34 protein-coding genes (1 of these 34 only partly in view) are annotated in these 57,671 nt (G+C 56.9%); 21 read left to right on the top strand and 13 right to left on the bottom strand.

Going from position 1 to position 57,671, the window contains the following annotated elements:
• Window positions 1-149: 149 nt before the first annotated feature.
• The gene (locus CFN46_RS13380; RefSeq protein ID WP_088743816.1) at window positions 150-908 is read left to right on the top strand and encodes a UTRA domain-containing protein; all 759 of its coding nucleotides are present in this window, start codon (window positions 150-152) and stop codon (window positions 906-908) included.
• Between the two features lie 130 nt (window positions 909-1,038).
• On the opposite strand, the gene CFN46_RS13375 is transcribed toward CFN46_RS13380, so the two are convergent.
• The 7 genes from CFN46_RS13375 to CFN46_RS13340 form a co-directional block, all read right to left on the bottom strand.
• A complete protein-coding gene (locus CFN46_RS13375; RefSeq protein ID WP_024952596.1) occupies window positions 1,039-2,391 on the bottom strand; it encodes an MFS transporter in 1,353 nt (450 codons plus the stop codon).
• Between the two features lie 297 nt (window positions 2,392-2,688).
• The gene (locus tag CFN46_RS13370; RefSeq protein ID WP_088743762.1) at window positions 2,689-4,461 is read right to left on the bottom strand and encodes a GMC family oxidoreductase; all 1,773 of its coding nucleotides are present in this window, start codon (window positions 4,459-4,461) and stop codon (window positions 2,689-2,691) included.
• Between the two features lie 13 nt (window positions 4,462-4,474).
• Window positions 4,475-5,950: a cytochrome c gene (locus CFN46_RS13365; protein WP_024952597.1), complete on the bottom strand. Its 1,476-nt coding sequence runs from the start codon at window positions 5,948-5,950 to the stop codon at window positions 4,475-4,477.
• A 67-nt stretch (window positions 5,951-6,017) separates the two neighbouring features.
• Window positions 6,018-6,743, bottom strand: a complete 726-nt coding sequence (locus tag CFN46_RS13360) for a gluconate 2-dehydrogenase subunit 3 family protein (RefSeq protein ID WP_024952598.1) — start codon at window positions 6,741-6,743, stop codon at window positions 6,018-6,020.
• Between the two features lie 602 nt (window positions 6,744-7,345).
• Window positions 7,346-7,873 carry an NYN domain-containing protein gene (locus CFN46_RS13350; RefSeq protein ID WP_024952600.1) on the bottom strand — a complete coding sequence of 176 codons (528 nt, stop codon included), beginning with the start codon at window positions 7,871-7,873 and terminating at the stop codon, window positions 7,346-7,348.
• Between the two features lie 161 nt (window positions 7,874-8,034).
• The gene (locus CFN46_RS13345) at window positions 8,035-8,226 is read right to left on the bottom strand and encodes a hypothetical protein (RefSeq protein ID WP_024952601.1); all 192 of its coding nucleotides are present in this window, start codon (window positions 8,224-8,226) and stop codon (window positions 8,035-8,037) included.
• A gap of 140 nt (window positions 8,227-8,366) precedes the next feature.
• A complete protein-coding gene (locus CFN46_RS13340; protein ID WP_088743761.1) occupies window positions 8,367-8,843 on the bottom strand; it encodes a helix-turn-helix domain-containing protein in 477 nt (158 codons plus the stop codon).
• 314 nt (window positions 8,844-9,157) lie between these two features.
• On the opposite strand from CFN46_RS13340, the gene CFN46_RS13335 reads away from it, so the two are divergent.
• The gene (locus CFN46_RS13335; protein ID WP_024952602.1) at window positions 9,158-10,231 is read left to right on the top strand and encodes an NAD(P)-dependent alcohol dehydrogenase; all 1,074 of its coding nucleotides are present in this window, start codon (window positions 9,158-9,160) and stop codon (window positions 10,229-10,231) included.
• Between the two features lie 147 nt (window positions 10,232-10,378).
• On the top strand, window positions 10,379-11,245 hold the full coding sequence (locus CFN46_RS13330) for a PA4780 family RIO1-like protein kinase (protein ID WP_024952603.1): 867 nt from the start codon (window positions 10,379-10,381) through the stop codon (window positions 11,243-11,245).
• 152 nt (window positions 11,246-11,397) lie between these two features.
• Here the strand turns inward: CFN46_RS13330 and CFN46_RS13325 are convergent, their stop codons facing one another.
• The 4 genes from CFN46_RS13325 to CFN46_RS13310 form a co-directional block, all read right to left on the bottom strand.
• The gene (locus CFN46_RS13325; RefSeq protein ID WP_024952604.1) at window positions 11,398-11,898 is read right to left on the bottom strand and encodes a DUF1456 family protein; all 501 of its coding nucleotides are present in this window, start codon (window positions 11,896-11,898) and stop codon (window positions 11,398-11,400) included.
• Between the two features lie 121 nt (window positions 11,899-12,019).
• Complete coding sequence (locus CFN46_RS13320; protein WP_024952605.1) at window positions 12,020-12,796, bottom strand: YiiX/YebB-like N1pC/P60 family cysteine hydrolase; 777 nt, start codon at window positions 12,794-12,796, stop codon at window positions 12,020-12,022.
• Between the two features lie 60 nt (window positions 12,797-12,856).
• The gene (locus CFN46_RS13315) at window positions 12,857-13,963 is read right to left on the bottom strand and encodes an endonuclease/exonuclease/phosphatase family protein (RefSeq protein ID WP_211242456.1); all 1,107 of its coding nucleotides are present in this window, start codon (window positions 13,961-13,963) and stop codon (window positions 12,857-12,859) included.
• 157 nt (window positions 13,964-14,120) lie between these two features.
• Window positions 14,121-15,050, bottom strand: a complete 930-nt coding sequence (locus CFN46_RS13310; protein ID WP_024952607.1) for a DMT family transporter — start codon at window positions 15,048-15,050, stop codon at window positions 14,121-14,123.
• Between the two features lie 171 nt (window positions 15,051-15,221).
• Here CFN46_RS13310 and CFN46_RS13305 point away from each other — a divergent pair, with 171 nt between their 5' ends.
• From CFN46_RS13305 to CFN46_RS13280, 6 genes are all read left to right on the top strand, one after another.
• The gene (locus CFN46_RS13305) at window positions 15,222-16,184 is read left to right on the top strand and encodes a cation diffusion facilitator family transporter (RefSeq protein WP_088743760.1); all 963 of its coding nucleotides are present in this window, start codon (window positions 15,222-15,224) and stop codon (window positions 16,182-16,184) included.
• Window positions 16,185-16,322: 138 nt separating this feature from the next.
• Window positions 16,323-17,057: a GntR family transcriptional regulator gene (locus CFN46_RS13300; RefSeq protein ID WP_024953453.1), complete on the top strand. Its 735-nt coding sequence runs from the start codon at window positions 16,323-16,325 to the stop codon at window positions 17,055-17,057.
• Window positions 17,058-17,066: 9 nt separating this feature from the next.
• The gene (gene nagA / locus CFN46_RS13295; protein ID WP_024953454.1) at window positions 17,067-18,212 is read left to right on the top strand and encodes an N-acetylglucosamine-6-phosphate deacetylase; all 1,146 of its coding nucleotides are present in this window, start codon (window positions 17,067-17,069) and stop codon (window positions 18,210-18,212) included.
• Window positions 18,196-19,215 (top strand): SIS domain-containing protein, encoded by a 1,020-nt coding sequence (locus tag CFN46_RS13290; protein ID WP_217897824.1) that lies wholly within the window; start codon window positions 18,196-18,198, stop codon window positions 19,213-19,215. The genes nagA and CFN46_RS13290 overlap by 17 nt, the downstream gene beginning before the upstream one ends.
• A 35-nt stretch (window positions 19,216-19,250) precedes the next feature.
• Entirely contained in the window at window positions 19,251-19,964 is a 714-nt protein-coding gene (locus CFN46_RS13285) for a glucose PTS transporter subunit IIA (RefSeq protein WP_088743759.1), read from the top strand.
• A complete protein-coding gene (locus CFN46_RS13280; protein ID WP_024953458.1) occupies window positions 19,964-20,383 on the top strand; it encodes a PTS transporter subunit EIIB in 420 nt (139 codons plus the stop codon). The genes CFN46_RS13285 and CFN46_RS13280 overlap by 1 nt, the downstream gene beginning before the upstream one ends.
• A 196-nt stretch (window positions 20,384-20,579) precedes the next feature.
• Here CFN46_RS13280 and CFN46_RS13275 read toward each other — a convergent pair whose 3' ends face one another.
• A complete protein-coding gene (locus CFN46_RS13275) occupies window positions 20,580-21,962 on the bottom strand; it encodes an NAD-dependent succinate-semialdehyde dehydrogenase (RefSeq protein WP_088743758.1) in 1,383 nt (460 codons plus the stop codon).
• Between the two features lie 306 nt (window positions 21,963-22,268).
• On the opposite strand from CFN46_RS13275, the gene CFN46_RS13270 reads away from it, so the two are divergent.
• From CFN46_RS13270 to CFN46_RS13240, 7 genes are all read left to right on the top strand, one after another.
• The gene (locus tag CFN46_RS13270; RefSeq protein ID WP_024950589.1) at window positions 22,269-22,709 is read left to right on the top strand and encodes a phosphotyrosine protein phosphatase; all 441 of its coding nucleotides are present in this window, start codon (window positions 22,269-22,271) and stop codon (window positions 22,707-22,709) included.
• A gap of 279 nt (window positions 22,710-22,988) precedes the next feature.
• Window positions 22,989-24,587, top strand: coding sequence for a cadherin-like domain-containing protein (locus tag CFN46_RS13265; RefSeq protein WP_088743757.1), 1,599 nt, complete (start codon window positions 22,989-22,991; stop codon window positions 24,585-24,587).
• Window positions 24,551-44,107 carry a VCBS domain-containing protein gene (locus CFN46_RS13260; RefSeq protein WP_088743756.1) on the top strand — a complete coding sequence of 6,519 codons (19,557 nt, stop codon included), beginning with the start codon at window positions 24,551-24,553 and terminating at the stop codon, window positions 44,105-44,107. The genes CFN46_RS13265 and CFN46_RS13260 overlap by 37 nt, the downstream gene beginning before the upstream one ends.
• 142 nt (window positions 44,108-44,249) lie before the next feature.
• The gene (locus CFN46_RS13255) at window positions 44,250-45,884 is read left to right on the top strand and encodes a TolC family protein (RefSeq protein ID WP_176426477.1); all 1,635 of its coding nucleotides are present in this window, start codon (window positions 44,250-44,252) and stop codon (window positions 45,882-45,884) included.
• A gap of 40 nt (window positions 45,885-45,924) precedes the next feature.
• The gene (locus tag CFN46_RS13250) at window positions 45,925-46,725 is read left to right on the top strand and encodes an efflux RND transporter periplasmic adaptor subunit (RefSeq protein ID WP_024950579.1); all 801 of its coding nucleotides are present in this window, start codon (window positions 45,925-45,927) and stop codon (window positions 46,723-46,725) included.
• Window positions 46,722-48,098 carry an efflux RND transporter periplasmic adaptor subunit gene (locus CFN46_RS13245; RefSeq protein WP_024950578.1) on the top strand — a complete coding sequence of 459 codons (1,377 nt, stop codon included), beginning with the start codon at window positions 46,722-46,724 and terminating at the stop codon, window positions 48,096-48,098. Before CFN46_RS13250 ends, CFN46_RS13245 begins: the two co-directional genes overlap by 4 nt.
• Window positions 48,099-48,101: 3 nt before the next feature.
• Window positions 48,102-50,204, top strand: coding sequence for an HlyD family efflux transporter periplasmic adaptor subunit (locus CFN46_RS13240; RefSeq protein ID WP_088743754.1), 2,103 nt, complete (start codon window positions 48,102-48,104; stop codon window positions 50,202-50,204).
• Between the two features lie 109 nt (window positions 50,205-50,313).
• On the opposite strand, the gene CFN46_RS13235 is transcribed toward CFN46_RS13240, so the two are convergent.
• A complete protein-coding gene (locus CFN46_RS13235; RefSeq protein ID WP_176426476.1) occupies window positions 50,314-53,439 on the bottom strand; it encodes an EAL domain-containing protein in 3,126 nt (1,041 codons plus the stop codon).
• A gap of 226 nt (window positions 53,440-53,665) precedes the next feature.
• Here CFN46_RS13235 and CFN46_RS13230 point away from each other — a divergent pair, with 226 nt between their 5' ends.
• The 5 genes from CFN46_RS13230 to CFN46_RS13210 all read left to right on the top strand — a co-directional run.
• Window positions 53,666-54,160 carry a CidA/LrgA family protein gene (locus CFN46_RS13230; protein ID WP_035158462.1) on the top strand — a complete coding sequence of 165 codons (495 nt, stop codon included), beginning with the start codon at window positions 53,666-53,668 and terminating at the stop codon, window positions 54,158-54,160.
• Window positions 54,157-54,885, top strand: a complete 729-nt coding sequence (locus CFN46_RS13225) for an LrgB family protein (RefSeq protein WP_024950572.1) — start codon at window positions 54,157-54,159, stop codon at window positions 54,883-54,885. The genes CFN46_RS13230 and CFN46_RS13225 overlap by 4 nt, the downstream gene beginning before the upstream one ends.
• 274 nt (window positions 54,886-55,159) lie before the next feature.
• Window positions 55,160-56,005, top strand: a complete 846-nt coding sequence (locus CFN46_RS13220; RefSeq protein ID WP_024950571.1) for a hypothetical protein — start codon at window positions 55,160-55,162, stop codon at window positions 56,003-56,005.
• Between the two features lie 122 nt (window positions 56,006-56,127).
• A complete protein-coding gene (locus CFN46_RS13215; RefSeq protein WP_088743752.1) occupies window positions 56,128-56,790 on the top strand; it encodes a response regulator transcription factor in 663 nt (220 codons plus the stop codon).
• A protein-coding gene (locus CFN46_RS13210) for an ATP-binding protein (RefSeq protein ID WP_088743751.1) crosses the window boundary here: on the top strand, window positions 56,787-57,671 show its 5' portion. Its footprint extends 552 nt past the window's final position; the window shows 885 of its 1,437 coding nt (coding positions 1-885); it begins with the start codon at window positions 56,787-56,789; the stop codon falls past the right edge of the window. Before CFN46_RS13215 ends, CFN46_RS13210 begins: the two co-directional genes overlap by 4 nt.

Raw genomic sequence — 57,671 nt, 5'->3', positions numbered from 1 at the left:
GGAATGACATGTAGCTCGGCGAGGTTAAGAGGGGTGACCTCTAAACTAGACCAGAGGTGTGACAACGACATTGTTGAACAATGAATGTCATGCAATTTGCTCGCCATGAATCATCAGGCCACTTTCATGTGCTCTTTCAGGAAACTCGCATGCCATTATCTTCTCCCGACGCCATCAGCCAACATGTGGATACCGTGGCAATCCCCGTGGCGGGTTTGCGCCACAAGTTACTGTCCTATCTGGAAGAGACGGATTTGATGGGCGGTCAGCGCTTACCGTCAGAGCGCCAGATGATGGTGCGTTTCAGCACCACGCGCGTCACGCTGCGTGACGCCTTGCTGCAATTGGAGGCAGAAGGGTGCATCTATCGCGAAAATCGCCGGGGATGGTTCGTCTCGCCGTCTCGGCTGCGATATGACCTACTCGCCTGTCTCCCTTTCAGGGAAATGGTGGAGTCCCAGCAGCGCAAGGCGCAGACCGACTTGTTGACGGCTGCGGAAGTGCCAGCCGATACGGTGATCGCGCGTCGGTTAGGTATCGAGGAAGGGTGTGCTGTCTATCGCATTACGCGGATAAGGCGGATCGACGATCGGCGGGTGTTACACGTCTGCCACCATCTGCGCCGTGATTGTTTCCCGGGAATTCTCGAGTTTGATCTTGCTGTGCATTCGCTGACGGATCTTTATCGCAACGAATACGCGATACGCGTGACACGAGTGAGTTTTGAGTTGGCCTCTACGGTATTGGGTAACGAGGCAGCAGAGGCGCTGAATGCGGCGCAGGGCAGTCCTGCGCAGCGGGTGACACGCATCAATTTCGATCAGAATGGACGTGCCGTGGACTGTGATGACGAACACTGGCGACACGATGCGATCGAACTGACCCTTTCCGCTGCACCGCAGAGATAGGTCTGCCCTGGGCAAAAAGGAATGGTGGACACTACCGCGCCAGTGGATCCTGTGAGTCGGGAAGCCACTGGCGCGGTAGTGCTTTTCGGATCTGGCGATATCAGGGAGGAGTCACCGTCGCGTCAGTGATTTACATGGCTGGCGCACTGATGTCTGGGCGACGGACGGGTTTGTCGGGAATCGCGATAAGTGAGATGCCGTTGGTTTCTGGTAACCGCAGGCCGCCGATCAGGGCGATGGCGGCAATAGCGATCAGATACCAGGCCGGAGCCAGATTGTTGCCGGTCAGATCAATCAGCCATGTTGCGACCAGCGGTGCCGTGCCACCGAAAATGGTATAGGCAACGTTATAGCTCAATGCAGAGGCGGTATAGCGCACGCGGGTGGGAAACTGCTCCGATAGCAACGCTGCAGTGACGACGCCGCACAATACGGCGCCGACCGCCATCAGCGATGCCCCAAGCATTGAGGCCCACAGCGTCCCGCTGGCGGCCAGTCCGTAGGCCGGAAAAACGGCGATCGCGAGACTGACGCAAGCGGTAATGATGGTGTTGCGACGCCCGACCTTGTCAGAGTAGTAGCCTGCGACGGGGCATAGCAGTGCTGCGATAACCAATGCGCCCAGGCTTGCCAGTAGCGCCGTCTGACGGCTGGCACCACCAGCGACCTGCATGTAGGTCGCGAAATAGGTGCTGAACATATAGAACGATAGCGCTGTGGCAGAAATGAAGGCCATCAGGCTGATGATGATGGGTGCGTGAGAATTGAGTGTTTCGCGAAGGGGCGCATTGGGTGCCTGATGCTCCTGCTGGATCAACCGGAAGGCGGGTGAGTCATCCAGTTTCAGGCGCATGTAGAGGCCGATCAACCCAAGCGGTGCTGCAATCAGGAAGGGAATACGCCAGCCCCATTGCTGCATGGTCGCTTCTGAGACGAGGGTATTCAGACACAGTCCGAGCGCTGCAGCAGTTGCGAAGGCACTGAAGGTCGAAACAGGAATGAAGCTGCCATACCAGCCGCGCTTCTTGTCAGGCGCATGCTCCATCACGAAAGCACAGGCGCCGGCATATTCACCCCCTGCCGAGAAACCCTGGGCACAGCGCGCCAGTGTCAATGCCAGCGGTGCGAGCAGCCCGATACTCTGATAGGTCGGCAATAGCCCGATCATGGCCGTCGCGCTAGCCATCATGATGATAGTGATCGCCAATACGTTCTTGCGCCCGATTCTGTCGCCGAGGGTGCCAAAGAAGATGCCACCTAATGGGCGTAGGGCAAAAGACACGGCGAATACCGCGAACGTCTGCAGCAGTGCCAGTGTCGGGTCGCCCTGCGGAAAGAAGTGCTGGGAAATGATCACGGCCATGAAGCCGTAGATGGCAAAGTCGAACCATTCAATGAAATTGCCGATGGCAGAAGCCGCCAATACACGCCTTAGCGTGGCGGGAGACACCTCATCGATCGTGCCTGTCTTGTTGTTATGCATGCTGAGACTCCACAGAGATAAGCGAGACATCACGCGTTGTGAGTCTTCCTCTTTTATCCTGAAGTAGTCGTCGTGCCGAAGGGTTACTCATTGCGACATGATTAATGTCTGATGCGACGTGATTTGAGGCGCTGTTGTCAGAGCCTGTCGCTGTGCTGGTGTGAACTTCATTCTAAGCGGGAAGGCGTGCCCCTGAAAGCTCTCCTCAATGATACCCGGTAATAGGAAAATGCCGTTGCCCCCGGTGGGCAACGGCATTTTCAGAGTGACTGTAGTGAAAGAAGTCGGCGTTGTAGATTAGCCGCGTGACATCAACGGGCCTGGATTGGCCAGATATTGTTCGCGGATATGTTTTGCCGACCAGTAGGTAAGGGCGGCTACCGTACCGGTGGGATTGTGTTGCATGTTCTGCGGAAAGGCACTGGCGCCCATCACGAACAGATTATGTGCATCCCAATGCTGAAGGTAGCGATTGAGTACCGAAGTGTTCGGGTCAGTCCCCATGACTGCGCCACCGGTGAGGTGAGTCGATTGATAGCTGGAAGGGTCAAAATGGTCGCCACGCTGTTTGACGCTTTCAGTGTGATACTCCGGCTTGAGCTCGGTGACGATTTCACGCATGCGTTCGGCCATGAACTCGGTCATGCGTAGATCATTCTCTTTCCAGTCGTAAGTCATGCGCAGTAGCGGATCCCCATGTGGATCCTGGTATGTGGGGTCGAGATCCAGATAAACGTCACGGTAGGACATGTTGCTACCAGTGGTCCCCAGTACCATGTGATGCCCGTAGTGCGCCTTGATCTGTTTCTTCCACTCACTTCCCCAGCTCGGCGTGCCTGGTGGCGTGCGCAATGCTCCGATGGCGCCCCCAGGCCCTTGGGTCGTATAGATATAGGAGCCACCGATGAAGCCGTGGCTTGCCGTATCGAAGGTGTCCGGGCTGAAGTCGTCAATAACCTGACCGCTGCCGCCGGCCGAAATGAAGGGATTGAACTGATGCTCCTTGAAGTAAAGATCCATCGAGCCGGTGATCTGATAGGAGAAGTTACGCCCCACTACACCGGTGTTTTGCTCCGGATCATAGGGCTGGCCGATCTCCGAAAGCAGCATCAGACGTACGTTCGACAGCGGGAAGGAGGCGAGGATGACCAAGCCGGCTGGCTGAAAGATCTCGTTACCCTCGGCATCGTAATAGAGCACGCCTTTGACGGTATCGTCCGTGTCGCTCTTGACGATGCGTGTGACCTCGCACCGAGTTCGATAGTGGAAGTTGCTACGTTGCTTGAGCGCATCCAGCGTGCAGGTCTGTGGCGTGGCCTTGGAGTAGTTGAGGCAGCCGTAATTGCTGCAAAACCCACAGAAATTACACGGCCCCAGCTGCATACCGTAAGGATTGGTCCAGGCCCCCGACACATTGGCTGAGGGGTAGGGGTACGGATGCCAGCCGAGTGACTTGGTGGCCTTGGTGAACAGGACATCGGTCAGGGTTCGTGGTAACGGCGGTAGCGGGAAAGGATTCTGGCGTGAGCCCTCGAAGGGATTGCCACCTTCGAGAAGCTCGCCTTGCACATTACCGGCCTGTCCGGAGAGTCCGGCGACCTTCTCGAAGAAGTCGTAGTGAGGCTCCAATTCCTCATAGCTGACGCCGTAGTCCTGAATCGTCATGTCTTCAGGCAGGAAGCCCGGTGCAAAGGTGCGGTCTGCAAAGCTCTTGAGGGCTAACTCGTTGGGCGTAGCGCGGTACAGCACGCCCGTCCAGTGTGAGCCAGCACCGCCCACGCCGTCGCCGGGGTGGAATGTAGTCCAATGGCGCTGGGGGACGGCCTGTTCGTCGCGATTGCGTCGGATGGTGACGGTGCTCTGCCGCGGACGCTGCATCATCTTGAGTCGCACGCCGTACTTTAGTTCGTCGGCGGGCTTGGGATAGAGGAAGTCTTCCTTGGTCCGATCGCCGCCGCGCTCCAGCGCCAGCACATCCAGGCCAGCATCGGTCAGTTCAAGGCCCATGATGGAGCCGGTCCAGCCGAGGCCGATTATCACGACGTCGACTTCAGGTTGGGTAATGGCCATGTGGTGATTCCTTTCAGTTCGACGACGGGGTACTGGAGGGTATGGGGGCATGCTGACGGAGGTATTCGGGGCGACCCTGCTGAGTGGCGTCGACAGGGCCATGATTGCGCCGTACCTCTGCCACCTGTTCTGGACTGACGGCGGAGGCTTGATTCCCCCAGCTCTGGCGCACGAAACTCGCCAGACTCGCGGCTTCATCGTCAGTCAAACGCCAGTCGAAACCTGGCATTTGTAGGCGTTCGGGACGCTTGGGAGTTGAAGGAAGCTGGGCGCCGTAGAGCATGGTGCTGATCAAGGCTTTCGGATTGTCGGCAGTCGCCTGCGCGTTGCCGACCAGTGGTGGGAAGACGCTATCAGCCCCCGCGCCATTGGCAAAGTGACAGGCGTTGCAGTTATCCAGATACAGCCGAGCGCCTTCGTCGAGCGAGATGGCGGCCGTCAGTTGATGGGTAGTGGCGTCGCGGGCGGAGGAAGACTTCGAGTCAGACGTCGCCTGACTTGCTGGTACGTCGCCGGAGGCGTGCGATGCTTTGTCGGATGCGCCAAGGGTGGTCAGGTAAGCGGCGATGGAATACAGGTCTTCATCATTGAGGTGTGAGGTACTGTGCTGAATGACCGACCGCATCTCCCCACCAGTAGCCGCATGACGACTGCGGCCAGTGGCGAGGTAGTCCACCAGATCCTGCTCTTTCCAATTGCGCAGCCCTGAACCATCGCCGCCGCGCAGCGAGGGGACCTGCCAGCCATCTAACTCACTACCGGCCAGGTAATCGTCGCCGTCCTGATCGTTCAGCGCCTTTTCCTGCATGAACATCCCACGAGGGGTATGACAGCTGCCACAGTGGCCTGCGCCTTGTACCAGGTAGCGACCACGGTCAAGTTGTGCATGACGTTCAGGTGATATCGTGCCTGTTGTTTGCTCGAGTGAGGTATAGGGGGCTTCATCGGCAAATAACCAATTCCAGGCGCGGATGCCCCAGCGCTGATTGAACGGGAAGGATAGTGAAGTCTCGGGAGCAGGTTTGGCCACTGGCACTACGCCCTGCATGAAGTAGACATAAAGCGCATGCACATCATCATCGTTGAGGCTTGCATAGGCGGGATAGGGCATGGCCGGATACAGGTAGCTGCCATCAGCACGAATACCTTGGCGTAAAGCTGCCGCGAAGTCCTGCTCACCATAATCACCAATTCCCGCTTTGGGATCTGGAGTGATATTGGTGGCATAGATGGCGCCGAAGGGGCTATCGATCGGACGCCCGCCGCCGTAGTCCTCGCTGGCATCTTCACGAGTGTGACAGGCCATGCAGTCGCCTGCGCGCGCCAGATAGGCTCCGCGCTTGATGAGCGCAGTATCGGCTGGCGTGTCTTGGGGGCTGATGCCCTTGCTGTCGTCAGAATTGCCGATCGCGGCTATTGCCACGGCCGTAGTACCCAGAGCGACCACCACGAGTGCCAGACGCGCAGGGTGGTTAAAATAAGGGATCATCCGATGCTCCTGCCGCCCCTCGTCATGCGAGAGGCGTCGCTTTTCGGTCTAGAGTAGGAGGCCAAGATCAGCCGCGCTTGCCAGCGAGACTTACCGGGCCTAGCGGATAGGGCACATCGTGTTGATCGACCCATTCACGGAAGCTGGCGCGTGCACCCGTAAAGCCGAGCATCTTCCAACCAACCATGTCGCGGTTGCCGCCATACATCGGATCAGCCAGATAGCCTTCTTTAGTGTTCTGCAATAGAAAGCTAAAGAAAGTCGACGATGGTAGGTCGGAAATACCGGCAGCGGCGAAATCGGCCTTGCCAGCCTCCAGCTCGCTCAGAAGGGTATCGCGCTGCTCGGCAGGCAGGTCTGAAAACTCCTGGTTCATACGCGTCATGGCATGATGGCGAGCGCCCTTGATACCGAGGCGATAGAGCTCGGCAGGGGTATGCGGAAGTTGATAGCCGAATACTGGATCGGCGTTCGGATGAAAGGGGCCCTGCATGTACCAGTCATTTGCCTGGCCATAGTCTCCAGTGAGCTCCTTGTCGATAAATACGGGTACATTGGCAGTCAGGGCACCGGCACCATGTTCATCCTCGGGAATCAGTCGATCGGTGGCGGCGAGGATGAACTGCCATTCCTCGTCCGAAAAAAAGGTGGGTGAATACTTGTGGAGCGGAGGCATGTCAGCCTCTGCCGAGGTAGCCAGTAAAAGGCCTGGTGCCACGGTTACGGCAGGGATCATTGCCAGCGAACGACGGATGAATTCACGTCGTTGCTGACCCTCGAGGTTGAGCGGCATGCTTGTCTCCCAGGTGCAATATGATGTCGCGTCGTCAGTTGTACGTGCAGTATCAGGTAGTAAATAAACGAGAGGCTATCTGGGAAGCTTGGCAGATAGATGTGCCAATCAGCGATGTAGCAGCGTGTCGTATTCAGTCAAGACAGCAAGACCAAGAGAAGCTCGCGGGGGATGTTGCATTGCGTATAATATTAACAAAAATCAGAAGTGTGATTTAGGAGCACTATCCTATATCGGTGTGACGGAGGGTTGCGTTTTTGCATGTCAGCAGATGTATAAGTGGCATGTGAGCTAGCAGATGGCAGAGCAATGTGTAGTGTTATGCGCAGAGAATGAGTTTCTTCCCCGTTTAGGTTGATGAGTTGCTCATGAAATTGTCCCATGCTATCCATTCCTCGTAAAACACGCCAAATATTGGACAGAGCACCCAATGTTTTGTGGCAGTTTCAGAAATAGAGCAGAGAAATGATTGCGGTTATCAAACAATAGATGGCAACGGCGAGTCATTCGGCGGCTGCTCATCACGACATGATTAATGCTTGATATGGTGTCTTTCGTATTATCAGGCTGTGCAAAGTAAAGTCCTCGGCGAATCCGTGGCCCTAGCGCATCAGCAGATCTGTCCCGATCTCTCTGAAGTCAGTGGCGCTTCGCATGAGGGCGTGAGCCGTCAATGCTTCGACACCGTAGACGCGTGTCGTCACGGCATGCCGTGTTGAGACGTGCTCGAGTAGCATGGCGAAGTCACCATCGCCGGAGGCGAGAATGATCTCGTCAACTTCAGGCGCTGCTTCCATGACATCGATAGTAATCCCGACGTCCCAGTCCCCCTTGGCCGAGCCATCACTGCGCTGGATAAAGGGCTTGAGCTTCACTTCGAAACCGATATCGCGCAGACGCTGTTGAAACTGCTGCTGCTTCGGATCACCACGATCAATGGCATAGGCATAGGCATGCTGAATAGTCCCCAGACGCTCAAGCTCTGCCCATAGACGGCGATAGTCGAACTGTCGCCCGAAGGTGTCGCGAACCGTGTAATAGATATTCTGAACGTCAATGAAGACAGCCAGTCGCGGGGGCGTGGCGGATGTGCGTGCATGCTGAGTGTCGTGCAAGGAGGAAGCTGACATGAGAGATGCCGGAGAAAACCGAGAGGGGATAACGTCAGACTGAGTGCGGATCGTTATTTGGGAAAAGCGCCGGCCGCTACCTGACAGGAAAGGGCAGCGGCTGGAGGTCAGTACATGAGTTCAACATGTGAACTCTGTTGCTGGAGCTTGATTGACAAGCTTCAGCCTTTGGCAGCGGGATTGGATGGCTTCGGCGGTGCTTTGACGCCGATGACCTGACCGCTAACGCCAGATTCGATCACATTGACCTTGCCGCCCTTATCCAGGAAGGCCTGCATCTGTGCTTCAAGAGACGCCGAGGTTTCAACAGCGGCGGGAGCTTTCTTCTTTGCGGCTGTACGGGTGTTGGCCATGCGGGACTCCGTTCCGAGACTGGGGGTGGACGACCACTATACCATACCCGCCGTTTTGCTGCTCGATGGCGACAAGATGAAATCATAAAGACGGTTTTTGCCGCGAAAGATCAATGTTGTCGCCAAACAGCTCAAACGCGTCATGACGCAGGTCTCTCGCTGTGTTCGTGCGTATTCTCCGCCGTTGCACGGCCGTGGACTTCGCACTGTTTATGGTCTGAGAGGACCTCGATGACTCGGCAATCACGGACCTGTCCGTCATCGCCGTGGCTAAGCATTCGCTGCAGCTCTTCACGGAGTGCCTCAAGACGCTGCAAGCGTGCCTCGACTTCGTCGAGGTGATGGCGCGCCACTGCATGTATCTCCTCGCAGGGGCGTTCAGGGGTATCCGAGAGACTCAATAGCTCGCGAATGGCCGGGACTGGGAAACCAAAGTCACGTGCATGGCGAATGAAATTCAGACGACCAAGCGTGGTGTCGCCATACCGTCGTTGATTGCCTGCGTTGCGCAGCGGTGGCGGTAGCAAGCCAATATCTTCGTAATACCGAATGGTCTGTACCTTGCAGTCGGCCTGTAGAGCGAGATCGCCAATGCTCAGCGAGGAGGAGGTAGGCATGTGTGGGCTCCATGCGAGTAAGTCTATCGGCGAGAAAATGTGTCAGAGAACCAGTGGCCAAGTACCGCAGTAAATATCGGGGCGCCAACAAGACAAGACAAGTTTTTGTCTATGAGATTGTGCGCCTGGATTTTAGATTCTTGCTGCCAGAGAACAGCGGCGCGTTGCTGGTTTGCCAACACTGTGTTCTAGCGCCTCCAAGCGACTAGCTGTTGAATTATTGGCCAGTGACCAACAGGTAAGAGGGACTACGGGGGGTATGCGTTGATCAAAAGCGCTGCCTTCACGAGGAATTGGCTTAAGGAGCACATCGCATGGCGAGCACTTTTGAAGGTAAGACCCAGGCCTACGCAGTAACGTCAGGTACCTCAGACTTGGCGCCGTGGACCTTCGAGCGTCGCCAGCTGCGCTCAGATGACGTTGCCATCGAGATTCTGTTCTGTGGTGTATGTCACTCGGACTTGCACGTGGCGCGCAACGACTGGGGGTTCTCACAATATCCACTCGTGCCGGGTCATGAGATCGTCGGCCGCGTTACCGCTATCGGCAACCAGGTCAGCCAATACAAGATCGGTGATATGGTCGGTGTGGGCTGCATGGTCGACTCTTGCCGAGAGTGCAACGCTTGCAATGAAGGGTTGGAGCAATACTGCCGCGAAGGCATGACCATGACCTATGCCAGCCCGGACCGCCATGACGGTAGCCTTACCCAAGGAGGCTATTCTGACAAGATCGTGACCAGCGAACGCTTCGTTGTTTCCATCCCTGATGCACTGGATCCTGCTGAGGCCGCGCCACTGCTGTGTGCCGGTGTCACCACCTATTCGCCGCTGCGTCACTATGGCGTCAAGCCAGGTGATAAGGTCGGTATCATTGGCATGGGCGGCCTGGGCCATATGGGCATCAAGTTTGCCAAGTCCATGGGTTGTGAGGTCACGCTCTTTACTCGCAGTGAGGCCAAGGTGGTTGAAGCGCGTGAGAATGGTGTCGATCACGTGATCGTCTCAAGCGACGATGAGCAGATGACGGCTGCCACAGAAACTTTCGATTTCCTGCTTGATACTGTGCCGGTACCGCATGATCTCAACCCATACCTGAATACGCTCAAGTATGATGGCACACACATCCTGGTCGGCCTGATTCAGGAAGTGGACCCGGCACTTCAAGGCGGCAACCTGGTCATGAAGCGCCGCGTGCTGGCAGGCTCGCTGATTGGCGGCATGGCTGAAACGCAGGAAGTCCTCGACTATTGTGCAGAGCATGGCATCGGCTGCGATATTGAAATGATCGATATCCAGAATATCAACGATGCGTGGGAGCGCATGCAGCAGGGCAAGGTGAAATATCGCTTTGTGATTGACATGCAGAGTCTTAAAAACGCCCCATGACGCGTCGCGTGGCTGCTTTGATGCAGCCACGCAGTGAATGATAAAGCCCTCGCCGATGACGTATTGGTGGGGGTTTTGACGTAAGATATGTCACAAAATTGCTACAGGATGATTCCCGATGTGCTGTAAAACGCGTATAAAAGCGCGATGAAAACGCCAAAGAGAATCCAGCCGCTCATAGATGACGGCCTGGTCGATGAAGTGCTCCGCCCCTTAATGAGTGGTAAGGAAGCCTCGGTATACGTGGTGCGCTGCGGGAATGAGATCCGTTGCGCCAAGGTCTACAAGGACGCCGCTCAGCGCAGCTTCAAGCAAGCTGTGCTGTATCAGGAAGGTCGCAAGGTGCGTAACAGTCGCCGTCAGCGTGCCATGGAAAAGGGCTCCGGCTTCGGTCGTAATCAACAGGAGGCTGCTTGGCAAAATGCCGAGGTGGATGCCTTGTATCGTCTCGCTGCTGCTGGCGTGCGTGTGCCGGAGCCCTTCGGGTGCTTCGATGGCGTATTGCTGATGGAGTTGGTGACCGACGATGAAGGAAACGTGGCGCCGCGTCTCAATGATGTGTCGATGTCAGCCGAGCAGGCGCTCGAAGACCATGCGGTGATGATGCAGTACATCGTGCGTATGCTGCATGCTGGCCTTGTGCATGGCGATCTGTCGGAATTCAATGTGCTGGTTGATGATTACGGTCCGGTGATCATCGATCTACCACAGGCTGTCGATGCGGCGGCCAACAATAATGCCAAGGGCATGTTGGCTCGTGATGTTGCCAATATCACCGCTTATTACGCGATGTTCGCACCAGAGTTGGCAGAGACTCGCTATGCAGATGAGATTTGGGCGCTGTTCGAAGCCGGTGACATGGATCCTGATGCCGAGCTGACAGGGCTCTTCGAAGATGATCCCGAAGCCCCGGACGTAGATGCGCTGTTGGAAAACATCATGGCTGCGATGGAAGAAGAGCAGGAGCGCAAGGCGCGTCAGAAGAGTGCCGAAGATGGCGATGAAGAAGACTGAGTTGAATATCTTCATGTGCTGCACTGTGTGAGCTGCCAGTTTCAGCGATAGCGCTCAGAGGACAAAGAGACAGCGCGCATAAACAACAACGCCGCCCCGGAATCCGGAGCGGCGTTGTTGTTTATGGGCAAAGCGTGGTGAGACGAGCGTTGTTACACCGGATCGACAGCATGCTGCTCAGTTTCCGGATCATGGCGGCGATGACGCAGTTCGATACCCTTGAGTAGATTACGCAGAATCTGGTCCTTGCACTCGCGGTAGTGGCGATGATCCGGCTTGCGGAAGAAGGCCGAGAGCTCTGACTTGGTAATCATCTCGAAGCCTGCCAGGGCCAGCAGGTCAAGCATGTCATCGTCTTTCAACTCAAAGGCAATCTTGAGCTTGCGCATGATGATGTTGTTGTCGGTGCGTTTTTCCGGTGCTGGCTGTGGCCCTTCACGTTTTCCGCGGCGCACGTTGATCAGGCCATTGAGGAAGCGGGCCAGGTCCTGGTCCTTGATGCGCTGCTGTGCTTCATCGTCGTCACGTTTCAGCCAGTCACTGACTTCGGCGCGGGTGACTTCATGGTCAGCTGCCGCAAAGGTGGCAATCATATCGGTGTCGGAAAGATTCAGTGCGTAGCGCAGGCGACGGATAATGTCGTTATTGGTCACGGGCGTAGGTCCGGTCGGGAAGAAGTCTTGAGGGAAATGAAACGAGCGTCATGGCAAAGTTCTCACACCTTGGGAAAGCGCGGACTGCCATGGGAAGACGGATGGCGCGCAGCATACCAGATCAAGGTGGGGGTTCGCTCCACTGCAGTCGATGTGGGTCAAACCCGGCGCTCAGGGTCGGTTTGATGATGTCGAAGTAAGGTGAAATGTCGAAATCGCGTGGCGCAAACAGGCTGTGATGTCGAATGTGCAGGAACTCTCGATAACAGTGCAGGCAATCAGGATCGCTTGAGGGTAATGACTCCCGATCGGGAAGAATAGGGTAGCTCACCGACTGAAAGGACTGTGCAATCAGCGATGAACAGATGGCACGCGTAGGATCTCCACTGCCGAGTGCCAGCATTCTGCGACGATAGCGACTGGGTACCGGTGGCATGCGGATCAGATAGCGAGCCAAGTCGAGGATATTGCGCAAGTCATAGTGATTGCCCAAGCGTGCTTCGGCATGGGCCACCAGCGTGTCAATTTCTTCATCGCTGAGTCCAATCGGCCGGCAGATACGCGTGTGTTGGTGCCAGTAAAGATTGAGCGGTACGCGGCGCACTCCCTCTGCGACATCTGCTTCCAATAGGCAATCGCCCCTGACGGGATGGCCGCGCGCATCGAGAGGCGTGCGTGTACACAGTGCTGCGTGCGACCAAGTCGACTGGGTCAGGTACTTGATAGCCGTACTGATACGTGAAGAGCCTTCCACCAGCAGGATATCGCCGCGTCGGAGGGTTGCAGCCAGTCTCTCGGGAGATGACGTGGCTGGCTGCATCGGTTGGTGGCCTGGGTGCGTCAGATAGCGTGCCAGCTGATCGCCAATCCGACTGCTTACCCAGTTGAGTCCACGCATCTTGTGTCTCCTGCCTTGACTGGCGGTAGTCAATGACCCGTGATCGAGGCGGCCAGGCTGTCAGCGCCCCGGTGACGGCACATCATGATGACTGACATCTTCACTGCGCGCTGTTTCGGTCGCTTCAGCATGATCTTCAGCGTCAGCTTCTGGCGCCTCGCGAGTATCGCTGGTGTCCTGGTTAGGTGTCAGCGCTAACTCTGTGAGCAGAGGGAAGTGATCAGAGCCGAACGCTTCCATACGTGCCACCCGCACCACACTGAAGTGGCTGCTGTGAAAGAGATGATCGAGCGGCCAGCGCAACAGCGGCAAGTTGGCATGGAAGGTGTTGAACATGCCACGGCCCACGCGCGGATCGAGCAGCCCCGACAGCTTGCGGAAGAGATGTGTCGTGCGCGACCAGGCCACATCATTGAGATCACCGGTGACGATCACCGGCTGACGGCTTCTTGCCACGCTTCTTGCCACGATGACCAGCTCGGCATCGCGCTCAGATGACTCTTCATTTTCGGTCGGGCTTGGGGGCGCCGGGTGCAGAAAGTGAACACGAATACGGTCCCCACTCTTGAGCTCCAGCTGGGCATGCATTGACGGTACGCCTTCTTCCACGAGGTAGTCGATGCTGGCATCGTGCAGTGGCAGGCGTGAATAAACGTGCATGCCGTAAAGATTATCCAGTGGGCACTTGAGTGTATGGCAGTAACCGTAATCAGGTGTATTGGCCTCGAGCACATCCAGCCGCTCTTGCCACCAGTCATCAGACTCCAGTGTCACCAGGACATCTGGTTTTTCACGCTTGACGATGGCCAACAGCTTGTCGCTTTCGTGGTTTGTTGTCAGCACGTTGGCGGTCAGCAGGCGCACGTGACGTTGGGGATCACTGTGCTTCGCCACACCTGATTCACAGGGATATAAGCGGGTATAAGGAAGAATCCAGTGGGCTTGATAGATGACGCCTGCTAGTGCGATAAGCACCAGCGGTGCCCGCATGGCAAGTGATAGGTCACCGATGCACAAATCTGCTAGCAGCAAGACAGCCCACAGCACCGCGAGTTGCAGGCGTGGGAAGTCCATGACACGGACCGACCAATGACGCAGGCGTGTCAGTGGCAGCAATGTAAAAAGTGCCATCAGTAACGTCAATACGCCTAGCAGGCTGAGAATCATGAGTGCTCCGGTCAAAGGGGAGATAGCGAAATAGTGGCTTCACAAGTGAAGGTCGATACATGAGTAGTGGTGCCGAGCACGCTCACAATCAATGTGTGGGTTCGCTCACGATACTCATCTTCATATGTTTGCTGTCTGTATATGTGCCATTTGGGCATCAGGGCGCTATACGTCGTTGCCGCCACAGGCGTGAAATCCAGTGCCAGCGATTGATCAGCAGCGCAGTGAAGATCAGTGAACAGCCCGTTATCTGGATCAGCGTCATACGCTCGCCAAACCAGGCCGCAGACATCAATGCTGCCCATACCGCTTCCAACATCAATATAACCGAAGCGTGGCTCGGCGTTGTGAGGCTCTGGGCGTGTATCTGCAGGAAGAAGCGTAGGGTACTGGCAATCAGCGTACTCGCGAGAAACCAGCTGAGGATGTCGAGACTGATGCCGGTTGGCCAACTTTCACTTGCCGCCGAGAGTAGTAGGCAGGTAAGGCCGGTGGTCATCAGCTGAATGGCGGTTAGTGGTAGTGCTGGAATATTGCGTACCAGCCGTGAGTTGAAATTGAACACCAGCGCAAAAATGCTCGCTGCGCAGAAGATAAGCCACTGAGCTGGTTCGATCGTAAAGCCGTCTGTCGCGCCAGGTTGCCCCATCCCCAATAGCGCAAAGCCCAGCAGTGCCGTTGGCAGTGCCAGCCAGGTGCTGCGGGGTGGTCTGTCCTTGAATAACAGGCGTGCGACCACCGGCACCAGCAAAATGCCAAAGCTGTTGATGAAGGCAATGACTCCGAGTTGGTCCGAGAGTGCCACCCCAAGTGACCAGCAGGCCATTGCGCCGCCGAACAGAATGCCCACCCCGCCGGCACGCAGCTTGTGTGTGCTCGATAGTTGGCGCAATGAGCGGGCATCAAATATGGCCAGGATGAGTCCTGCGAGCAGGAAGCGACTGCCAATGAACAGCAAGGGGGGCATGCCAGCCATTGCTTCCTTGGAGAAGATCCAGCCAGCGGCGGCAATGATGGTGACTAGCAGCAGCAAGAGATCTGCCTTGAGGGGAGGGCGTGAAGACGTTAACTCTGAGGCAGTACTCATATGGACGTGGTGACTCCTTTATGCATTAACACTCAAGTGCCCTCTATCCTAGCAAGGTGATTAACAGGTTGCTGATGTTTCCAGTGATCCATCGGCTTCACAGGCTTGCACCTCCAGTGGCTGTAGGTCTTAAGCTGCTTGCATCATGACGTTGATTGCCCAGGAGGCCGCATGAGCCAGACGCACCACGAGTCACCATCAGCTTGCTCATCTCATGAGCATTCGCACGGGGATGGCGAAGGCCACCACCATAACCATGCTCCGGAGGTCACAGCTGATAGCGAGAAGCGCGTCAAGTTTGCCATGTACCTGACAGGTGGCTTCATGTTGGCGGAAGTCGTCGGCGGGCTGGTCGCGGGCTCACTGGCGCTGTTAGCCGATGCCGGACATATGCTGAGTGACACCGTGTCACTGGCGCTGGCCTTGGGTGCATTTCGATTGGGCCACCGAGCGGCCACGCGCAAGCTGACGTTTGGCTATGCACGCTTCCAGGTACTGGCAGCCTTCGTCAATGGTCTGACACTGCTCGCAATTGCGGTCGCGATTCTGATCGCGGCACTCAAACGGCTTTGGTTGCCCTCCGAGGTGCTGGCGGGGCCCATGCTGGTCATTGCCGTACTCGGGCTTGTCGTCAATATTGCAGCCTTCTGGGTCTTGCATAAAGGAGACCAGGAGAATCTCAATCTACGTGGTGCGATGTTGCACGTGATGGGTGATTTGTTGGGTTCGGTGGCTGCTATCGCTGCCTCGCTCATTATCATGACCACCGGCTGGAATCAGGCCGATCCGCTGCTCTCGTTGCTGGCCGCTGCACTGATTCTGCGTGGCGCCTGGTCATTGGTGAAGCGTTCGGGCCATACGCTGCTGGAGGGTACGCCGGAACAGCTGGACCACGCAGATATTGATGCAGGGCTTGCGGCACTCGAAGGTGTCGATAGCGTCCACGATCTGCATTTGTGGGGGCTGACACCTCAGTCACCGATTGCCAGCTTGCATGTGGTTGTAGCGCCAGGTGCGGTGGCGATAGAGGTCCAGCAGCGCGTGCAGGCCTATCTGCGCGATGAGCATGAAATCTTGCATGTCACAGTACAGTTGGAAGGAGAGGCTTGTGAGCAGGGCTGTGTGACTATGTAGGAGATAATGCCAGGCAACAAACAAAACGCCCCGCTATGTAGCGGGGCGTTTTGTTTGTTGCGATGAGTATAAATTGGTACTTGACTGGTATCTATCTGGATCTATATTGGTATTCATCATTCTAGATTGAGAGCCCCCATGGACCCGAGCTTCGAACACCTCAAGCTGGACGCCGCTTTGGCCACTCCTCTGTATCGCCAATTGGCGCGTCAGCTGGAGCTTGCCATCCGAAGAGGTACTTGGCGTGCCGGGGAGGCTTTGCCGTCAGAGCGGAACCTCGCTGAGGCGCTGTCGGTGTCACGGATCACAGCGCGCAAGGCCATCGATCAACTGACTGAAAGTGGCCTGATTCGTCGCGACCGTGGCTCAGGCAACTTTATTCGGCCGAGCATGAGCCAGTCGCTGACGCGATTGGCGAGCTTCAGTGAAATATTGACCCGCCGGGGCTTCACTCCTAGCTCATGTTGGCTATCTCGAGAGTTGTGTGCGCCGAGCAATGAAGAAAATTTACGCCTGGGCTTGTCGGCTAATGCTCAGGTAGCGCGCCTCAAACGCTTGCGGTTAGCTGATGATGTAGTGATGGCAGTAGAGGAGAGCTGTCTTCCGGTGATGATCCTGCCTGATCCTGAAGCGGTAGAGAGTTCTTTGTATAACTGGCTGGAGGCCGCGGGTCGGCCGATTGTGAGGGCGTTTCAGCAAGTCACGGCGGTCAACGCCGACCCTGAGCTCGCACGCCTCGCCAAGGTGGCGGAGGGCCAGGCCCTGCTCAAGGTAACTCGACTCGGCTATCTCGCCGACGATACACCCGCCGAGCTGACCATCACTTATTGTCGCACTGACTACTACGATTTCAGCGTCGAACTGATGCGCTAGGAGCACCCTATGCCGATACCCACGGAGCCATCGATTTCACTTCGCGGCAACTTGCTGACCCCCAGCGGATGGCGTCTTGGCGAGTTACATGTCGACGCCGGTCGCATTCGTGCCGTGGAAGGTGAGGCGGTCGATCCTGCCGATAATGATCTACCGAGGCTGCTACCTGGATTCATCGATCTACACGTACATGGCGGCGGTGGTGCCGATGCCATGGAAGGGCAGAAGGCCGTTGCGACACTCGCCGAGACCCATGTGCGCTTCGGTACCACGAGTCTGCTAGCGACCACCATGACCGCGCGTCGCGACGAGGTGCGACAGGCGCTCGGTGAGATCACCAAGTATCTTGAGTCTCCGTCAACCGTGGCGGCACGAGTGTTGGGCGTGCATCTCGAAGGTCCTTATATCAACCCCGGCAAACTCGGTGCTCAGCCGCAACATGCTCAGACCGCCAGCATTGAAGAGCTGGATGCATTGATGGCGCTCGCCCCTATCAGACTGATGACGTTAGCGCCGGAGCTTTCGGGTCACGCTGAGGTGATTCGCTACCTCAGCGACAAGGGCGTTCGGGTTCAGCTTGGACATACTCTAGGCAGCTATGAGGAGGGCGTTGAGGCTCTGGCTCACGGTGCCTGTGGTTTCACCCACCTGTTCAACGCCATGACTGGCCTCCATCACCGCAAGCCGGGGATGGTCGGAGCGGCTTTGGCCCACGCCGAATACGCTGAACTGATTCCGGATCTGCTTCACGTGCACCCTGGGGCGATTCGTGCAGCGCTTCGCTGTATTCCACGTTTGTATGCAGTCACGGACTCCACCGCGGCTGCTGGCATGCCGGACGGTGAATACAAGCTCGGTGAGCAGTCCGTCACCAAATGCCTGGGCGGTGTGCGTCTAGCCGACGGCACCTTGGCTGGCAGCACCCTGACCATGGATCAGGCGCTGCGCAACTTTGTCACCCTTGGGCTAAGTCTGGCTGAGGCGTCTGATCGTCTCTCGTTGTTCCCTGCCGAATTTCTTGGCCTTCATGACATTGGCCGCCTGAGCGTAGGTGCCAAGGCCGACGTCGTGACGCTCGATGCCGACCTCAATATCGTGTCCGTCCATGTGGACGGTCGTCTCGTCTGTGGAGAGTCCCATGTCCCTCATGCTTGAAGAGGCGCTCAATGCGCCGGACCGTCTGCGTGGCCAGCTCGGTCGCAATCAGGAAATGTTGCGCGACCTAGGCCAGCGGTTACGTATCGAACCGCCTCGCTGTGTCGTCACGGTTGCCCGAGGCAGCTCCGATCATGCTGCCGGCTACTTCGCTTACCTGTGCATGCAAGCCCAAGGCATTCCGGTAGCCTCGCTGCCGCCATCATTATCGACTCTTGCGCGTGCGCCGTGGCAGCTCGACGGGCAGCTATCGGTGGCCATCTCACAGTCTGGCCAGAGCCCGGACCTCATCGCCAGTCAATCCGCGTTCAAATCCGGTGGTGCGCGGACCGTTGCGCTGGTCAATTCTCCCGAGTCTCCGCTCGGTCGGGACAGCGATGTCGAGGTTCCTTTGCATGCCGGCGAAGAGCACAGCGTGGCCGCCACCAAGAGCTATCTGGCGACGCTCTCGGCTGCTGCCCAGCTCATTGCCCACTGGGGTGAGAATGCGTTGATGTTGAATGCGCTCAGTGAGCTGCCGGACCGCTTGGTCGAGGCCGCCGCTCAAGACTGGACGCCAGCCATCGATACGCTGCTCGATGCCGACAAATTGATGGTCATCGGCCGTGGCCCAGGACTGGCCATCGCCCAAGAGGCAGCGCTGAAATTCAAGGAAACCTGTGCCATTCAGGCTGAGCCCTTTAGTGCCGCTGAGGTGCGCCATGGCCCTATGGCGTTGATCGAGCCGGGATACCCAGTGCTGGTCTTCGCACCCCTCGGGCCTGAACAGGTTGGGCTGCTTGAACTGGCTGAGTGGCTGGAGAGCATCGGTGCCAAAGTGCTGCTGGCCGCCGACAAGCGCGTCACGCATCGCCATCTCACTCTGACCGATGCGAATCACGAGTCGCTGCAGCCGCTGTCCGTGATCCAGAGCTTCTATCCCATGGTGGCGGGGCTTGCCACCGCGCGCGGCATCGACCCTGACAAGCCGCGCCACCTACGTAAGGTTACCTGCACGCTCTAAATCCGATCTTACCCAACAATTATTCGGAGCCGACCATGTCATCCTCCTTTCTCACTCTGGTGTCACCGATCAAGGGTATCGTTGTGCCCTTGGCCGAGGTGCCGGACCCGGTATTCGCCGAGGGAGCTCTCGGTCAGGGCATTGCCCTGGACCCTCTCGGGGACTGTCTGCATGCCCCCCTTGCCGGTGAAGTCATCCAGTGTGCTCGCACGCACCACGCCTTTACCTTGCGAAGCGACGCGGGGGTCGAAGTGCTGATTCATCTTGGCCTCGACACTGTCACTCTCGAGGGGCGCGGAATCGAACCCTGCGTGAGCGTTGGTCAGCGGGTTGAGGTAGGGGACCTTCTATGTCACTTCGATGTCGACAAGCTAGCCTGCGAGGCAACGTCTCTGATTACGCCGTTGATAGTCATTGATGCGCCAGGTTGGCGCTGGGCAGAGACCGGGCTCAAGTCAGGGGACGTGGTCCAGCGAGGTGACTCACTGGTTGTGCTTGAAGCCATCGCCAGCGCTGAACACCAAGCCGTGTCGGCTCAGGGCCCCAAGGGTGAGCGTAGTGTGGTTCTGGCGCTCGAAACCGGGCTGCATGCACGGCCTGCGGCCCGTCTGCGAGCTATCGCACGGGAACACGATGTCAGCTTGAACCTCACCCACGCCGAGCACAGTGCCAACGTTGACAGTATCAGTGGACTGATGAATCTCGGATTGACGAGCCAGCGCTCAAGGCATTGGGGTCTCGCGGCGTGATGCGCCTGGGAGGTGGGGGTGTGCAGATCATCCTCGGCCCCATTGCTGATAGCGTCGCTGATGAAGTGCGTGCGGCGATGGTCGCCACTGGATGCGACCCGGAGGCCACTCGTCCCGAAGCCAGTAGTCGGGCATCGGACGTGGGTATGTCGGGGTCAGGACACGCTCTGAGTGAGGAGAAAACCCTGGCCTGGCGTGATGCTCTCGGTGGCGAGGACAACATTCTCCGCTCCGATGTGTGCGCTATCACCCGGCTGCGAGTGGAGCTGGTCAGTGAGGAAGGGTTAAATGAAGTTGCTTTGCGCCGATTGGGCTGCCAAGGCGTCATGCGTGTCGGTCAGTGTACTTGGCACCTGATCGTCGGTCGTGACGCAGGACTCTCCATGGATGCACTGACTTCAAGTCCTGCATCACGTTGATGAGGCTGACCGTCATTAATGCGACTACTGATGTTGGGGGGAGAGGCTTGTGAGCAGGGCTGTGTGACTATGTAGGAGATAATGCCAGGCAACAAACAAAACGCCCCGCTACATAGCGGGGCGTTTTGCTAGGCAATGTTCTTGCGACAAGTCATTACCAGTGGAGGACTAAAGCCTCAAGACTCATGTCTGTGTCTTAGTGCTTGGCGACATAGACGGTGCGAATATTCATGAAGGCACCGAAGCCATATTCGCTCTGCTCGCGGCCATAGCCGCTGCCTTTAACGCCACCAAATGGCAGTTGAGCGAAGGGTGTTGTCGGGCGATTCACGAAGCTCATGCCCGCTTCGAGCTGGCGAGCGACGCGCTCACCGCGCTCGAGATCCTTTGATACCACTGTGCTGCCGAGGCCATAAGGGCAGTCGTTCGCCAGCTGGATGGCATGGTCTTCATTCTCGGCAATCACGACAGACGCCACCGGGCCGAATAGCTCTTCATTGAAGGCTGGGTTGCCCTGCGTGACGTTGCTCAGCACCGTCGGCGGATACCAAGCACCGGCGCGGTCAGGAATTTCACCACCGCATTCGAGTTTGGCGCCGGCCTTGATGGCGCGCTGGACTTGATCGTGTAGATCATCGCGCAGGTCTTTGCGCGACATCGGCCCGATATCGATGCCTTCGACCAGCGGGTCGTCCATGCGCATCTGCTTCACTTTCTCGATCAGGCGCGCTGTGAAGTCCTTGGCCAGTGATTTATCGACGATCAAGCGCTTGGAGGCTGCGCAGCTCTGGCCGGTATTATCAAAGCGACCAGCAATGGCGAGATCGACGGCCCGCTCGATCTCGGCGTCATCCAGCACAATCAGGGGGTCTATCCCGCCGAGCTCCAGCACACTCGGCTTGAGCGCTGCGCCAGCCTGCTGGGCAACCTTACGCCCGGCTTCTTCGCTCCCCGTCAATGTCACACCGCAGACAATCGGGTCGTTGATGATGCTTTCCACCATCTCAGCGCCGATGGGTAGCCAAGTGAACACACCTTCCTCGAAGCCTGCCTTATGGAAGAGCTGAGTGATAAGTTCGGCGCAGCCAGGCACATTGGAAGCGTGCTTGAGCAGGCAGACATTACCACCCGCCAGGTTGGGCGCTGCAAAGCGGACGACCTGGTACAGCGGATAGTTCCAAGGCATCACGCCCAGGACTGCACCCATTGGATCCTTGATGATCATGGCGCTTTCGGCACCCTCGACATCACGGGGTTCCGGGTCCATCAGCTCGTCGAGGTTATCGGCGTAAAAACGGGTGATGCTGGAAGAAATCTGGGTTTCGCTGAGACCCTGTTGATAGGGCTTGCCCATTTCACGGGCGATCAGGGTAGCCATCTCCTCTTTGTGCTCATCGATGAGATCAGCAAGCACATTCAGTCGACGGGCACGCTCTTCTAGCGGTAGTTGGCTGTAAGCTGGGTAAGACTCGCGGGTCTGGTCTAGCTTGCGGGCCAGATCATCCTTGCTTAACGTGGCATATTCATTGAGGACATTGTCATTGGCCGGATTTGTAGCGGTCAGTGTCTTGTTGCTCATCTTGCCTCCCGTAAGGGTTGCTCTGTCAGCATGAGATCGCCGGTGTTGGCACGATCCATCGTGTCCCCTAACACTTGTGGTGCGGTAAGTGGTCTTCAAGGGTATTCATTGAATTGGTTGCGTCATCGCAGTGTTGCCGTAAGAGAACAGCGACTGCTCTTGAACAATTACTGTGCGATAAAGTGCATTGCACAGAGTCTGCTCTAACTGGCAGAGCATGCGACAATGCTAGCTTTTGGACGGCAATGAACTCGAGGCAGATCTCACGTTCAGAGTCAGCAAGGTTCGCAAGGAGAGGAATACGGCGTGTTCAACAACATTCTGGTGATATGTACCGGCAATATCTGTCGCAGCCCAGTAGGGGAGGCGCTATTACGTAAGGCATTGCCGGGTAAGACCGTACACTCTGCAGGCGTGGGGGCTCTGGTTGATCATCCGGTAGAGCCAACCGCTGCAAGAATGGCCACGGCCTCGGAATTGGAGGTTGAGCACCATCGCGCCCGTCAGGTATCGATAGAGATGTTGACTGCAGCAGATCTTGTGCTGGTCATGAGCGATGGGCATCGTCGTGCCATCAATCAGATGGCCCCCCAAGTCAGCGGTAAGACCATGCTGTTTGGGCGTTGGCTGGCCGCTGGAAAGGGTGAAGAGATTCCTGATCCCTATCGGAAGAGTGAGGCAGCGTTTGAGCATGCCCACAAGAAACTGATGGACGCTGCTGCACTCTGGGTTGCCAAGCTCAAGTAGCCTTACTCCAGTTACTGTAACCTTATGTATCGATAGAGTTTTTTGGCGTATCTAAAAGGCCGACTGCCTCGCAGTCGGCCTTTTTTTGTGCCTGTTAAAAAATCTTTTATAACAACGGCTTAGTGCATTTTGTTAAATTTTGTATATTGTGTGGTCTGTTGGGCATTCTCAAGCGTTAGATATCTAAGTATTAATTTTTTATAGAGTTTGCTGAATTCTAGCGCGTAATGTATATTTTTGTTAACAAATGTCTCCAAATAATTACACTGGTGCCCACTGATGCGCGAACTCGATCTTCAGGCTCTTGAGCCCCGTCTGCTGTTGGATGCTGCTGCTGCTGTGACCGTTGTCGAAAGTGCCGACGTCAGCAGCGACAACATGCAAGCAACCTTGTCAGGCACCGAGGATACTCCGTATTCACTCTCCAGCTTGAGCGTGACGGATGAAGGGGGCGCAGAGGGGACGGATCAGTACACGCTGAATTTGAGCCTGGATGCGGCGGCAGTAGACGCCGGTGCGGTGCTCAGCAGTGGTGGCAGCAGCACAGCATTTACCGGTACGGCGCAGGAGATTACTGATCAGTTGGCGGGAGTCACCGTGACTCCGGGTGAGAACTACACCGATGACATTACCCTGAATCTGAATCTCACCGAGGGCGGCGAATCAAGGAGCTCGCTGGATTTCGTGGCGACGCTTACTCCAGTCAATGATGATCCGGTTTTTACTGACAGTGGTGAAAACTATCCTTCTGCCACAGAGGCGGGCACCTTTACTTTTTCTATCGAGGCGCTGGGCCTGAGTGATCCGGATATCACCAGTGGTGAGCAGGGCGAGGATCAGTTGATCCTCGCGATCGATAGCCTGCCGACCACGGGTAAGTTGACCTTCAATGGCTCTCCTGTCGCTGTGGGTTCTACCTTTGATGCAAGTCAGCTCAGCAAGCTCGTCTATACCCATGATGGCAGTGATATTGCCGTAGGGGATACCGACAGCTTTTCGGTCACAGTCGTTGATGGAGCTGGTGGTGAGGCCTTCGCCATGCTCAATGTCGAGCTGATCCCGGATAATGCGGCGCCTGCGGTGACGGGTGATTCGCAGCAGTTCGAAGGTCAGAGCACGTCACTGGGGCTGACATACACCGATGAAGAGTCGGGACATGCTGATGCGGCCGCCAATGCGACGGTCGAAATCACGAACCTCGGTAACCTCGCTGACCGTGGCACTTTGTATCTGGATCTGAATGAAGACGGCATCGCCGACGCCGATGAAGTTATTTCCAGCATATCGGATGATCTGGCGAGCTTTACGGCAGACCAGCTTCAGTACTTATCCTTTGCCCATGATGGCGATGAGCCTGATTTCGATGACCGGCCTAGCTTCACCATCAAGGTTACCGATGTCGGCGGCGGTGAAGGTGAGGGCAACGCGCTCTCCAGTGAGCGCACGATCACTATCGGTATTCTGGAGAACAATGACGACCCGACGCTGACGCCGACTACCGAAGCATTGGATGCCACGACCAATGCTGATAGCTCAGTCGTCATCACCACGGCAGCATTGGGAGCAGTAGATCCGGACAGCACGACGGATCAGCTTGCCTACTCGGTCCAATCTATCCCTACCTATGGCGAGATTCAGCTCAACGTCGGCACTGAGGAATCGCCGGAATGGGTAGAGTTGATCGTCGGTACCAGCTTTACTCAGGCTCAGGTCGATAGCGGTTTCGTCCGCTACGTGCAAACCGAGTCTGCGCCGGAAGGTACCACTACCGATACAGGATTCACTTTCGGCCTGGTCGACTCCGAATTCAAGGCCTTCGAGACTGCTGGCGATGCAGGGACATGGGGGGCGCAAACTCCCCCACCACTGGCACGCTGACCTTTACGGTGGATGATGGCGTCGGTGGACAGGGCTTGGACCCGCAAGATCCAATCGATTCGATTTCGATCAATGCTGGGCTGGTTGTTGAGGAAGCGACTTCCACCACCACAGCTACCGTGATTTCCACATCAGAGCTGCAATATACGGTGACGGCAGGGGCTTACACCTACCCGACCAGCCAGATTGTCTACACCGTGTCTGTATTGCCGACCAACGGCACCCTGTATGTGGATGGTACTGCGCTTAGTGCCTATGGCAGTTTCACCCAGGCTGATATCGACGCGGGACTGGTGACCTTCCTGCAGGACGGCAGTGAGGATCATGAGTCAGAATTCACTTATACCGTGACCAATGGCGGTGATTTCACTGCAATTGATACCTTCTCCATCGACGCGACCCCGGTCAATGATGCGCCTGTGGCTAGCGACTCCAGTGTCAGCGTGATTGAGAAAACGGTGGATGGCACCGGTATCGTGCGCATCACTGATCTGGTGATGACCGATGCGGATGGCAGTGAAGAGGGCCTCGGAGATGAAGGCGCAACGGATGATCTGTGGTTCCAGATCAGTCTGGATGATCTGAGCGGCGGCACGCTTCAAGTCTGGGATGGCAGTGAGTGGGTGGCAGCCTCAGAAGATGTCTGGTACTCCCAGGACATTCTGAGCGCTGACGCTGATGGCGAAACCAGTGGCCTGCGTTACGTGCATGACGGCGGAGAAAGCACTGATGAGCTGAACGATAGTTTCACCTTCATCGTCCGCGATGATCTTGCAGCGCCGTCTGATCCTTTCGACACTGACACCAGCACGCCAACCGACAACGGCCTGGAGACCAGTAACGTCTCCAATACCGGCACCGTGACGATAGCCGTCACTCCCTTCAATGACGCTCCGATGATTCCTTTGACCGCTGATGCTGCCGATCAGACGGTGACGAATGCCGCGGGGGTCACGACAACATCAGCCAATAATCCGCTCGCACTTGGCGAAGGTGAGATTGCGGTCATTACCAATAGCCTCTTGCAGGCAGTTGATAGTGATAACACGACACGTCAGTCGACCTACGTTGTCGAAAGCCTCCCCGAAAATGGCACGCTGCTCGTCAGTGGCAAGACGCTGCGCGTCGGCAGCTCCTTCACTCAAGCTGATATCGATAGCGGTTTGCTCTCATACGAGCATGATGGCGGTGAGACACGCTCTGACGATTTCACCTTTACCGTCAGTGATGGGCCACTGACGACTGATGAAGCCACCTTTGATATTGTCATCACGCCGTTGGATGACTCTCCTGAAATCACGGGGACTCAGCCAGAAGACAAGCTGATCCCGGCCTCTACTGCACTTTCTGCACTGGATCTTGGTGGCGCCTTTGTTATTGGTGACGTCGATATCCTGGACGCCGAGTCAGGTCTGGGTGTCGATGCGGCTGAGACTGATAGCATCAAGGTATCACTCTCGCTCAAGGATGAAGACGGTGCCATCGTTCCGTTTACTACCGCTGTTCTGACAGCACTGCCCAGTGGTGCAGATTCCACTGTTATCACTGATGCCAATACTCTGGTGATTGAAGGTACCTTGGAGGCCGTTCAAGCCTCTTTGGACACCTTGAGCGTGCAGATGGTGTTGGACCCGATTTCTGGTGAGGAGGACCCTGATCAGCGTTGGACGTTGGAAGCCGTCGTGGATGACCGTCTTGGCGATGGCAGCCTGAATGGCGGCTCTGCCAACGAAGGTGGGGCGGCTATAGGCGAGGATTTCAATACGGTAACTGCGAACGTAGAGCTTTGGGCCTCTACAGAGAATGATGCCCCTGTCGTGACTCTGCCGGACACTACCGAGCTGGTGGTTACGGAAGATGGTGGCTATCAGGATATCGGTACCATCACCGTGACTGACGCTGATAGTTTTGATGAAGATGTCACCGTGGTACTCAGTGTGCCGGCGGGAAATCTGCAGATCACTGCTGCGGGAGATGCTGTTGTCAGCGGCAACCAGTCTGGCACTATCACTGTGATCGGCACGGTGACTGATATCAAAGCTGCGCTGAAAAATATCCAGTATCAGCCAGATGAGAATGACAATGGCACGGTGGAGTTGACCGTTACCGCGACGGATACCGACCTGCATGGTGATGGCACCGCGATCACTACAACGGCGACTACCGACATCACGATCACTGCGGTCAATGATGTACCGCTCTTGACCGTACCCACGGAAACGCTGGTGATGGATGATGGTCAGCCACTGACCATCTCCGGTATTTCTGTCGCGGATGACAATGATTTTGGTCAGGACGTTTATAACGATGTCCAGACCGTGATGGTAACGGTTGAACAAGGTGAAGCATTTGCCGATGGCACGCTTGATCTTGTTGCGGGTATAGGGCTTACCGTCAGTGGTCAAGAAACTGGCGTTCTGGAATTGACCGGAACGCTGGCGGACCTCAATGCTGCCTTGGCGACGCTTGAATTTACCGCTGCAGATATTAACGACGATAAATCAGCCAAGCTGAACATTACCTTCAATGATGAAGGTAATGGTGATCCGACTCAGGAAAATGCGCAGGAAGAATCAGCTTCTGCTTCGATCACGATCAATGTCTCGGGTGAGAATGATGCCCCGACGATCACCAGTGCCACACCAGAAGCCGGTGTGCTGAATGAAGATTCCAGCCTCAATCTATCTGCTTTGGGGGTTGTGCTGAATGATCCCGATGATTTTGGTGCGGATAACCTGACACTGACGCTGACCGTTCAGCACGGTACTTTCAATGATGGCACCAGCAACGTCACCCTCACTGGCACCGAAGCCCAGCTGCAAGCTGCGCTGAATGCCGAGACGTATACCGCTGATGGTGATTACTACGGTGAAGATATACTCGGTATTACCTTCAATGATGGCGGTAATACCGGCTTGATTGCAGGCACTAATGAAAGTGGCGAGCAGGAAGTTAGCAGGAATATCACGCTGACGGTCACGTCAGTCAACGACCGTCCTGTATCCGATGGTGCTGACGAGTCCGTGGTGGCGATCAATGAAGATACCGCCGACGCTAATATCAGCGGCACCGATCTCCTCACCCTTCTGAATGATCAGTACAGTGATACGACTGATGATCAAACCCAGGAAAATGGCCTCACTGCTGCCAGCGAAGAAACCCCGCTGACCTATGTCGCAATTACTGGTAATAGCTCTACCAGTAATCAGGGTACATGGCAGGTATTGATCGGATCTGATTGGATCGATATTCCTGCAGGTCTATCCGATAGCAGTGCATTGGTGGTTTCGGCAGACGCTGATATCCGTTTCGTACTGGCTGATGACTTCAATGGAGTGCCAGGTGCCTTGGCCGTACGCCTCGGCGATGGCAGCGATTTGGGTATCAATACCAGCGATTCCGCTAGCGATTTGTTCGACCTTGCCGATGAACCCAACGGCAATCTGGGTGATCAGGCTAGCGTCTGGTCGGATGCTCTGATTGCCATTGGCACCAGTGTTATTGAGACGAACGATGCCCCGGCCATACCAGACGATAGCGTGACCCTGGCGGCCATTGACGAAGACGTTACCGATTCTGAAGGCGACACCGTTGCCAACCTGATGGGCGGTAACTTCGATGATGCCAGTGCAGACGATCAAACTGATGAGGCGGTGTCTGGTGGCAGTGAGGCAGATAGCTTCGCGGGTGTTGCCATCATCTCCAGCCCATCAATCGATACTGAAGGCACTTGGCAGTACTCCACGGATGCTGGTGCCACCTGGATCGATGTGCCGGACGATGTCAGCGACAGCAACGCACTCGTTCTGACGACGACTGACTCGCTGCGCTTTGTACCGGCAGAGAATTATCATGGCGCGCCGACGGGGCTCGACTATGTGGTGGCCGACGATAGCAGCGGTGCAGTGACATCTGAATCCCGTGTGGATGTTTCTACTTTTGACCAGGCCGGTATCTGGTCTGATGCCGCAAGTGCTGCAACGCTGAACACGACAGTGAATCCGATCAATGATGCGCCGGTGCTGACGGGTAGCACCGCGCCTGAAGCCTTCGCTATTTCAGTCGTTGAAAATAGCGGCCCGGGAACTGGCAGTGCGGAAGTTGCCTTGGTATCAGAGGCCTCTCTAAGTGATATCGATACTGCTCTGGTCGGTGACAACTTCGGCGGCGGCACCATTACCATCACTATCGATACTGCGACGAACTTCGATATCTTCTCGGTGGATGAAGCGCTTGATGGCTTTGCAAACGCCGATCTTGATGATGGCACCTTGACCGTGGCGCTGGCCTCCGGTGCCACGGCAGCTCAGGTGGCAGCATTGGTCAACTCCCTGACCTATCAGAACGTCAGTGATGATCCGGACACTACCACTCGCGCCTACACCGTGGTGGTCAATGACGGCAACAATGATGGCTTGTCTGAAGATGAATCAGGCGGTGACGCTTCACTCGATAGCAATATCCTGACGGGCTATCTGAAGGTTGTGGATACCAATGATGATCCGGTAGCTGTCAATGATGCTGGCATCACTGATGAAGACACTGCGTTGGCGGTTGAGGCTGAAAACGGTGTGCTGAGCAATGACACCGATCTGGATACGCCGGAGGAAGACTTCGTCGTCAGTCAGGTCAATGGCAGTGACGGTAACGTGGGTCAGCTAGTGGCTGGCAGCACGGGTGGCTCCTTCACCCTGAATCAGGATGGTAGCTGGAGCTTCACCCCTGACGGAGATTTCGAAGGGCTGAAAGCAGGTGAAAGCGCAGTGACCACCGTGACGTATCAGGTCAGTGATGGTGAAGGCGGTGTGTCGACGGCGACCGTCAGCGTGACCGTCAATGGTGTCGATGATATTCCGACACTGATCGCTGACACGGGTGCTGTCACGGAAGATACCAACGTGACAGACGGCGACCTGACGACCAGCGGTACCTTGGCGGCGGGCACGGATGGCGATACAGGTGAAGACAAGTTCACGGCAGAGACTCTCGCCGGTATCTACGGTGAACTGACCGTCGATGCCGATGGCAACTGGACCTACAGCGCCGATAACGCGCAAGACGCGATTCAGCAGCTCAATCAGGGCGCGACCCTGACCGATAGCCTTACGGTCACCAATGCCGATGGTGTGACGACCACGACGGTCGATATCACCATCACTGGCGTCAATGATGCGCCGGTGGCCGTTGCGGATATCGGTACCACCTCAGAAAACTCCGACCTCGTCGTTGCGGCTGTCGATGGCGTGCTGTCCAACGATACCGATATCGATCAGGGCTCCACCAAGACCGTCAGCCAGGTGGCTGGCGCGGGGACGGGTGTTGATGCCTCTGTCGCGATGACGGGTGGCGGGTCGATCACCATCGCTGCCGATGGAAGCTATACCTTCGTTCCGGGTGCTGATTTCGATTATCTTGCCGCTGGCGAAAGTGCCACAACCACGATTGCCTACACTGTTCAGGACGATAACGGGGCCGAGTCGAGCAGTACGCTGACGATCACCGTCACGGGCACCAATGATATCCCGACGCTGATCGCTGACACGGGTGCTGTCACGGAAGATACCAACGTGACAGACGGCGACCTGACGACCAGCGGTACCCTTGATGCAGGTACAGACGGTGACGCTGGGGAAGACAAGTTCACTGCCGAGACCCTCACTGGCACTTATGGCGAACTTGTCGTCGATGCCGATGGCAACTGGACCTACAGCGCCGATAACACGCAAGACGCGATTCAGCAGCTCAATCAGGGCGCGACGCTGACGGATAGCATTACGGTCACCAATGCCGATGGCGTGACGACAACGACGGTCGATATCACCATCACTGGCGTCAATGACGCGCCAGTGGCTGTCGCGGATACGGGCACTACCGCAGAAAACACCGACCTCGTCGTTGCGGCTGTCGATGGCGTGCTGTCCAACGATACCGATATCGATCAGGGCTCCACCAAGACCGTCAGCCAGGTGGCTGGCGCGGGTACGGGTGTTGATGCCTCTGTCGCGATGACGGGGGGCGGGTCGATCACCATTGCTGCCGATGGCAGTTATACCTTCTCGCCGGGTACCGATTTTGACTATCTCGCCGTAGATGAGACAGCGACCACCACGGTTGCCTACACCGTTCAGGACGATAACGGGGCCGAGTCGAGCAGTACGCTGACGATCACCGTCACAGGGACAAACGATGCGCCGACGGTCGTTGAGGTCCAGCAGGACCAGACGGGTGTTGATGGTCAGGCAATCACACCGTTCGACGTGGTTGATCTGTTCGCTGATACGGATGATGGAGCTGAGCTGAGCTACGCTGCTGCGGATCTGCCGGAGGGTCTGAGCATCGATCCGAGCACGGGCATCATCAGCGGTACGCTGACCAGTGATGCCTCTCAGGGCGGTATTGATGGCGTTCACACCGTCACACTGACGGCGACGGATGAAAACGATGCGTCTGTCACCACGACTTTCACGTGGACCGTTGCCAACGTGGATCCCGTCGCGCAGGACAATAGCGACGACGTTGCTGAAGGACTCGCGACCGATTCCGTCAGCACGGCCAACGGTAACGTCATTTCTGACGCAGGCACCGATAGTGACGGTGGCAATGATGATGATGTCATCGTCGTCAGTGGTGTCGGCGTTGGCGAGAATGTGGCGACTGACACAGCTGCAGGGGTAGCCGTTGACGGAAGTTATGGCGCCGTTGTCATCGCTGCTGACGGTAGCTACACCTACACCCTTGATAACGCCAACAGCGCGGTTCAGGCACTCGATGTCGGCGATAGCCTCGTCGAGACATTCACCTATCAGATCTCTGATGGACAGGGTGGTCTGGCGACAGCGCTTCTGACCCTCACGATCAATGGCACCAATGATGCGCCGGTGGCGGTTGCTGATGCCACTGCCACCAATGAAGACACGGCTCTCACTGTTGCCGATACCACGAATGTGCTGAGCAACGACACGGATGTGGACGATGCGTCCTCGTTGTCTGTCAGCCAGGTCAATGGCAATGCGGGCAGTGTCGGTCAGCCGGTCACCGGCAGCGAGGGCGGCTCCTTCGTCCTGAATGAAGATGGTAGCTGGAGCTTTGATCCTGCCGGTGATTTTGAAGACTTGAAAGCAGGTGAAAGCGCCGTTTCCACCATTACCTATCAAGTCAGTGATGGTGAGGGCGGTCTGTCGACGGCGACCGTCAGCGTGACCATCAATGGCGTGGATGACATTCCGACATTGACCGCGGATAGCGGCAATGTCACCGAAGATACTGCGGTCGATGCTGACGGAAATCTCATCGCGACAGGTACGCTGGTTGCAGGGACTGGCGGCGATGCAGGAGAAGACAAGTTTACCGCTGAGACGCTTGCCGGCACCTATGGTGAGCTTGTCGTCGATGCCGATGGCAACTGGACCTATAGCGCCGATAACGCACAGGATGCAATTCAGCAGCTGAATCAGGGCGCGACGCTGACGGACAGCATCACGGTCACCAATGCCGATGGCGTGACGACCACGACGGTCGACATCACCATCACTGGCGTCAATGATGCGCCGGTGGCCGTCGTGGACAGTGGAGCCACCACCGAGAACGTGGGTCTGACGGTAGCCGCTGTTGATGGCGTATTGGCCAATGACACCGATATCGATACGGGGTCGACCAGTGCTGTCAGTCAGGTGGCTGGTGCGGCTGGCGGAGTGGGGACCTCCGTCGCCATGACCGGCGGCGGAGCGATCACCATCGACGCTGACGGTGGCTATACGTTCGTACCGGGCGCGGACTTCGACAATCTCGCCGTAGGCGAAACAGCAACGACGGTCGTTGCCTATACGGTACAGGATGACAATGGCGCCGAATCCAGCAGCACGCTGACCATCACGGTGACAGGCACCAATGACGCGCCGGTCGTTGTCGATACCCAGATGAATCTGACCGGCGTCGATGGCCAGGCGATCACTGCCTTCGATGTCGTCGATCTGTTTGCAGATGTTGATGACGGTGCAGTATTGGCCTATACCGCCACCGAACTACCCGATGGTCTGAGCCTCAACGCGAGTACCGGCGTGATCAGCGGCACCCTGAGCAGCGATGCTTCTCAAGGTGGCACAGAGGGTGTTCATACCGTCACGCTGACGGCGACCGATGACCAGGGCGCCATTGTCACCACTGACTTCACGTGGACCGTGGCAAACGTGGACCCCATCGCTCAGGACAACGCGGATTCCCTTGAGGAAGGTACCGCCATTGACAGCATCAGCACCACTGAAGGCAACGTGATCACTGATGCTGGCGTGGATAGCGATGGCGGTGATGATAACGACACCCTGCTCATCAATGGCGTGGGCTTCGGGGCGAATGTCGCGACCGACGCGGCCGCTGGCGAAGACGTCGATGGTGACTATGGCAGTCTTGCCATCGCCTCCAATGGCGCTTACGTCTATACCCTGGATAACAGCAGCGCAGCCGTCCAGGCATTGGATGTTGGCGATACTCTGGTCGAGACTTTCACCTATGAAATCTCCGATGGCCAGGGTGGCGTTGCGACGGCACTGCTGACCATCACCATCAATGGCAGCAACGATGCGCCGGTGCTGGTCGATGGTGCACAACCGGTTGAGCAGAGTGACGCTGATGGCGAAGCCGTGACACCGCTGGATGTATCGGGTGCCTTCACTGACGTCGACGCTGATGCGTCGCTGACCTACAGTGCGGCCAATCTGCCGGATGGATTGAGCATTGACCCAGATACCGGCGTGATCAGCGGTACACTCACCAGTGATGCCTCTCAAGGTGGCACGGAGGGTGCACACGACGTCGTCATCACCGTGACAGATGATCAGAATGCCAGTGTGACGACCACCTTCATATGGAATGTCGCCAACGTTGATCCGATCGCGCAGGACAATACGAATGCGCTTGATGAGGGTCTCGAGACCACTGCCGTCAGCACGACGGGTGGCAATGTCCTGACAGATGCCGCACCGGATGCAAGTGTCGATAGCGACGGCGGAAATGATGCCGATGAACTGAGTGTCAGCGGTGTCGGTGCCGGCCAGGCAATCGTCGACGGCGCCACCTCTGCTGATGGCACCTTCGGCAGCATCACTCTCGATGGTACGGGTGAATATCTCTATACCCTCGATAACACCAACGATGCTGTACAGGCATTGGCGGTCGGTGAAACTCTCACCGATACCATCAGCTATGAAATATCTGATGGTCAGGGTGGCACGGACACCGCTGAACTGACCATCACCATCAACGGCACCAATGATGCGCCGGTCATCACGCTGGAGGCAGGGGATAGCGCTGGTGCATCGCTGATCGAAAGCGATGCTGGTCTCAGTGCCAGCGGCACGCTGAGTGTGGCAGATGTCGATACCACCGATAGCGTGACGCCGAGCATCACGGCGGTAGCAACCACTGGTGATATCAATGGCCTGTCAGAGGCTGATCTGCTCGCGATGCTGTCAGTGGATGACGGGGCCGTCATCAATGGCACCGACACTCAGGGCACCCTGAATTGGGACTTCGATAGCAGTGCGTTACCGACTGCCTTCGATCACCTGGCGCTGGGTGAGGTGCTGACGCTGACCTATACCGTCGAGGTGGCGGATGGCCAGGGCGGCTCCGACAGTCAGGACATCACGCTGACCATCACCGGTAGCAATGATGCGCCGGTTCTGGTGGCTGACGCGCAACCGGTTGATCAGGCATATGACGACGGTGATGCGATCACGCCGTTCAGTGTGTCAGATGCCTTTGCCGACGTTGATAACGATGCCGTACTGACGTTCGCGGCCGCCAACCTGCCAGCGGGTTTGAGCATCGATGCAGAGACGGGTGACATCAGCGGTACATTGACCAGTGATGCTTCTCAGGGCGGTGATGACGGGGACGGCATCTACACCGTCATCTTGACCAGCACTGATGAGAACGGTGCCGAGGTCACGACAAGCTTTACCTGGACTGTCGCCAATGTAGCGCCAGAGGCTGAAAACGATGCTGCCTTCATCGATGAAGGCGCGAGTGCGACTGACGACAGCGCTGTCAGCGGCAATGTTCTTGGTGCTCTGGGCGCCGGTGACAATGATCAAGCGGATAGTGACGGCGGCAATGACAACGATGCTCTGGTCGTCAGTGGTATCGCATTCGGTGCTGTGCCAGCGACGCTGGCAGCCGCTGGCAGCGATGTCGATGGAAACTATGGTTCGCTCATCATCAATGCTGACGGTACCTATACCTACGACCTGAACAATGCCAATGAAGATGTGCAGGCGCTGGCGGTTGGCGAAGTGCTCAGTGAGACCTTCACCTATCAGATTTCAGATGCTCAAGACGGTGTCGATACTGCGCTGCTGACCATCACCATCAACGGCACCAACGATGCACCGGTCATCTCCATCGAGGGCGACGATAGCGCCGCTGAGACGCTGACCGAATCGGACACCACGCTCGCGACGGCCGGCACGCTGTCCGTCAGCGATCTGGATACCACCGATATCGTCACCCCGAGCGTCGCTTCCGTGACCGCCACCGGCGATACCGACGGCCTGAGCAATGCCCAGCTGCTGGGCATGCTCTCTGTCGATGCCGAGGCGATCATCGCCGACACCGACAATGACGGCACGCTGAACTGGGCCTTCGACAGCGCAAGCGTCGCCGGTGAAGCCTTCGATCACCTCGCCGTGGGTGAGAGCCTGGTGCTGGATTACACCGTGGTGGTCACTGACAGCCAGGGCGCGACGGCGGAACAGGTCGTCCAGATCACCATCAACGGCACCAACGACGAACCGGTCATCGCCATTGAAGGCGACGACAGTGCAGCCGAGACGCTGACCGAGTCTGACGCCACGCTCGCGACCTCCGGCACGCTGTCGGTCAGCGATCTGGATACCACCGATGAAGTGACGCCGAGCGTCGCCGCTGTTACTGCCACCGGTGACACCGATGGTCTGAGCAATGCCGAGCTACTGGGCATGCTGTCCGTGGATGCCGATGCGATCATCGATGGCGTCAGCAATGACGGCACGCTGAACTGGGCGTTCGACAGCTCAAGCGTCGCGGGTGAAGCCTTCGATCATCTGGCGATGGGCGAGAGCCTGGTGCTCGATTACACCGTAGTGGTCACTGACAGCCAGGGCGCGACCGCTGAACAGGTCGTCAGCATCACCATCAACGGCACCAACGATGCACCGGTGTTGGTGGCGGGCCAGCAGCCGGCCGACCAGTCTGATGATGATGGTGACCCCATCACCCCATTCAGCGTCGCGGATGCCTTCACCGATATCGATAACGACGCGGTGCTGACATTTACGGCTGGCAATCTGCCGGAAGGTCTGGTCATTGACCTGAACTCTGGCGAAATCAGCGGAACATTGTCGCCGGATGCCTCTCAAGGAGGTGACGACGATGATGGTATCTACACCGTCATTCTTACCGGCACCGATGAGAATGGCGCTTTTGTGACAACGTCATTCAGCTGGACCGTCGCCAACGTTGCCCCTGAAGCCTTTGACAACACTGCGGAGTTGGAGGAGGGCATCGCGACAGGCGATACCAGCACCACAGAGGGAAATGTCATCACCGATTCCCAGCCGGGAACAGATAGCGATGGCGGCAACGACAGTGATGTACTGGTTGTCAGTGGTGTTGGCTTCGGTGCGAATGTCGCGACGGATAGCGACGCAGGCACGCCGGTGCCAGGTAGCTTTGGCAGTGTCTCCATCGCTGATGACGGTAGCTACACTTATACGTTGGATAACACCAATGCTGCGGTACAGGCGCTCGCGGCGGGCGAGAGCTTGAGCGACACCTTTACCTATGAAATTTCGGATGGTCAGGGCGGTGTTGCGACAGCACTTCTGACTGTCACTATCAATGCAACAAACGACGCACCGGTCATCTCCATCGAAGGCGACGACAGCGCCGCTGAGTCTTTGACCGAATCTGATGCCACCCTCGCGACCGCCGGCACGCTGTCCGTCAGCGATCTGGATACCACCGATGTTGTCACGCCGAGCGTCGCTGCTGTGGTTGCCACTGGCGATACCGATGGCCTGAGCAATGAGCAGCTTCTCACCATGCTGTCCGTCGATGCAGAGGCGATCATCGATGGCGTCAGCAACGACGGCACGCTGAACTGGGTCTTCGACAGCGCAAGCGTTGCCGGTGAGGCCTTCGATCACCTCGCCGTGGGCGAGAGCCTGGTGCTGGATTACACCGTGGTGGTCACTGACAGCCAGGGTGCGACCGCCGAGCAAGTCGTCCAGATCACCATCAACGGCACCAACGACGCACCGGTCATCACCATTGAAGGCGACGACAGCGCCGCTGAGTCTTTGACCGAATCTGATGCCGCCCTCGCGACCGCCGGCACGCTGTCCGTCAGCGATCTGGATACCACCGATGTTGTCACGCCGAGCGTCGCTGCTGTGGTTGCCACTGGCGATACCGATGGCCTGAGCAATGAGCAGCTTCTCACCATGCTCTCTGTCGATGCCGAGGCGATCATCGGTGATGCAGCGAATGACGGCACCCTGAACTGGGCATTCGACAGCAACAGTGTCGCCGGGGAAGCCTTCGATCACCTCGCTGTAGGTGAGAGCCTGGTGCTGGATTACACCGTGGTCGTCACTGATAGCCAGGGCGCGACGGCGGAGCAAGTCGTCAGCATTACCATCAACGGCAGCAACGATGCGCCGGTCATCGCCATTGAGGGCGACGACAGCGCCGCCGAGTCTTTGACCGAATCTGACGCCACCCTCGCGACCGCCGGCACGCTGTCCGTCAGCGATCTGGATACCACCGATGTTGTCACGCCGAGCGTCGCTGCCGTGGTTGCCACTGGCGATACCGATGGTCTGAGCAATGCCGAGCTACTGGGCATGCTCTCTGTTGATGCCGAGGCGATCATTGCCAACACCGACAATGACGGCACCCTGAACTGGACCTTCGACAGCGCAAGCGTCGCCGGTGAAGCCTTCGATCACCTCGCCGTCGGCGAGAGCCTGGTGCTGGATTACACCGTGGTGGTCACTGACAGCCAGGGAGTGACGGCGGAGCAAGTCGTCCAGATCACCATCAGCGGCAGCAATGACGCACCGGTCATCGCCATTGAAGGCGACGACAGTGCGGCGGAATCGCTGATCGAGACGGACGATACGCTGAGCACCGCCGGCACGTTGTCCATCAGCGATCTGGATACCACCGACGTTGTCACGCCAAGCGTGGCTTCTGTTACCGCCACCGGCGATACCGATGGCCTGAGCAACGCTGAGCTGCTGAGCATGCTCTCTGTCGATGCCGAGGCGATCATCGCCAACACCGAGAACGACGGCACGCTGAACTGGACCTTCGACAGCGCAAGCGTCGCCGGTGAAGCCTTCGATCATCTCGCCGTGGGCGAGAGCCTGGTGCTCGACTACACCGTGGTCGTCACCGACAGCCAGGGTGCGACCGCCGAGCAGGTCGTCTCGATCACCATCAACGGCACCAACGACGCACCGGTCATCGCCATCGAGGGCGACGACAGTGCGGCGGAATCGCTGACCGAATCTGACGCCACGCTCGCGACCGCCGGCACGTTGTCGGTCAGTGATCTGGATACCACCGATGTCGTCACGCCGAGCGTCGCTGCCGTGGTTGCCACCGGCGATACCGACGGCCTGAGCAATGCCGAGCTGCTGGGCATGTTGTCTGTCGATGCAGAGGCGATCATCGATGGCGTCAGCAACGACGGCACGCTGAACTGGGCCTTCGACAGCGCAAGCGTTGCCGGTGAGGCCTTCGATCACCTCGCCGTGGGCGAGAGCCTGGTGCTCGACTACACCGTGGTCGTCACCGACAGCCAGGGCGCGACCGCCGAGCAGGTCGTCAGCATCACCATCAACGGCACCAACGACGCACCGGTCATCGCCATTGAAGGCGACGACAGTGCGGCGGAATCGCTGATCGAGACGGACGATACGCTGAGCACCGCCGGCACGTTGTCCATCAGCGATCTGGATACCACCGACGTTGTCACGCCAAGCGTGGCTTCTGTTACCGCCACCGGCGATACCGATGGCCTGAGCAACGCTGAGCTGCTGAGCATGCTCTCTGTCGATGCCGAGGCGATCATCGCCAACACCGAGAACGACGGCACCCTGAATTGGACCTTCGACAGCGCAAGCGTCGCCGGTGAAGCCTTCGATCATCTCGCCGTGGGCGAGAGCCTGGTGCTCGACTACACCGTGGTGGTCACTGACAGCCAGGGTGCGACCGCCGAGCAAGTCGTCTCGATCACCATCAACGGCACCAACGACGCACCGGTCATCGCCATTGAAGGCGACGACAGTGCGGCGGAATCGCTGACCGAGACGGACGATACGCTGAGCACCGCCGGCACGCTTTCCATCAGCGATCTGGATACCACCGACGTTGTCACGCCAAGCGTGGCTTCTGTTACCGCCACCGGCGATACCGACGGCCTGAGCAATGATCAGTTGCTGAGCATGCTGTCCGTCGATGCCGAGGCGATCATCGATGGCGTCAGCAACGACGGCACGCTGAACTGGGCCTTCGACAGCGCAAGCGTTGCCGGTGAGGCCTTCGATCACCTCGCCGTGGGCGAGAGCCTGGTGCTCGACTACACCGTGGTCGTCACCGACAGCCAGGGCGCGACCGCCGAGCAGGTCGTCAGCATCACCATCAACGGCACCAACGACGCACCGGTCATCGCCATCGAGGGCGACGACAGCGCCGCCGAGTCTTTGACCCAATCTGACGCCACCCTCGCGACCGCCGGCACGTTGTCCGTCAGCGACCTGGATACCACCGATGTTGTCACGCCGAGCGTCGCTGCCGTGGTTGCCACTGGCGATACCGATGGCCTGAGCAATGAGCAGCTTCTCACCATGCTGTCCGTCGATGCCGAGGCGATCATCGCCGACACCGACAATGACGGCACGCTGAACTGGGCCTTCGACAGCGCAAGCGTCGCCGGCGAAGCCTTCGATCACCTCGCGGTGGGCGAGAGCCTGGTGCTGGATTACACCGTGGTCGTCACTGACAGCCAGGGTGCGACGGCGGAGCAAGTCGTCCAGATCACCATCAACGGCACCAACGACGCACCGGTCATCGCCATCGAAGGCGACGACAGCGCCGCTGAGTCTTTGACCGAATCTGACGCCACCCTCGCGACCGCCGGCACGTTGTCGGTCAGTGATCTGGATACCACCGATGTCGTCACGCCGAGCGTCGCTGCCGTGGTTGCCACCGGTGATGCCGACGGCCTGAGCAACGCCGAGCTGCTGGGCATGCTGTCCGTTGATGCCGATGCCATCATCGCCAACACCGACAATGACGGCACGCTGAACTGGACCTTCGACAGCAGCAGTGTCGAAGGTGAAGCCTTCGATCACCTGGCGGTGGGTGAGAGCCTGGTGCTGGATTACACCGTGGTGGTCACTGACAGCCAGGGCGCAACCGCTGAGCAAGTCGTCAGCATTACCATCAACGGCACCAACGATGCGCCGGTCATTGCCATCGAAGGCGACGACAGTGCCGCCGAGTCGCTGACCGAATCTGACGCCACGCTGAGCACCTCTGGCACGTTGTCGATCAGTGATCTGGATACCACTGACGACGTCACGCCGAGCGTCACGGCCGTGACTGCCACCGGTGACACTGATGGCCTGAGCAATGCCGAGCTGCTGAGCATGCTCTCCGTCGATGCCGATGCCATCATCGATGGTGTCAGCAACGACGGCACCCTGAACTGGACCTTCGACAGCGCAAGCGTGGAAGGCGAAGCCTTCGATCACCTCGCCGTGGGCGAGAGCCTGGTGCTGGATTACACCGTGGTGGTCACTGACAGCCAGGGCGCGACCGCGGAGCAAGTCGTCCAGATCACCATCAACGGCACCAACGACGCACCGGTCATCGCCATCGAGGGCGACGACAGCGCCGCCGAGTCTTTGACCCAATCTGACGCCACCCTCGCGACCGCCGGCACGTTGTCGGTCAGTGATCTGGATACCACCGATGTTGTCACGCCGAGCGTCGCTGCTGTGGTTGCCACTGGCGATACCGATGGCCTGAGCAATGCCGAGCTTCTCACCATGCTGTCCGTCGATGCCGAGGCGATCATCGCCGACACCGACAATGACGGCACGCTGAACTGGGCCTTCGACAGCGCAAGTGTCGCGGGCGAAGCCTTCGATCACCTCGCGGTGGGCGAGAGCCTGGTGCTGGATTACACCGTGGTCGTCACTGACAGCCAGGGCGCAACCGCTGAGCAAGTCGTCAGCATTACCATCAACGGCACCAACGACGCACCGGTCATCGCCATCGAGGGCGACGACAGCGCCGCTGAGTCGCTGACCGAGACTGACGCCACGCTGACCACCGCCGGCACGCTCTCCGTGAGCGATCTGGACACCACTGACGAAGTCACGCCGAGCGTCACGGCCGTGACTGCCACCGGTGACACTGATGGCCTGAGCAATGCCGAGCTGCTGAGCATGCTCTCCGTCGATGCCGATGCCATCATCGATGGTGTCAGCAACGACGGCACCCTGAACTGGACCTTCGACAGCTCAAACGTCGCCGGTGAAGCCTTCGATCACCTCGCCGTCGGCGAAAGCCTGGTGCTGGATTACACCGTGGTCGTCACTGACAGCCAGGGCGTGACCGCTGAGCAGGTTGTCTCGATCACCATCAACGGCAGCAACGATGCGCCGGTGCTGGTGGATGGTGAGCAACCTGTTGATCAAAGTGGTAACGATGGCGATCCCATCACGGCGTTCTTTGTCGCGGATGCTTTCACTGATATCGATAATGTTGCAGAGCTCAGCTTCTCGGCTGACAACCTGCCGGAAGGCCTGGTCATCGCCCCGGCCACCGGCGAGATCAGCGGTACGCTGTCGCCGGATGCCTCCACTGGCGGTGACGACAATGACGGCATCTACACCGTCACGCTGACGGGTACCGACGAGAATGGCGCCGAGGTCACCACGACCTTTACCTGGACCGTCGTCAACGTCGCGCCACAGGCCTTTGACAACATCGCTGAACTGGATGAGGGCGTCGCCACAGGAGACACCAGCACCACTAACGGCAACGTGTTGACGGAAGGCGAGTCAGATATCGATGGCGGCAACGACACTGATACGCTGATCGTCAGTGGTATCGGCGCAGGCGCCAATGCGGGCACTGACAGCGCCACAGGTACGCCGGTTGTCGGCACCTTCGGTAGCGTCACGATTGCAGAAGATGGCAGCTACACCTACGCACTGGATAACACCAACGCAGCGGTTCAGGCGCTCGCCGAAGGGGAAGTGCTCAGCGAGACCTTCACCTACGAGATCTCCGATGGTCAGAGCGGCACCGATACGGCGCTGCTCACCGTGACCATCAACGGCACCAACGATGCACCGCGCGCGACCCTCAGATCTCCGGGTATTGAGGTTGGAAGTGATGGGGAGCCAGTATCACCGGTGAATCTTCAGGAATTCTTTGAGGATATAGATAACGATTCCCAGCTCACCTTCAGTGCAGAAGGTTTGCCCGCAGGCCTGATTATTGATCCTGTTAGCGGGGTCATCAGTGGAGTTCTTTCCAATGATGCTTCTCAACAGGGGAATACGGCGACTCAAGGCCTTTACTCTGTCACGGCGACTGCGACCGATGAAGAAGGGCTACATTCTAGTATTTCCTTGAGCTATTACGCAGCCAACGTCGCGCCACAGGCCTTTGACAACATCGCTGAACTGGATGAGGGCGTCGCCACAGGAGACACCAGCACCACTAACGGCAATGTATTGACGGACGGTGACGCGGATATAGACGGCGGCAAGGACACCGATACGCTGATCGTCAGTGGCATCGGCGCGGGGGCCAATGCGGGGACTGACAGCACCGCCGGTACGCCGGTCACAGGTACCTACGGCAGCGTCACCATCGCCGACGACGGCAGCTATACCTACACGCTGGATAACACCAACGCGTCGGTGCAGGCGCTGGCCGACGGCGAAGTGCTCACCGAGACCTTCACCTACCAGATCTCCGATGGTCAGGGCGGCACCGACACGGCGCTGCTCACCGTGACCATCAATGGCACCAACGATGCTCCGGTGCTGGTCGAGGGTGCGCAACCGGCCGATCAGGCAGCCAACGACGGTGAGGCGATCACGCCATTCACCATTGCTGACGCCTTCACTGACGTCGACAACGGTGCCGAGCTGACCTTCCGCGTCGAGAATCTTCCCCAAGGACTGGTGATCGATCCAGCTACCGGCGAGATCAGCGGCACGCTGTCACCGGATGCTTCGCAGGGCGGTGATAACGACGAGGGTATCTACACGCTTACGGTTACGGCTACAGATGCTGAAGGTAATACTGCCAGCACAACCTTCACGTATAAGGTGAGCAACCCTATTCCTGAAGCGTTGGACCAGAGTGCAGAAGTCTCTGAAGACGGCGTGACAAGTGCAGTGGGAAATGTACTGGTCGGAGCTGATGGAGAGCCGCTCACGATTGATGTTGACGGAGACTCTGTGACGATTGCCAGCGTCAATGGCCAATCTGTTGATAATGACCAGACGGTTATTCAGGGCACCTATGGTCAACTGACCATTGCGTCTGATGGTGCATGGCGTTATGAGTTGGCAAATAACACTACCGCAGTGCAGGCGCTTGAGGATGGTCAGCGCGTCACTGACAGCTTTGGCTTTGTGGTCAGTGATGGCCAGGGGGGCATCGCGGTAGGCCAGCTGTCACTGAATGTAACGGGACTCAGTGAACCGGTAGTGCGAGGAACGACTGGTATTCCGCCGGTGACAGTTACGTCAGGTTTTGTACCTGATAATGGTTCTGATGGTGATGAAGTGGGGCGTCTCACGTCACAGGAAGATGACAGAGAGCAGCTCCTCTTCAGTGATTCTATCTTGCTGGATATCCCTAGCATTCAGCCAGTTCAGCTCACCATTATCTTGCGTGATGTAGTGGCCAATGAGGCGGTCTATGAATTCTCTCTGCCGGCCGGCGCTTTCGAGAGCACCAATAATGAAGAAATCAAGGTCGAAGCCACTAGAGCCGATGGTAGTTCGTTGCCTGGTTATGTTGCGTTTGATAGCGACTCACTGAGCTTCCGAGTCAACCGAGCCATGGCATTGTCTCTTGGCGTCGAGCGGGTCGATATCAAGGTCACCGGTCGCGATGAATCTGGTAACGAAGCAAGTACTACCTTCGTGATCTATCTCACGCCCAAGCAACAGGATGAAATTGAGCAAGAGACTGCCTTTGACGCTGAGACGAGTGATGAAGTACCGGCGACTGATTCACCTTCTGATGGTGAGGTAGGGCAACCACAAGCAGAGCCACAGCCTGAGCCTCAGGAAGCAGCAGAGACAACCGCTGTTCTTGGAGCAGTGCCACTCTCTGAAATGCTCAAGGTCGCTGGACGTGATGGATTCAGCCACGATCATGCCGATGTGCTTGCTGATTTGATGGCGTTGCTTGGAGATGATTCAGATATTTCCTGAGTTAGTCCGGCGACAGAGAAAGGCCAGCTAGCAGGTGACTCAAGAACACCAAAAAGCATTTCGCTATCGGCTTTAGTCACAAGATTCATTCCCGCCTGAAATGAAAGGCGGGCATACAAGAGTAAGGGACAGGGGATACATCATGACGGGACTAACGACTGGGTACGCGTTTCAGGTATCGCCTGAGCTAGCGCCCAAAGGGAAAGGGCGCCTCAAAACATTGGCGACCATGGTCGCCATCAGTGCAGCGGGCGTTGTGTTGTCCGCATGTGGCACCGTACAACCTGAACCACTGGGGCGTCAGGATATTGCGACAGCGATACAGGGTGATGAGGTGTTGTTTCAGCAGATGACGCCCGCGATTACAGAGCCTTTGGATCTCAATCATGCGATGGCGCGCGCACTCAAGTACAACCTTGATAATCGCGTCAAGCTGATGGAACAGGCCTTGGCAGAACAGAGCTTCAACCTTGCCAAGATGGATATGCTGCCCGTACTCGCGGCCAATGCTGGTTTTACTAGCCGTAGTAATGAAGATGCGTCTTCCAGTGAAAATGTGCGTACTGGTGTACAGAGCCTTGCCCAGTCCACTTCTGTGGACAAGGATCGCTCGAATGCAGACTTGCGTCTTTCATGGAATGTATTGGATTTTGGCGTCAGCTATCTCAAGGCCAAGCAGGAGTCTGATCGCTTCCTGATCGTCAAGAGTGCGCGTCGTGACATTATGGCCAAATTACTTCAGCAGACACGCAGCGCCTACTGGAAAGCTGCTGTTACGCAGAAGCTCAAGCCTCGTATTGACGTCTTGCTCATTGATACCGAAAAGGCACTTGGCCAGTTGGAGGAAATTCAACGCGAGAAACTGCGTGCACCGTTGGACGTACTCCAGGAGCAACGCCAATTGCTGTCGATCATGCGTAATCTCAAAAGTTTGCAGCGCTCAGTCGAAACGTCGCAGATTGAGTTGGCGAGTTTGATCAATCAATCGCCCAATGCAGAAATTCCACTTGAATCACCTAGTGAATTACCAGCACTGCCACCGCTGCCTTCCAATGATCTTGATGTACTTGAGCGTGTTGCTCTCGCCAATAGCGGAGAATATATCGGTCAGCTGTATAACGCCCGAATCGCTCAACGGGAAGCGCGTAAGAGCATGTTGCGCTTGCTGCCCGGGCTTGAGTTCTCTTACAGCGCGAATTACGACAGCAACAGTTATCTCTATAACGACACCTGGGCGCAGGCAGGGGTTCGTGTCAGCTGGAATATCTTCCGCCTGCTCGCGATTAACGAGATCAAGGCACAGAACGAAGCGCGAGATCAGATGGTTGAGGCACGTCGCCTGGCCAGCAATATGGCAACACTGGCACGCGTGAATTTGGGTTGGCAGCAATATCACAATTCATTGGACAGTCTGAGCATTGCTCAGCGTTTTCAGGCGCTCGATGAGCAAATTGCTGACTTCAGCAAACAAGCGCGTGCCAGTCGTGCCATCTCCGGTACAGCCTCTTTGCTGAATCAAGCCAAGGCACTGAATTCAGTGTTGAGTAACTCGCTTGCTTATGCTGATGCGCAAGATGCTTACGGTGGATTCCTGTTCAGCCTTGGATTCAATCCGGTACCCGAGGACTATCAGCGTTACGATGTCGATGCGCTGGCCAACAATCTGAATGAAGCATTCCGTCAGTGGTCAAGTGGCACCTTGCCGTTGCAGGACCCTGCATTTTGGCTTGAAGCACAACCCGAGGCTACCGCAACACAGGGGCAGGCGAGTCTGTGAGACAGCGCCTCGAACTTTTCTGAACAGGGACGCTGCCGATATGACAGTACATGACGATCGAAAGCGCTATTGGGCGAAACTGGGCGGCATTCTGCTGTGCGTTGCGTTACCTGGACTCGCTAGTGTGACTCACGCTGCTGATGTGCCGACCGTTCGCGGTCAGGTCAGTGCTATCAACTCTACCATTCTGGCGGCGCCTCTTTCGGGGCGCTTGCTGGAGGTCAACCGGCGTGCGGGGGAAGAAGTGAAGAAGGGCGAAGTCCTTATCCGTTTTGACTGCCGTTCGCTCAAGGCTGAGCGAGCTGTCGCGAGTGCACGACTGTCCGGGGCCAGCTCTCAATACAAGGTCAACAAACAGTTGGCGCGTTACGACAATGTCAGTCAGTTGGAGGTAGATCTTTCGCGTGCTGCCGTCAATGAGGCTAGCTCGTCGGTTAAGTTATCGGATGTCTACTTGAGTGACTGCACTATCACGGCCCCGTTTGATGCCGAGGTAGTGTCGCGTGCCGTTAACCCTTACCAATTCGTTTCCAATGGCGAGCCGATGCTTGAGCTTGTAAGTTCGGATCAGCTCGAAATTGAGGCAGTCATTCCCGCCATGTGGTTGGGACAGGTGGGTAACGGCACAGAAATGACGTTCAAGGCCGATGCCACCGGTGCAGAGATGTCCGGCAAGGTTGTACGTGTAGTCGATAGCATTGATCCTGTCAGCCAGACGCTCAAAGTGATTGCGCTACCTGACACAACGCCAGATGTAGGCGTCAAGCCAGGCATGAGCGGTGAAGTACGCTTCCCTTCATTGAATCCGTTGTCAGTGGATAGTGGAGACGCGACACAATGAATCGGCGTGTTGAAATGTCAGGTAGCGTGACGACGGACCGCCTGGCAGGGCTGATCACTCTTCAAAAGCGCCTGATGGGTGCCAAGGGACGACGCGAAGCTGAATATGTGCTCGTCAATGATACGGCGTATTTGTTTCCTGCTCGGCAATTGCTGTTGGTCAGTAACGGCAAGTTGACGGCGCACTCCGGCGCCACGGATGTCGAGCAGCAGAGCCCTTATCTTCATTGGGTGCGTCGGGTAATCAAGGCCCTCGAGCTTGATCGTACGGATATTTCTCGCAAGGTATCGGCAGAGTCAGCTGACAAGCCTGAACAGATAGTGCTCATTACTCCAGAGCGGTTGACTGAGCGTGATTCAATCCTGGGGGGGCAATGGAGTGAGCATTGGCCGCGCGAAGGTATCTGGGTACCCATGGTATGGCGAGGGCGTATCGAAGGTGGTCTGTTGTTGCTGCGTGAGAAGCCCTGGAATGAATCAGAACAGCGCTTGCTGACCCATTGGGTACAAGGTGCTGAGAATGTACTGGCGCGACATTCAGGACGAACGCGCGCTCCTCTCGGCAAGCGCCTGTTATGGGGAGCCGTGATCGCTACGCTAGCGCTATTGATGCTGGTGCCCGTTCGTTTATCCGTTCTGGGTCAGGCGGAGATCGTGCCGGAGGTCAGTAGTATCATTCGCTCGCCATTGGATGGTGTGTTGAAGGAGCTGTCCATTGCACCCAATCAGCAGGTGAAGCAAGGGCAGTTGTTGGCCAGGCTGGACGATGCTGAGCTCAAAGGGCGACTGGCTGAAGCTAGTCAGTCGTTTGCAGTGGCGCAGGCCGAGTATGCACGTGCGCGCCAGCGTGCCTTCACCGATCGTGCGGCGAGTGCAGAAGTGCCGCTGCTGTTGGCTCAGGTCAAGCAAGCGCGTGCTGATGTTAACTTTCTAGAGGAGCAGCTGACGCGAGTCCGCGTAGAAGCACCTCGTGATGGCGTTGCCATCATTGGTGATGCCAGCGATTGGGCAGGACGGCCGGTCAGGTTAGGGGAGCGTCTGCTCGAAGTGGCTGATACACGAGGTGCCGAAGTGGAGATCTGGCTGCCAAGTGCGGACAACATTCCCTTGCAGGAAGGCGCGGATGTCTCGCTGTTTCTCAATGTTGATCCCTCGCAGGTACGTGATGCCCACCTGACGCACGTCAATTATCGTGCCGAGCTGGCACCAGACGGCGAGTTGGCATATCGGGCGCACGCACTTTTGCGCGATACCGAGCATCTGCCGCGTGTTGGCTGGCGTGGTACCGCCAAGGTCAATGGTGAGAAAGTAACGCTTGGCTATTATTTGTTCCGGCGACCTTGGGCATCTCTGCGTAGCTGGATTGGGTGGTAGACGATGATTTCTCAGCCTCCACCGCTTGCGGTCTTGCGCCAGGACTTGAAGCTGCATCCCGTTGAACAGGATCGTGATGGTAAGCGGCGCTGGTTGCTACATGACCCTGTTGCTCAGCGCTTTTATCGGCTAGGCGAATCTGCCATTGAATTATTGCCCTTTATCAGAGGAGGGCAAGAGGCCACAGTGGCCAAAGAGGCCAGTTCAAGCCTTGGGCGTGAAGTACCGGGTGAGCAGCTGCGCATCTTGTCTGATTTTTTACGCCAGCATGATCTGGTGTGCGGTGATCCGGGGCAGCAGGAGCGCTATCAGCGCCGCCTGGAATCGCGTCCCAAGGGATTGAAGTGGTTGATGCATCACTATTTGTTTGTGCGTATCCCACTTGCCAATCCTGATCGCTGGCTGGATCGACATCTGAACAAGGTTCGTTGGCTGGGCAGTCGACGCTGCTTCTGGGGTCTGCTTGCCATGTTGTTACTCGGACTCTGGCTGACGGTGCGTCAACTGGATACCTTCCTGGCAAGCTTTGCAGCTCTGGGCGCGATAGGGGGTTGGCTGACACTGGGCATCGCACTGGTGTTCGTCAAAGTTCTGCACGAACTAGGTCATGCATTTGTTGCCAAGGCCAAGGGAGCTCGAGTTCCCACTATTGGTGTGGCCTTCATTGTAGGCTGGCCAGTGCTGTACACCGATACTAGCGATGCATGGCGTCTGACGGAGGGCAACGATAGGGTCAAGGTGGACATTGCCGGTGTCGCGGTTGAAATATCGATCTCGATATTGGCGCTGCTTTGTTGGCACCTGTTACCGGAGGGTGTGCTGCGAACGATCTGCTTTTGGTTAGCGACCACCACCTGGATCATGTCAGCGTTGGTCAACTTCAATCCGTTGATGCGCTTTGATGGTTATTACCTACTTTCCGATGCATGGCGTCAGCCTAATCTGGAACCCCGCTCACAGGCGCTTGCGCGCTGGCAGCTGCGTGAGTGGTTGTTTGGATTCAAGGAACCCCCCCCAGAGCGACCCCGACGTGCGTTGATCGGCTTTGCAATGGGCGTGTGGGTTTATCGTTTATTGCTCTTCTTGGGCATCGCCTTGGCGGTTTATCACTTTTTCTTCAAGCTACTCGGCATTGTGCTGTTTGCCGTAGAGATCTGGTATTTCATCATGCGGCCTATCATTAATGAAATACGGCGCTGGTTCAGCGAAGGGCGCAAGCCGCGGGCTAACATGGCTTTGTTGCGTACATCGTTGATCGTGGCGGCACTGGGTGTTTTTCTGTTGTGGCCATGGCAAAGCGAATTACGCCTTCCAGGCTGGTTGGAGCAAGCCTCGACTCGCCTGGAAGCTCCGTTTGGTGGCCGTGTCAGTCTGTCAGTCAGGCAGGATGAATCCGTGGTCTCGGGGCAATCACTGGCGACCATCAGTGCTCCCGAGGTGGCTCAGCGACTGGCCACGGCTCAGCGACGCACTGAGCAGCTTGATTGGCGACGCTCTGCCAGTGGTTTGGACCGTCGTCTTCTTCAGGAGAGTCCTGTGGTCCAGGCTGATCTCACGGTTCAGCGGCAGCGTGTCAATGCGCTTGAGGCGGAGCAGGCTACGGGCCGTTTGATGGCACCTTATACTGGTCAAGTACATTCCGTGAATCCTGCACTCATGGAAGGAGGCTGGGTGGGTAAGGGCGAATGGCTGATGACGTTACGCAACCCTGATAATGTTCATCTTACGGCGTGGGTTGAAGAAGAAGAGGTACTGCGTATTTCTGCTGATGCAACAGCATGGTTCTATCCGTTGTCTCCTGCGGGTGAGCCAATGGAAATGCGCGTCACCAACGTAGAGCCACAATCGGTAGAAGTGCTGGAGCAGCCCGAAATGGCGATCCCTTATGGTGGGCCATTGCGCGTGCGCGAGGGGCCGGAGGGTGAGCTTGAGCTGAGGCGCAGTCTCTATCGCGTGACGTTGAAGCCCATGGATCATGAACAGGCATTGATACAGTCCATCCCTGGACGACGGGGCGTGGTCAATGTGCAGACCGAAGCGCGCAGCTTGGTCAGTCGCACATGGCGAGAGGCTGTCGGTGTCTGGCGGCGAGAGTCTGGCTTCTAAGCGAGTGGTGGCGTTCTGCGGTTTAGTGTCTGACTCACAAAAAAGCACTGTCGGTTCATCACCGGCAGTGCTTTTTTGCTGTTTGTTGTCGAGAGCTTGTTTAGCGCTTCTAGTGATGTTCAAGCATGGGGCTGGCTAATGAGGTTTCCATCAGCGGCCTGGGCATTCCAATCGCATATCCTTGCACATGATCGACACCGATGGTCGATACCGAGGCTAAGACATCCTTGCTACCGACAAATTCGGCCACGGTTTTCATGCCCATTTCGCGTGCTACCTCGGCGATGGCACGTGCAATGGAGTAGGACACGCGATTGGTATCCATATCACGAATGAAGGCACCATCGATCTTCAAATAATCGACTGGCAGACTCTTGAGATAACCGAAAGATGAGACACCACTGCCAAAGTCATCCAGTGCGAAGTAGCAGCCTAATTCACCCAGCGTTTCGAAGAAGGTGCGTGCATCTCTCAAGCGCGTGATCGCCACCGTCTCAGTGATCTCGAAGCATATCTTGTTGCCGGGGATACCACTTTCTCTCACAAGCGTGACGAGAGTTTCTCGAAAACTGGGACTGCTGATGGAGTGTCCCGAGAGATTGAGCGCTACCATTGTCAGGCGCTCGGCATGAGATTTCTGCGATGCTAGCCACGACAGATATGCGCGAATGACATGCTCATCAATAGCCGCTGATAGGCCATAGCGCTCTGCCGCAGGCAGAAATTCGCCGGGTGAAATGATGCTCCCATCACGCGACCGGAGGCGCACGAGGACTTCATAATGCAACTCGGAGTCACTCTCGCATCCAACGTGAGTGGACACGATCGGTTGCTGAAATAACACGATTCTTTGTTCTTCCAGTGCGGCTGTTATTTCGGTCACCCAGTGCATTTCTTGCATGCGTAGTGTGACCTGATCACCCGATTCACAGTGTCGATGTACACGATTACGCCCCGCATCTTTGGCTTCATAACAGGCTGCATCGGCAGCGCTCAGCAATTGATGCGGATCATTATGACGACTGCTGATGCTGACAAGACCAATGCTTGAGCTGACACCGAAGAGCTTGTCATCCCACATGAAACGGAAGTTGGCGACAGTATTCCGCAGATGTTCCAGTTGTTGTTCGGCAACTTCCAGCATCGTTTCAGGCATCAATAGTCCGAATTCATCGCCTCCCAAGCGAGCCAGGAAGTCCTGCGGACGAAGCTCGGCACGAATGATGTCGACGAGCTGGATCAGCAGTGCATCCCCAGCAGAGTGACCGCAGGTGTCGTTGACGACCTTGAACTGGTCGAGATCGATATACGCTAGGCAATGGACCGTATCGTCTGCTCGGGCGTTATCACATAGCTGAGTCAACCTGCTGCGAAAAGCGGCACGGTTGAGCAGACCGGTCAGGCTATCGTGATTGGCTTCGTGTATCAGTCGTTGCGACATGGTGTGGTTGAGCGTGTTATCGATCAGCGCAATCAGCGTATAGCCTTCTTGGTTGGGTGTTGGATCGATAGCAGAGATACTGATGTCAGCATGAACGGTATTGCCACTGGCATGAATAAAGCGACAGCGCTGAGTAAAGTACTCTTTTTCCCCATTGATCAGCGCCTGATGTTGTTCCAGCAAGTGGTCCAGATCTTCAGGGTCTACCAGCTCGCGTAGATAACAACGGGATAGAGTTGCCGTGGGATAACCGAGAATATCTTCAATGCGTTGATTGATTCTCAGTAGTTGGCCGTTGTTTCCCAAGTGCGCCATTCCGACAGCAGAATGTTCAAAAGTAGCACGGTAACGGCGCTCGCTGGCGCTGAGGCGTTGCTGCGTGATGTGGCGTTCACACTCAGTGGCCAGTTGCGATACGCGATCACAGACCGACGTCAGGAAAGCCAGTTCATCATCAGCCCATTCACGGGGAGCATTGCACTCGGTGCAGCAGATAACTCCGACGATTTTTCCGGACATGCGCACAGGGCTATCAAGAATTGCTTTGATGTCATTGCTGAATGTTCCCTGGAAGAGCAGATCTTCGTTTACCCTGGAAACATCTGCGATTGCCAGCACTCGTTCTGAATCCAGCGCTGAAAAATATCCTTGATGTTGGTCGTGAGGAAGGGTTTTAGGATAGGCGTCAGCGGTATCATCGTGAGGTGAGGGGAGAGATGAGTCGCGTACATGAAGTAGATGCAGGCTGTTATTCTGCTCGTTCATTCGCCAGAGACTGACTTTGCGTACCTGGAGTCCTTCTGCCACTAACTGACAAATCCATGGCTCCAGGGTCTCAATATCGATGCCGTCGATGTGGCGTGTATTGCCGAGCCGGATAAGGGCAGCCTGTTGGTGCTCGTAGCGCCGCAGTTTGTTGGCTTGCGCGACATTGGCCAAGTGCTGGTGATGAATATCGAGTAGCGAGCCAATGAAATGCCGTGGCTCATTGTCTCTGACATCAAACTGGGCACGGAATTTGAACCAGCGATAATCCCCTAGTCGAGTACGAATACGCAGCTCTATGCTAAACGGAGTACTTTTCAAGCGATTATCTTTTATCAATGCCTGAAACTCTTCACGCATTTCCGGCGCCACTCTCTCGTGAAGCGCTTCAAGTCGACTGTCCAGCGTGCCGGGGGCATAGCCAAGCTGGGTTTCCAGACGTGACGAGATGGTCAGTCGCTCATGGCCTGCTTGCCATTCGATGATTCCGTCCGAGATGCTGCACAGTATCCAGTTGGCGCGCGTCTGGCTGTCCTGGAGCGCTGTATTGAGTCGAGTACCTTGCATCAGTCGCTTGACGGCCTCACCGATCATCATCGCCAACTTGTCCAGCTGAGAGAGCGTGCCATCACTTGGCGGAGTCTCACGTGGAGAGGTGTCGAACATGCTCATGCAACCAATGACGTCACCTAGCGTGTTACGCAGTGGTAGCCCAATGTAGTAGCGAATGCCGTCGCCCTGTACTGAACAGGTATCACGCAGAGTGGGATGCTGGCTTGCATCGAGCGTGACTAGCCTTGCCCCCTGAACGACTGCCATGCCACACAGACTGTCGTGGATCGGTACGATATCCGGGGTATTGTCATCCAGGCTGAGCCAGCGCTTTAGCTGATCGCCATCGCGAAGCGTAATCAAGGCTAGGGAAGTGCCGGTGAGATTGGCTGCCAGCTCAAGGATCATCTGCGCCTGATGATCTTCTTCACGTCGCAGGGACTCGATACAGGCTGAGGTGATTGAGGTATCAAGCATGAGAGAGTCCGGCATCGCGTAGCAGTTTCCCAAAGGATAAAAAAGGCGTCGTTGACGGTCAAAAATAAACCCTATCACAGCCTGGCATCGTGATGACGCAGAGAGTTTCGGGGAATCAATATTGTACTTCCCATCTTGCATCCTGAAGTACAGCGCGGTCTGTGGCACAATTTTGCCATGTTGTTCTACTTTTGGATGAGATCTTGATGAAGGAGTCTGGCCAGCGATGGAGTTGATCAAGGGGTTCTGCGTGCTTTTATTGTGCCAGTTTCTGGGCGAGGTCATTGGCAGGGCGCTTGTATTACCTGTACCGGGGCCAGTGCTGGGTATGCTGCTTTTACTGATGGGCCTGATGCTGCGTGGTCGATTGCGTAAACGCATTGTTCCTGCGGCTGACAGAGAAGGGGAGGCGGTGCGCCGTGATGGCGACATGGGACAGCGTCAATTGGCTCGCGCCTTATTGCGTGAACGTGTTCCCGGCAGTTTGAGGCTTGCCAGTAATGGTCTGCTCGCACATCTCTCATTGCTGTTTGTCCCAGCGGGAGTGGGTGTCATGGTGCACTTTGGTTTGATCGCCCGAGACTTGATGCCAATCGTGATCACGCTGGTAGTGTCGATAGCCGTGACACAGCTGGTAACGGCATGGTTGCTGCAGCGATTGATAGATCGCCGGCCGCCTGCTGCCCCTCAAATACCTCAGCGTAACGAGGTGTCTTCATGACATTGGCTCCTCTGGATGCACTTTGGGTGTACTTGAGTGCTTCTCCATTACTTCATCTATTGCTGACACTGGTGGCGTTTCTGGTCGCTGTCGCGATCAACCGCCTGGCCCGCGGCTCATCACTGGCACATCCCGTTCTGGTCTCTATCGCGTTGATCGTGACATTCCTGCTGGTCACCGATACGGATTATGCGACCTATTTTGAGGGGGCCCAGTTCATTCATTTCCTGCTAGGCCCGGCGACCGTCGCTTTGGCAGTGCCGCTTTTCGATCATCTGGATCGCGTCAAGCAGATGCTGTGGCCGCTATTGATCGCCTGTTGCACCGGGATTGTCACGGCAGTGACGACGACGCTGGGGCTGGCGCTAGCACTGGGTGCTCACACTCAGGTCGCTCTCAGTCTGGCACCCAAGTCAGTGACCTCTCCCATTGCGATGGGGATTGCCGAGAAGCTGGGCGGTATTCCGTCACTGACGGCGGGTCTTGTGTTGCTCACCGGAACCCTGGGCTGCGTGATGGGGCCAACGATGATGAAACTGGCGGGTGCTCGAGACGATACGGTCAAGGGATTCACGATGGGGCTTTCGGCGCATGGGATAGGCACGGCATTCTGTTTCTCTTCAGTCAGTACACTGGCGGGTGCCTTTGCGGGTATGTCCATGGGGCTGACGGGGCTGTTGACAGCCTTTATCCTGCCGCCGTTGGTCAGCCTTTTTGGGCTGTAAAAAGATTTATCTGGAGTGAGTTGAGTTGGCTTAATTTTTCGTTAAGCGAGGCGGGTCATGCTGACGTACGTTCAATGATTTGGGTGATCTGCCCGCGGCAGTCAGTGGTGATGTACCGACAGGGTATGTGACAACAAATGTCATCCCTGTGACACATCGCTGTCAGTCAGATGGGGAATCATGATGGACGTATGCGAATCAGGCGTGGCTAGGGCGCGACGTTAACGCGTCGTTGCGTATATTGCTGGCGATGCCCCGACTCAAGGAAAGTGACATGTTCAGTCCATTTAGACGTCGTGTTGAACAGCGCCAGCACGGTAGCCTCTCCGGGCATCGTTTGCTGATTGAAGCGCCCATGGCCTCCAGTTGTCGTGAATTGTGCTGGCAGCTGGCATCCGCGGGCGCTGCCCTGACACTGATTGAGCGTGATAATGATGACCTGGCACTGCTGTGTCAGCTGCTTCCCACGCCTGACGCCCAACAGCATCAGTGCTTGACCCTCAGCGCTGCTGACACGACGGGTAATTCGCTTTGTGAACAGCTGTCAGCCATGCCAACGGCTCTGTGTCCCAATACCTTGCTGACGCTGCCGGGTGATGGTGACTGGCAGCTTGAGAATGGTAGAGCATGGTATGTTCTCAAGACACGTGGATGGCCGCTCGAGATCAGGGATCAGGTGCTGCGATTGCTGAGCGCCCCATGGGTGTTGCCGGAGACGGAATCATTGCTGGAGCTCACCCTGCAGTCAGATGGTGATTTTTTCACTGCGCTACCGCCGCCACGCCATACACGCGTTAGATTACATGGGCCTGCGATGGTCACCGGAGAAGAGGACCCCTTGTTGATGCGTCTGGCGCGTCATCAAGGTAGTCATCCTGTGAGTGTGGCTCGCCAAGCACGGAATGTGATCTTGCGATTACGTCTGGCGCGAACCCCCAGTGTTACCAAGCGTACATGGCTGCGGAGCATTGACAGGTCGCGGCGACTGATTGGCTGGCCACGCCGGATCGTCGAGCGCGGCGCAGTGGGTCTACGTGAAGAAAAGATGCTGTTGACCACGCGAGTCGATAAGTGGCGTCTGGCGCGCCATCAGGCCCGCCGCACCAAGGCTGGGGCCTGACAGCTTGTCTACGAGTACTATCATGCTGGTAGGTCACCTCTCGAGACGTCCGCTTCCTTCAGGTAGCGGACGTCTTTCATCCAGCCAGTGCTGGATACGCCGATGTCTTTCAAGGAGTCCCAATGCGAGTCTTGCTGGTCGAAGATGATCCCCTCCTGGGAGAGGGCGTTAGCCATACCTTGAGCCGTGAAGGCATGAGTAGTGAGTGGCTCAAGGAGGGAGGTAACGTCGTTGCATCACTCAAGCATTCCAGTTTTGATGTGCTGGTACTGGACCTTGGTCTGCCGGATATGGACGGCATTGAGGTGCTCAATGCATTGCGTCGGCAAGGGCATACGCTGCCGGTGCTTATTCTTACTGCACGTGATGACATCAGTGATCGTGTCCGTGGGCTTGATAGTGGTGCGGATGACTATCTGGTCAAGCCCTTCGATATCGCTGAGCTGGTGGCACGATTACGCGCCCTGGTGCGACGTCACGCCGGTCAGGTCAGCGGTAGCTTGCAGATTGGACCTCTCAGCATTGATCAGGCAGGGCGCAGTGTGACGTTGTCCGGTACTGAAGTACCCTTGGGCCGCCGTGAATTCGATTTACTCGAGTTCATGTTGTTGCACCCCAATCGTGTCTTTAGTCGCGATCAGCTTGTTGAGCAGCTATATGGATGGGATGGCGATGTCGAGAGCAACGTCATTGAAGTGCATGTGCACCATCTGCGTCGCAAGTTCGGTGCCGGTGTCGTCAAGACCATTCGTGGCGTGGGTTATCGATTGGGTGAACTCTCGTGAAGTCGATTCGCAGCTTTTTGCGCCGCAGTCTGATTGGCGGTGTCGTGATAGTACTGGGAGCAGCGGGTGCGTGGAGTTATTACGATGCTCGTGAGCAGATCGATGAGTTATTTGATGCTGAACTGGCTCAGAACGCGCGCATGTTGGGCAAGCTTTACCAGTCTCAGCTCTCCGCGTTGGACGTGGAATCGCGACAGGAATTGCTTCAGGAGCTGACGGCGGGGATTTTTCGTCTGCGGCCACCTTCGTTGAGCTTTCCCGATGGGCATGAAAAGTCGCCGTTGGGCCATGTCTACGAAGACAAGCTTGTCTTTCAGATGTGGGACCCACTCGGGCAGCCGCTGTTGGGGTTGGGCGTGCAAGGCGTTAACCTGACGTATATGCCCATACCGGGCTATGGCATGCAGCATACTGATCACTTCGACTGGCATACCTTCACGTTATATTTCCCCGACACGGGAGTCTGGGTAACGGCGGCGCAACGTGAAGATGTTCGTGATGAGCTGACCGGCCAGATTGCATTGCACAATGTGCTCGCACTGATCGTGGGACTTCTCGTGATTGCGCTGATGATTGGTATTGCGGTCTCACGTGGATTCCGTCCTGTGCTGCGTATCAGCCGCCAGATCACGGCGCGGCAGCCCGGCTATCTCGAACCCTTGGATGTCCGCGAGGCACCTGATGAAATTCGGGGCATGGTAGATGCACTCAATGGTTTGCTAGCCCGATTGGCCGATACGCTTGATAAAGAACGGCGCTTTACTGCCAATGCCGCGCATGAATTGAGAACGCCACTGGCGGGTATCAAGGTGCATGCACAGAACCTTGAAGCCGATGCGACGGATGAAGCCTCCCGTCGTGCAGCACGCATGATCGTGGAT

It is taken from the genome of Cobetia sp. QF-1 (genome assembly GCF_002213105.1).
Taxonomy (GTDB): Bacteria; Pseudomonadota; Gammaproteobacteria; order Pseudomonadales; family Halomonadaceae; genus Cobetia; species Cobetia crustatorum.
The sequence above is the reverse complement of the archived record's forward strand: the minus strand, read 5'-3'. Positions and strand labels throughout refer to the sequence as shown.

What these genes read in the sequence shown, in the direction of transcription:
- CFN46_RS13380 (WP_088743816.1), top strand. Translation starts at nt 150, where the DNA reads ATGCCATTATCTTCTCCCGACGCCATCAGCCAACATGTGGATACCGTG.
- CFN46_RS13375 (WP_024952596.1), bottom strand. Translation starts at nt 2,391, where the DNA reads ATGCATAACAACAAGACAGGCACGATCGATGAGGTGTCTCCCGCCACG.
- CFN46_RS13370 (WP_088743762.1), bottom strand. Translation starts at nt 4,461, where the DNA reads ATGGCCATTACCCAACCTGAAGTCGACGTCGTGATAATCGGCCTCGGC.
- CFN46_RS13365 (WP_024952597.1), bottom strand. Translation starts at nt 5,950, where the DNA reads ATGATCCCTTATTTTAACCACCCTGCGCGTCTGGCACTCGTGGTGGTC.
- CFN46_RS13360 (WP_024952598.1), bottom strand. Translation starts at nt 6,743, where the DNA reads ATGCCGCTCAACCTCGAGGGTCAGCAACGACGTGAATTCATCCGTCGT.
- CFN46_RS13350 (WP_024952600.1), bottom strand. Translation starts at nt 7,873, where the DNA reads ATGTCAGCTTCCTCCTTGCACGACACTCAGCATGCACGCACATCCGCC.
- CFN46_RS13345 (WP_024952601.1), bottom strand. Translation starts at nt 8,226, where the DNA reads ATGGCCAACACCCGTACAGCCGCAAAGAAGAAAGCTCCCGCCGCTGTT.
- CFN46_RS13340 (WP_088743761.1), bottom strand. Translation starts at nt 8,843, where the DNA reads ATGCCTACCTCCTCCTCGCTGAGCATTGGCGATCTCGCTCTACAGGCC.
- CFN46_RS13335 (WP_024952602.1), top strand. Translation starts at nt 9,158, where the DNA reads ATGGCGAGCACTTTTGAAGGTAAGACCCAGGCCTACGCAGTAACGTCA.
- CFN46_RS13330 (WP_024952603.1), top strand. Translation starts at nt 10,379, where the DNA reads ATGAAAACGCCAAAGAGAATCCAGCCGCTCATAGATGACGGCCTGGTC.
- CFN46_RS13320 (WP_024952605.1), bottom strand. Translation starts at nt 12,796, where the DNA reads ATGCGTGGACTCAACTGGGTAAGCAGTCGGATTGGCGATCAGCTGGCA.
- CFN46_RS13315 (WP_211242456.1), bottom strand. Translation starts at nt 13,963, where the DNA reads ATGATTCTCAGCCTGCTAGGCGTATTGACGTTACTGATGGCACTTTTT.
- CFN46_RS13310 (WP_024952607.1), bottom strand. Translation starts at nt 15,050, where the DNA reads ATGAGTACTGCCTCAGAGTTAACGTCTTCACGCCCTCCCCTCAAGGCA.
- CFN46_RS13305 (WP_088743760.1), top strand. Translation starts at nt 15,222, where the DNA reads ATGAGCCAGACGCACCACGAGTCACCATCAGCTTGCTCATCTCATGAG.
- CFN46_RS13300 (WP_024953453.1), top strand. Translation starts at nt 16,323, where the DNA reads ATGGACCCGAGCTTCGAACACCTCAAGCTGGACGCCGCTTTGGCCACT.
- nagA (WP_024953454.1), top strand. Translation starts at nt 17,067, where the DNA reads ATGCCGATACCCACGGAGCCATCGATTTCACTTCGCGGCAACTTGCTG.
- CFN46_RS13290 (WP_217897824.1), top strand. Translation starts at nt 18,196, where the DNA reads ATGTCCCTCATGCTTGAAGAGGCGCTCAATGCGCCGGACCGTCTGCGT.
- CFN46_RS13285 (WP_088743759.1), top strand. Translation starts at nt 19,251, where the DNA reads ATGTCATCCTCCTTTCTCACTCTGGTGTCACCGATCAAGGGTATCGTT.
- CFN46_RS13280 (WP_024953458.1), top strand. Translation starts at nt 19,964, where the DNA reads ATGCGCCTGGGAGGTGGGGGTGTGCAGATCATCCTCGGCCCCATTGCT.
- CFN46_RS13275 (WP_088743758.1), bottom strand. Translation starts at nt 21,962, where the DNA reads ATGAGCAACAAGACACTGACCGCTACAAATCCGGCCAATGACAATGTC.
- CFN46_RS13265 (WP_088743757.1), top strand. Translation starts at nt 22,989, where the DNA reads ATGCGCGAACTCGATCTTCAGGCTCTTGAGCCCCGTCTGCTGTTGGAT.
- CFN46_RS13260 (WP_088743756.1), top strand. Translation starts at nt 24,551, where the DNA reads ATGGGGGGCGCAAACTCCCCCACCACTGGCACGCTGACCTTTACGGTG.
- CFN46_RS13255 (WP_176426477.1), top strand. Translation starts at nt 44,250, where the DNA reads ATGACGGGACTAACGACTGGGTACGCGTTTCAGGTATCGCCTGAGCTA.
- CFN46_RS13250 (WP_024950579.1), top strand. Translation starts at nt 45,925, where the DNA reads ATGACAGTACATGACGATCGAAAGCGCTATTGGGCGAAACTGGGCGGC.
- CFN46_RS13245 (WP_024950578.1), top strand. Translation starts at nt 46,722, where the DNA reads ATGAATCGGCGTGTTGAAATGTCAGGTAGCGTGACGACGGACCGCCTG.
- CFN46_RS13240 (WP_088743754.1), top strand. Translation starts at nt 48,102, where the DNA reads ATGATTTCTCAGCCTCCACCGCTTGCGGTCTTGCGCCAGGACTTGAAG.
- CFN46_RS13235 (WP_176426476.1), bottom strand. Translation starts at nt 53,439, where the DNA reads ATGCTTGATACCTCAATCACCTCAGCCTGTATCGAGTCCCTGCGACGT.
- CFN46_RS13230 (WP_035158462.1), top strand. Translation starts at nt 53,666, where the DNA reads ATGGAGTTGATCAAGGGGTTCTGCGTGCTTTTATTGTGCCAGTTTCTG.
- CFN46_RS13225 (WP_024950572.1), top strand. Translation starts at nt 54,157, where the DNA reads ATGACATTGGCTCCTCTGGATGCACTTTGGGTGTACTTGAGTGCTTCT.
- CFN46_RS13220 (WP_024950571.1), top strand. Translation starts at nt 55,160, where the DNA reads ATGTTCAGTCCATTTAGACGTCGTGTTGAACAGCGCCAGCACGGTAGC.
- CFN46_RS13215 (WP_088743752.1), top strand. Translation starts at nt 56,128, where the DNA reads ATGCGAGTCTTGCTGGTCGAAGATGATCCCCTCCTGGGAGAGGGCGTT.